Source organism: Actinoplanes sp. NPDC051470, from assembly GCF_040682035.1.
Classification (GTDB): domain Bacteria; phylum Actinomycetota; class Actinomycetes; order Mycobacteriales; family Micromonosporaceae; genus Actinoplanes.
Map to the genome: position 1 here is coordinate 168139 of NZ_JBFBAA010000012.1, position 56026 is coordinate 224164.

The 56026-nt window shown below is 71.2% G+C and carries 58 protein-coding genes and 1 riboswitch (2 of these 59 running past the window's edge); of the genes, 46 read left to right on the forward strand and 12 right to left on the reverse strand.

Features of this window, described 5'->3' with window-relative positions; translation table 11 throughout:
* The 4 genes in view from aroB to nusB are tightly spaced (at most 57 nt apart) and all read left to right on the forward strand, a layout consistent with a single transcriptional unit that may run on beyond the window.
* Positions 1-301, forward strand: partial view of a 3-dehydroquinate synthase gene (gene aroB / locus AB0M54_RS22295; RefSeq protein WP_364473452.1) — the final stretch only. The gene continues 767 nt to the left of window position 1, outside the view; 301 of the gene's 1068 nt are visible here — the last part of the coding sequence; its start codon lies off the left edge, out of view; the stop codon is at positions 299-301.
* Entirely contained in the window at positions 298-735 is a 438-nt protein-coding gene (aroQ, locus tag AB0M54_RS22300; RefSeq protein WP_364323606.1) for a type II 3-dehydroquinate dehydratase, read from the forward strand. Before aroB ends, aroQ begins: the two co-directional genes overlap by 4 nt.
* 57 nt (positions 736-792) lie before the next feature.
* On the forward strand, positions 793-1350 hold the full coding sequence (efp, locus tag AB0M54_RS22305; RefSeq protein WP_364323608.1) for an elongation factor P: 558 nt from the start codon (positions 793-795) through the stop codon (positions 1348-1350).
* Between the two features lie 28 nt (positions 1351-1378).
* A complete protein-coding gene (nusB, locus tag AB0M54_RS22310) occupies positions 1379-1789 on the forward strand; it encodes a transcription antitermination factor NusB (protein ID WP_364323812.1) in 411 nt (136 codons plus the stop codon).
* Positions 1790-1849: 60 nt separating this feature from the next.
* Here nusB and AB0M54_RS22315 read toward each other — a convergent pair whose 3' ends face one another.
* Complete coding sequence (locus tag AB0M54_RS22315; protein ID WP_014446326.1) at positions 1850-2338, reverse strand: transcriptional regulator; 489 nt, start codon at positions 2336-2338, stop codon at positions 1850-1852.
* A 302-nt stretch (positions 2339-2640) separates the two neighbouring features.
* On the opposite strand from AB0M54_RS22315, the gene pyrR reads away from it, so the two are divergent.
* From pyrR to AB0M54_RS22405, 18 genes are all read left to right on the forward strand, one after another.
* Positions 2641-3216 (forward strand): bifunctional pyr operon transcriptional regulator/uracil phosphoribosyltransferase PyrR, encoded by a 576-nt coding sequence (pyrR, locus tag AB0M54_RS22320; protein WP_364323610.1) that lies wholly within the window; start codon positions 2641-2643, stop codon positions 3214-3216.
* Positions 3213-4118, forward strand: coding sequence for an aspartate carbamoyltransferase catalytic subunit (locus AB0M54_RS22325; protein ID WP_364323611.1), 906 nt, complete (start codon positions 3213-3215; stop codon positions 4116-4118). The genes pyrR and AB0M54_RS22325 overlap by 4 nt, the downstream gene beginning before the upstream one ends.
* Positions 4115-5380 carry a dihydroorotase gene (locus tag AB0M54_RS22330; RefSeq protein WP_364323613.1) on the forward strand — a complete coding sequence of 422 codons (1266 nt, stop codon included), beginning with the start codon at positions 4115-4117 and terminating at the stop codon, positions 5378-5380. Before AB0M54_RS22325 ends, AB0M54_RS22330 begins: the two co-directional genes overlap by 4 nt.
* On the forward strand, positions 5377-6483 hold the full coding sequence (gene carA / locus AB0M54_RS22335; RefSeq protein WP_364323615.1) for a glutamine-hydrolyzing carbamoyl-phosphate synthase small subunit: 1107 nt from the start codon (positions 5377-5379) through the stop codon (positions 6481-6483). The genes AB0M54_RS22330 and carA overlap by 4 nt, the downstream gene beginning before the upstream one ends.
* A complete protein-coding gene (carB, locus tag AB0M54_RS22340; RefSeq protein ID WP_364323617.1) occupies positions 6483-9794 on the forward strand; it encodes a carbamoyl-phosphate synthase large subunit in 3312 nt (1103 codons plus the stop codon). Before carA ends, carB begins: the two co-directional genes overlap by 1 nt.
* Positions 9791-10792 carry a quinone-dependent dihydroorotate dehydrogenase gene (locus AB0M54_RS22345; RefSeq protein WP_364323619.1) on the forward strand — a complete coding sequence of 334 codons (1002 nt, stop codon included), beginning with the start codon at positions 9791-9793 and terminating at the stop codon, positions 10790-10792. Before carB ends, AB0M54_RS22345 begins: the two co-directional genes overlap by 4 nt.
* Positions 10789-12060, forward strand: coding sequence for an adenosylmethionine--8-amino-7-oxononanoate transaminase (locus AB0M54_RS22350; protein WP_364473454.1), 1272 nt, complete (start codon positions 10789-10791; stop codon positions 12058-12060). Before AB0M54_RS22345 ends, AB0M54_RS22350 begins: the two co-directional genes overlap by 4 nt.
* Positions 12061-12099: 39 nt before the next feature.
* A complete protein-coding gene (gene pyrF / locus AB0M54_RS22355; RefSeq protein WP_364323623.1) occupies positions 12100-12936 on the forward strand; it encodes an orotidine-5'-phosphate decarboxylase in 837 nt (278 codons plus the stop codon).
* 185 nt (positions 12937-13121) lie between these two features.
* Entirely contained in the window at positions 13122-13439 is a 318-nt protein-coding gene (gene mihF / locus AB0M54_RS22360; protein WP_285684834.1) for an integration host factor, actinobacterial type, read from the forward strand.
* 32 nt (positions 13440-13471) lie between these two features.
* Positions 13472-14071 carry a guanylate kinase gene (gmk, locus tag AB0M54_RS22365; RefSeq protein ID WP_364323625.1) on the forward strand — a complete coding sequence of 200 codons (600 nt, stop codon included), beginning with the start codon at positions 13472-13474 and terminating at the stop codon, positions 14069-14071.
* Between the two features lie 13 nt (positions 14072-14084).
* A complete protein-coding gene (gene rpoZ / locus AB0M54_RS22370; protein WP_020517552.1) occupies positions 14085-14348 on the forward strand; it encodes a DNA-directed RNA polymerase subunit omega in 264 nt (87 codons plus the stop codon).
* A gap of 55 nt (positions 14349-14403) precedes the next feature.
* Complete coding sequence (gene coaBC, locus AB0M54_RS22375; protein WP_364473456.1) at positions 14404-15624, forward strand: bifunctional phosphopantothenoylcysteine decarboxylase/phosphopantothenate--cysteine ligase CoaBC; 1221 nt, start codon at positions 14404-14406, stop codon at positions 15622-15624.
* A gap of 63 nt (positions 15625-15687) precedes the next feature.
* Positions 15688-16878 (forward strand): methionine adenosyltransferase, encoded by a 1191-nt coding sequence (gene metK / locus AB0M54_RS22380; protein ID WP_364323630.1) that lies wholly within the window; start codon positions 15688-15690, stop codon positions 16876-16878.
* Positions 16879-17032: 154 nt separating this feature from the next.
* Positions 17033-19024 carry a primosomal protein N' gene (locus tag AB0M54_RS22385; RefSeq protein ID WP_364473547.1) on the forward strand — a complete coding sequence of 664 codons (1992 nt, stop codon included), beginning with the start codon at positions 17033-17035 and terminating at the stop codon, positions 19022-19024.
* A gap of 640 nt (positions 19025-19664) precedes the next feature.
* Positions 19665-20222: a peptide deformylase gene (def, locus tag AB0M54_RS22390; RefSeq protein WP_364473458.1), complete on the forward strand. Its 558-nt coding sequence runs from the start codon at positions 19665-19667 to the stop codon at positions 20220-20222.
* 2 nt (positions 20223-20224) lie between these two features.
* Positions 20225-21151: a methionyl-tRNA formyltransferase gene (gene fmt, locus AB0M54_RS22395; protein WP_364473548.1), complete on the forward strand. Its 927-nt coding sequence runs from the start codon at positions 20225-20227 to the stop codon at positions 21149-21151.
* The gene (locus tag AB0M54_RS22400) at positions 21148-22641 is read left to right on the forward strand and encodes a transcription antitermination factor NusB (protein WP_364323634.1); all 1494 of its coding nucleotides are present in this window, start codon (positions 21148-21150) and stop codon (positions 22639-22641) included. Before fmt ends, AB0M54_RS22400 begins: the two co-directional genes overlap by 4 nt.
* Before the next feature lie 47 nt (positions 22642-22688).
* Entirely contained in the window at positions 22689-23312 is a 624-nt protein-coding gene (locus tag AB0M54_RS22405) for a sulfotransferase family protein (RefSeq protein ID WP_364323636.1), read from the forward strand.
* On the opposite strand, the gene AB0M54_RS22410 is transcribed toward AB0M54_RS22405, so the two are convergent.
* Positions 23292-24176 (reverse strand): septum formation family protein, encoded by an 885-nt coding sequence (locus tag AB0M54_RS22410; RefSeq protein WP_364323638.1) that lies wholly within the window; start codon positions 24174-24176, stop codon positions 23292-23294. The genes AB0M54_RS22405 and AB0M54_RS22410 overlap by 21 nt on opposite strands.
* A 103-nt stretch (positions 24177-24279) precedes the next feature.
* Between AB0M54_RS22410 and rpe the strand changes: the two genes are divergently transcribed.
* The 6 genes from rpe to ribH all read left to right on the forward strand — a co-directional run bounded on the left by rpe (position 24280) and on the right by ribH (position 29760).
* Complete coding sequence (gene rpe / locus AB0M54_RS22415; RefSeq protein ID WP_364323640.1) at positions 24280-24957, forward strand: ribulose-phosphate 3-epimerase; 678 nt, start codon at positions 24280-24282, stop codon at positions 24955-24957.
* 17 nt (positions 24958-24974) lie between these two features.
* Positions 24975-25979, forward strand: a complete 1005-nt coding sequence (locus AB0M54_RS22420) for a response regulator (protein ID WP_364323818.1) — start codon at positions 24975-24977, stop codon at positions 25977-25979.
* Between the two features lie 61 nt (positions 25980-26040).
* A riboswitch (FMN riboswitch) is annotated at positions 26041-26211 on the forward strand.
* Positions 26212-26377: 166 nt separating this feature from the next.
* The gene (ribD, locus tag AB0M54_RS22425; RefSeq protein ID WP_364323642.1) at positions 26378-27421 is read left to right on the forward strand and encodes a bifunctional diaminohydroxyphosphoribosylaminopyrimidine deaminase/5-amino-6-(5-phosphoribosylamino)uracil reductase RibD; all 1044 of its coding nucleotides are present in this window, start codon (positions 26378-26380) and stop codon (positions 27419-27421) included.
* Entirely contained in the window at positions 27421-28023 is a 603-nt protein-coding gene (locus tag AB0M54_RS22430; RefSeq protein WP_364323644.1) for a riboflavin synthase, read from the forward strand. The genes ribD and AB0M54_RS22430 overlap by 1 nt, the downstream gene beginning before the upstream one ends.
* Positions 28013-29218, forward strand: a complete 1206-nt coding sequence (locus AB0M54_RS22435; RefSeq protein ID WP_364323646.1) for a bifunctional 3,4-dihydroxy-2-butanone-4-phosphate synthase/GTP cyclohydrolase II — start codon at positions 28013-28015, stop codon at positions 29216-29218. Before AB0M54_RS22430 ends, AB0M54_RS22435 begins: the two co-directional genes overlap by 11 nt.
* Positions 29219-29289: 71 nt before the next feature.
* Positions 29290-29760 carry a 6,7-dimethyl-8-ribityllumazine synthase gene (ribH, locus tag AB0M54_RS22440; RefSeq protein ID WP_364323648.1) on the forward strand — a complete coding sequence of 157 codons (471 nt, stop codon included), beginning with the start codon at positions 29290-29292 and terminating at the stop codon, positions 29758-29760.
* Here ribH and AB0M54_RS22445 read toward each other — a convergent pair.
* From AB0M54_RS22445 to AB0M54_RS22455, 3 genes are read right to left on the reverse strand one after another with little or no spacing between them, the layout of a single operon-like run.
* Positions 29749-30513 (reverse strand): amino acid ABC transporter ATP-binding protein, encoded by a 765-nt coding sequence (locus AB0M54_RS22445; protein ID WP_364473460.1) that lies wholly within the window; start codon positions 30511-30513, stop codon positions 29749-29751. The genes ribH and AB0M54_RS22445 overlap by 12 nt on opposite strands.
* Positions 30513-31331 (reverse strand): amino acid ABC transporter permease, encoded by an 819-nt coding sequence (locus AB0M54_RS22450; protein ID WP_364323652.1) that lies wholly within the window; start codon positions 31329-31331, stop codon positions 30513-30515. The genes AB0M54_RS22445 and AB0M54_RS22450 overlap by 1 nt, the downstream gene beginning before the upstream one ends.
* 29 nt (positions 31332-31360) lie before the next feature.
* Positions 31361-32236 (reverse strand): ABC transporter substrate-binding protein, encoded by an 876-nt coding sequence (locus tag AB0M54_RS22455; RefSeq protein WP_364323654.1) that lies wholly within the window; start codon positions 32234-32236, stop codon positions 31361-31363.
* 78 nt (positions 32237-32314) lie between these two features.
* Here AB0M54_RS22455 and AB0M54_RS22460 point away from each other — a divergent pair, with 78 nt between their 5' ends.
* The 9 genes from AB0M54_RS22460 (at position 32315) to AB0M54_RS22500 (ending at position 37777) form a co-directional block, all read left to right on the forward strand.
* Positions 32315-32578, forward strand: coding sequence for a phosphoribosyl-ATP diphosphatase (locus AB0M54_RS22460; RefSeq protein ID WP_364323656.1), 264 nt, complete (start codon positions 32315-32317; stop codon positions 32576-32578).
* Positions 32579-32626: 48 nt separating this feature from the next.
* The gene (gene hisG / locus AB0M54_RS22465; protein ID WP_364323658.1) at positions 32627-33469 is read left to right on the forward strand and encodes an ATP phosphoribosyltransferase; all 843 of its coding nucleotides are present in this window, start codon (positions 32627-32629) and stop codon (positions 33467-33469) included.
* Positions 33469-33918 carry a PH domain-containing protein gene (locus AB0M54_RS22470; RefSeq protein WP_364323660.1) on the forward strand — a complete coding sequence of 150 codons (450 nt, stop codon included), beginning with the start codon at positions 33469-33471 and terminating at the stop codon, positions 33916-33918. Before hisG ends, AB0M54_RS22470 begins: the two co-directional genes overlap by 1 nt.
* Positions 33919-34270: 352 nt before the next feature.
* Positions 34271-34885 carry a translation initiation factor IF-3 gene (gene infC, locus AB0M54_RS22475; RefSeq protein WP_364323662.1) on the forward strand — a complete coding sequence of 205 codons (615 nt, stop codon included), beginning with the start codon at positions 34271-34273 and terminating at the stop codon, positions 34883-34885.
* Between the two features lie 42 nt (positions 34886-34927).
* Entirely contained in the window at positions 34928-35122 is a 195-nt protein-coding gene (rpmI, locus tag AB0M54_RS22480) for a 50S ribosomal protein L35 (RefSeq protein ID WP_285684870.1), read from the forward strand.
* 44 nt (positions 35123-35166) lie between these two features.
* Complete coding sequence (rplT, locus tag AB0M54_RS22485) at positions 35167-35559, forward strand: 50S ribosomal protein L20 (RefSeq protein WP_364323664.1); 393 nt, start codon at positions 35167-35169, stop codon at positions 35557-35559.
* Positions 35560-35572: 13 nt separating this feature from the next.
* On the forward strand, positions 35573-36376 hold the full coding sequence (locus AB0M54_RS22490; protein WP_364323666.1) for an RNA methyltransferase: 804 nt from the start codon (positions 35573-35575) through the stop codon (positions 36374-36376).
* Positions 36376-37455 (forward strand): alcohol dehydrogenase catalytic domain-containing protein, encoded by a 1080-nt coding sequence (locus tag AB0M54_RS22495; protein ID WP_364473462.1) that lies wholly within the window; start codon positions 36376-36378, stop codon positions 37453-37455. Before AB0M54_RS22490 ends, AB0M54_RS22495 begins: the two co-directional genes overlap by 1 nt.
* A gap of 7 nt (positions 37456-37462) precedes the next feature.
* Complete coding sequence (locus AB0M54_RS22500; protein WP_364473464.1) at positions 37463-37777, forward strand: ribosomal protein L7/L12; 315 nt, start codon at positions 37463-37465, stop codon at positions 37775-37777.
* 143 nt (positions 37778-37920) lie between these two features.
* On the opposite strand, the gene pheT is transcribed toward AB0M54_RS22500, so the two are convergent.
* Positions 37921-40392, reverse strand: a complete 2472-nt coding sequence (pheT, locus tag AB0M54_RS22505; protein ID WP_364473466.1) for a phenylalanine--tRNA ligase subunit beta — start codon at positions 40390-40392, stop codon at positions 37921-37923.
* A 4-nt stretch (positions 40393-40396) separates the two neighbouring features.
* Positions 40397-41458, reverse strand: a complete 1062-nt coding sequence (gene pheS, locus AB0M54_RS22510) for a phenylalanine--tRNA ligase subunit alpha (RefSeq protein ID WP_364323674.1) — start codon at positions 41456-41458, stop codon at positions 40397-40399.
* Positions 41459-41785: 327 nt separating this feature from the next.
* Between pheS and AB0M54_RS22515 the strand changes: the two genes are divergently transcribed.
* Complete coding sequence (locus AB0M54_RS22515; protein ID WP_364473468.1) at positions 41786-42193, forward strand: MmcQ/YjbR family DNA-binding protein; 408 nt, start codon at positions 41786-41788, stop codon at positions 42191-42193.
* Between the two features lie 39 nt (positions 42194-42232).
* Here AB0M54_RS22515 and AB0M54_RS22520 read toward each other — a convergent pair whose 3' ends face one another.
* The 4 genes from AB0M54_RS22520 to AB0M54_RS22535 all read right to left on the reverse strand — a co-directional run bounded on the left by AB0M54_RS22520 (position 42233) and on the right by AB0M54_RS22535 (position 47662).
* Positions 42233-43642 (reverse strand): M20/M25/M40 family metallo-hydrolase, encoded by a 1410-nt coding sequence (locus tag AB0M54_RS22520; protein WP_364473470.1) that lies wholly within the window; start codon positions 43640-43642, stop codon positions 42233-42235.
* Between the two features lie 72 nt (positions 43643-43714).
* Positions 43715-44311 (reverse strand): ElyC/SanA/YdcF family protein, encoded by a 597-nt coding sequence (locus tag AB0M54_RS22525; RefSeq protein WP_364473549.1) that lies wholly within the window; start codon positions 44309-44311, stop codon positions 43715-43717.
* A gap of 146 nt (positions 44312-44457) precedes the next feature.
* Entirely contained in the window at positions 44458-45423 is a 966-nt protein-coding gene (locus AB0M54_RS22530) for a hypothetical protein (protein ID WP_364323680.1), read from the reverse strand.
* Positions 45424-45436: 13 nt separating this feature from the next.
* The gene (locus AB0M54_RS22535; RefSeq protein ID WP_364323682.1) at positions 45437-47662 is read right to left on the reverse strand and encodes a glycoside hydrolase family 3 N-terminal domain-containing protein; all 2226 of its coding nucleotides are present in this window, start codon (positions 47660-47662) and stop codon (positions 45437-45439) included.
* Positions 47663-47908: 246 nt separating this feature from the next.
* Between AB0M54_RS22535 and AB0M54_RS22540 the strand changes: the two genes are divergently transcribed.
* Positions 47909-48739, forward strand: coding sequence for a helix-turn-helix transcriptional regulator (locus tag AB0M54_RS22540; RefSeq protein WP_364473472.1), 831 nt, complete (start codon positions 47909-47911; stop codon positions 48737-48739).
* Here AB0M54_RS22540 and AB0M54_RS22545 read toward each other — a convergent pair.
* A complete protein-coding gene (locus AB0M54_RS22545) occupies positions 48721-49437 on the reverse strand; it encodes a VOC family protein (RefSeq protein WP_364323688.1) in 717 nt (238 codons plus the stop codon). The two genes, AB0M54_RS22540 and AB0M54_RS22545, sit on opposite strands and share 19 nt — an antisense overlap.
* A 49-nt stretch (positions 49438-49486) precedes the next feature.
* On the opposite strand from AB0M54_RS22545, the gene manD reads away from it, so the two are divergent.
* The 7 genes from manD to AB0M54_RS22580 form a co-directional block, all read left to right on the forward strand.
* Entirely contained in the window at positions 49487-50695 is a 1209-nt protein-coding gene (manD, locus tag AB0M54_RS22550) for a D-mannonate dehydratase ManD (protein WP_364473474.1), read from the forward strand.
* A 69-nt stretch (positions 50696-50764) separates the two neighbouring features.
* Positions 50765-51763 (forward strand): N-acetyl-gamma-glutamyl-phosphate reductase, encoded by a 999-nt coding sequence (gene argC / locus AB0M54_RS22555; protein ID WP_364323692.1) that lies wholly within the window; start codon positions 50765-50767, stop codon positions 51761-51763.
* Positions 51760-52932 carry a bifunctional glutamate N-acetyltransferase/amino-acid acetyltransferase ArgJ gene (gene argJ / locus AB0M54_RS22560; protein ID WP_364473476.1) on the forward strand — a complete coding sequence of 391 codons (1173 nt, stop codon included), beginning with the start codon at positions 51760-51762 and terminating at the stop codon, positions 52930-52932. The genes argC and argJ overlap by 4 nt, the downstream gene beginning before the upstream one ends.
* Before the next feature lie 2 nt (positions 52933-52934).
* The gene (gene argB, locus AB0M54_RS22565; RefSeq protein WP_364323823.1) at positions 52935-53801 is read left to right on the forward strand and encodes an acetylglutamate kinase; all 867 of its coding nucleotides are present in this window, start codon (positions 52935-52937) and stop codon (positions 53799-53801) included.
* A complete protein-coding gene (locus AB0M54_RS22570) occupies positions 53798-54943 on the forward strand; it encodes an acetylornithine transaminase (RefSeq protein WP_364473478.1) in 1146 nt (381 codons plus the stop codon). The genes argB and AB0M54_RS22570 overlap by 4 nt, the downstream gene beginning before the upstream one ends.
* Complete coding sequence (gene argF, locus AB0M54_RS22575; RefSeq protein ID WP_364323695.1) at positions 54940-55872, forward strand: ornithine carbamoyltransferase; 933 nt, start codon at positions 54940-54942, stop codon at positions 55870-55872. Before AB0M54_RS22570 ends, argF begins: the two co-directional genes overlap by 4 nt.
* Positions 55869-56026 carry the start of an arginine repressor gene (locus AB0M54_RS22580; protein ID WP_364473480.1) on the forward strand. The gene runs 343 nt beyond the window's last position, so only the first 158 of its 501 coding nucleotides appear in the window; it begins with the start codon at positions 55869-55871; the stop codon falls past the right edge of the window. The genes argF and AB0M54_RS22580 overlap by 4 nt, the downstream gene beginning before the upstream one ends.

Sequence of the window (56026 nt, forward strand, 5' to 3'; positions counted from 1 at the left end):
CTGGAAGCACGGTCACGCCGTGTCGGTCGGGCTGATCTTCGCCGCCGCCCTGTCCCACCTGGCCGGCCGCCTCGACGCCGCGACCCACGCCCGGCACCGGACGGTCCTGGAGTCGCTGGGCCTGCCGACCGGCTACGCCGCCGACGCCTGGCCGGAGCTCCTCCCGGCGATGCGCGTGGACAAGAAGTCGCGCGCCGACACGTTGCGCTTCGTGGTGCTGGACGGTCTCGCCCAGCCGGGCATCCTGGCCGGGCCCGACCCCGAGATGTTGACGCGAGCCTATGCGGAGGTGGCGCGGTGACCCGCGTGTACGTGCTGAACGGTCCGAACCTCGGCCGGCTGGGCACCCGTCAGGTGGACGTGTACGGGCTGACCTCGTACGCCGATCTCGTGAAGCTCTGTGAGACGGCCGGCGGCGAACTCGGCCTGGACGTGGTCGTGCGCCAGACCGACGCCGAGCACGAGATGCTCGCGTGGCTGCACGCCGCCGCCGACGAGGAGGCGCCGGTGGTGCTGAACCCGGGCGCCTGGTCGCACTACAACTACGCGATCCGGGACGCCTGCGCCATGCTGCGCAATCGTCTCGTCGAGGTGCACATCAGCAACATCCACGCGCGTGAGCAGTTCCGGCACCATTCGGTGATCTCCGCGGTGGCCACCGGGGTGATCGCCGGCCTCGGCGTCGATGGGTACAAGCTGGCGCTGCGGCACGTTGCCTCGCAAAACCCCGGTTAGCAGGCCGGGCGTCGCGCCGGTAGACTCGGACGGTCACCGACGAGAACAAGGCAGGACATGGCTTCCACCAACGACCTGAAGAACGGTCTCGTGCTCAACCTCGACGGCGAACTCTGGTCCGTCATCGAGTTCCAGCACGTCAAGCCGGGCAAGGGCGGCGCGTTCGTCCGCACCACGCTCAAGAACGTCCTCTCCGGGAAGGTCGTCGACAAGACCTTCAACGCCGGCACCAAGGTCGAGACGGCGACCGTCGACAAGCGCACGATGCAATACCTCTACCAGGACGGCGACGACTACGTCTTCATGGACCTGGACACCTTCGACCAGATCCAGGTGGCCGGCGGCACGGTCGGTGAGGCGGCGAACTACCTGCTGCCCGAGGCCGAGGCCACGGTCGCCCAGCACGAGGGCGTTCCGCTCTACATCGAGCTGCCGACCAGCGTCTTCCTCGAGGTGACCTACACCGAGCCGGGCCTGCAGGGCGACCGGTCCACCGGCGGCACCAAGCCGGCGACGGTCGAGACCGGCGCCACGGTCAACGTCCCGCTGTTCATCACCACCGGCGAGAAGATCAAGGTCGACACCCGCGATGGCCGCTACCTCGGTCGTAGCTGACCTGATGGCTGAGGGCCCCAAGACGCAGATGCCGGCGCGCCGCAAGGCGCGCAAGCGTGCCCTCGACGTCCTCTACGAGGCTGACCTGCGTGACCTGCCCCCGGGCAAGGTCATGGAGAGCTACCTCGAGCGGATCGAGAAGCCCCACCCCGACCACCTGGCCTACGCGATCAGCCTGGTCGAGGGGGTGGCCCAACACCTCGACCGGATCGACGAGCTGATCGCCAGCTACGCCGAGGGCTGGACCATCGACCGGATGCCGGTGGTGGACCGCAACCTGGCCCGCATCGCGGTGTTCGAGTTGCTGTACGTCCCCGAGATCGACGACCCGGTCGCGATCACCGAGGCGGTCGAGCTGGCCAAGCAGATGTCCACCGACGACAGCCCGCGTTACCTCAACGGCATTCTCGGCCGGATCGCCGAGTTCGCGACTCGCTGATCGTTTTCGCGCATGGAAAAGGGGAGCCCGTCGGGCTCCCCTTTCTGCGTGGTGCTTACGTCAGGACGCGAAGAAGGCGCGCGGGTCGGCGACCAGAACACCCTGCTCGGTCAGACGCTCGATGAGACCGGACGGCGAGATGTCGTACACGATCGCGAGAGCGCGCAGGTCGTCGGCGCGGATCGACAGGACCCGGCCGTTGTAGTCACCACGCTGCTGCTGGATCGCCCGGGCGTACCGGGCCACGTAGGCCAGGTCTTCACCCGTGGTGTCGTACAGCTTCTCGAGGTCGAGCACGATCTTGTTGGTGGCCTCGAGCCGGATGCCGCTGCCGTCGGGCAGCAGCTCGGACACGGGGACCCGATAGAAATCGGCCAGCTCGGCCAGACGCGAGACGGTGACCGCACGGTCGCCGCGCTCGTACGAGCCCACCACGACGGCCTTCCAGCGGCCGTTCGACTTCTCTTCCACGCCTTGCAGGGACAGGCCCTGCTGCTGGCGGATCGAGCGCAGGCGGGCGCCCAACGACTTGGCGTACTCAGACGGCATTCGGACACTCCCAGTACTGTGCTGGCCCGGAGGGTTCTTCCTCCGCGATCGCTACGCAGCGTGACGGTACGGCCGTTGCGACCTCTGGTCAAGTGTTGGTCGCCGATGTGTCGTGGGACTCCTGGGAAAGTTGCCTATCTTTTCCCTCTGTGATCCCGCACTCGGCGTCAGCCACGTCACCATGGTCAACGCAATGCGCACTGGTAACGTAGCGTCAGCCGCGGCCCGCCGATCAAGGGGGGCCGTGACATAGAAGACATCCTTTAACGACCTGTCCCGTGAGGCAGGGAAGGAGGTCCCGTATGCATGCGCACCCGCATGCCAATAGGGCCGGCGCAAGCTACAAAACCATTCTGGCCGCCGCCGACATCCAACGCGTTGTCGACCGCATGGCCCATCAGATTCTCGAGAAGACGTCCGGCGCGACCGACACCGTTCTTCTCGGCATCCCGACCCGCGGTGTCCCGCTGGCCCATCGGCTGGCCGGCCGGATCCACGCCTTCGAGGGTCTCGACATTCCGTACGGATCCCTGGACATCACGCTTTATCGCGACGATCTGCGACTGCACGCCACCCGCGCGCTCGGCAAGACCGAGATCCCCGGCGGCGGCATCGACGGGCGGCGGGTGATCCTGGTCGACGACGTCCTCTACTCCGGGCGTACGGTCCGGGCCGCCCTCGACGCGATCAACGATGTCGGCCGGCCCAGCTCGGTGCAGCTCGCGGTGCTCGTCGACCGCGGCCATCGGCAGCTGCCGATCCGCGCCGACTACGTCGGCAAGAACATCCCGACCGCGCTGGACGAGAGCGTCCGGGTGTCGCTCGCCGAGACCGACGACGGCGTCGACGAGGTCAAGCTGACCGGAGGTCCCCGATGATCAAGCACCTGCGCTCCGCCGCCGACCTGGACGCGGCCACCGCGACCTTGATCCTGGACACCGCGGGCGAGATGGCCGCGCTGGCCGGCCGCGAGGTCAAGAAGCTGCCCACGCTGCGCGGCCGGACCGTGGTCAACCTGTTCTACGAAGACTCCACCCGCACCCGGATCTCGTTCGAGGCGGCGGCCAAGCGGCTCTCCGCCGACGTGATCAACTTCTCGGCCAAGGGCTCCAGCGTGTCCAAGGGCGAGAGCCTCAAGGACACCGCGCTGACCCTGCAGGCGATGGGCGCCGACGCGGTGGTCATCCGGCACCCGGCCTCGGGCGCGCCGCACCGGTTGTCGTCCTGGGTGGACGGTTCGGTGATCAACGCCGGCGACGGCACCCACGAACACCCGACGCAGGCGCTGCTCGACGCGTACACCATGAGGTCTCGTCTGGGAAAGATCGAGGGGCTGCGGGTGGCGATCGTCGGTGACGTGCTGCACAGCCGGGTGGCGCGCTCCAACGTCCTGCTGCTCACCACGCTCGGGGCCAAGGTCACGCTGGTCGGGCCGCCGACGCTGATCCCGCTCTGGCCGGGCGCGGATGTCTCCTACGACCTGGACAGCGTCCTGCCCGACGTGGATGTCGTGATGATGCTGCGGGTGCAGACCGAGCGGATGCAGGATTCCTACTTCCCCTCGGCCCGGGAGTACAGCCGCCGCTACGGGCTCGACGCGCCGCGGATGAGGCGGCTGCCCGAGCACGCGATCGTCATGCACCCGGGCCCGATGAACCGGGGCATGGAGATCGCGCCCGAGGTCGCCGACTCGACCAGGTCCACGATCGTCGAGCAGGTCGCCAACGGCGTCAGTGCTCGGATGGCTGTTCTTTATCTTCTGCTGGGAGGCAAGGCGTGACCTCGTACGTCATCAGAGGCGCTTCGATCCTGGGCGCGTCGCCGACGGATCTCTTCGTGCGGGACGGCGTCCTGGCCGACTCGCCCGCCGAGCAGGCCGAGGTCATCGACGCCGACGGCCTGGTCGCGCTGCCCGGCCTGGTCGACCTGCACACCCACCTGCGCGAGCCGGGCCGGGAGGACGCCGAGACGGTCGAGACCGGCTCACGCGCCGCGGCGATCGGCGGTTACACGGCGGTCTGCGCGATGGCCAACACCTCGCCGGTGGCCGACACGGCCGGCGTGGTCGAGCAGGTCTGGCGGCTCGGGCGCGAGGCCGGGCTGGTCGACGTGCAGCCGATCGGCGCGGTCACCGTGGGGCTGGCCGGCAAGCAGCTCGCCGAGCTGGGGGCGATGGCGGCCTCGGCGGCCAAGGTCCGGATCTTCTCCGACGACGGCAACTGTGTCGCCGACCCGCGCCTGATGCGCCGCGCGCTGGAGTACGTGAAGGCCTTCGACGGCATCATCGCCCAGCACGCCGAGGAGCCGCGGCTCACCGAGGGCGCCCAGATGCACGAGGGTGAGGTGTCCACCCGGCTCGGCCTGACCGGCTGGCCCGCGGTCGCCGAGGAGGCGATCATCGCCCGTGACGTGCTGCTGGCCGAGCACGTGGGCAGCCGGTTGCACATCTGCCACGTCTCCACCGCCGGGTCCGTCGAGGTGCTTCGCCAGGCCAAGGCGCGAGGGGTACGGGTGACCGCCGAGGTGACACCGCACCACCTGCTGCTCACCGACGAACTCGCGGCCAGTTACGACCCGGTGTTCAAGGTCAACCCGCCGCTGCGCACCGCACGTGACATCGAGGCGCTGCGGTCGGCCCTGGTCGAGGGCGTGATCGACATCGTCGCCACCGACCACGCCCCGCACGCGGTGGAGGACAAGGAGTGCGAGTGGGCGTACGCGAGGCCGGGCATGGTGGGACTCGAGACCGCATTGCCCATCGTGCTCGAGGTCCTCGGTGAGCAGTGGGATCTGATCGCCGACCGGATGTCCCGCACCCCCGCGCGCATCGCCGGCCTCTCCTCGCACGGGCGTTCGCTCCGGCCGGGCGAGGCCGCCACCTTCACCCTGGTCGACCCGGCCGCCCGCCGCGTCGTCGATCCTTCGGGGCTGACCAGCAAGAGCCGCAACACGCCGTACGCGGGCACCACCCTGCCGGGCCGCATCGTCGCGACCTTCCTCCGGGGCGAGCCGACGGTCCTGGACGGGAAGGCACAGAAATGACCCCAGCGATACTCGTTCTCGAGGACGGCCGCAGCTTCCGCGGCACCGCCTACGGCGCGGTCGGCGAGACGTTCGGCGAGGCCGTCTTCACCACCGGCATGACCGGCTACCAGGAGACGCTGACCGACCCGTCGTACCACCGGCAGGTCGTGGTGCAGACCGCGCCGCAGATCGGCAACACCGGGGTGAACGGCGAGGACGACGAGTCCGACCGGATCTGGGTGTCCGGCTACGTCGTCCGTGACCCGGCCCGGCGCCCGTCCAGCTGGCGGGCCACCGCGTCGCTCGACGAGCGGCTGGCCACCGAGGGCGTGGTCGGCATCGCCGGCGTGGACACCCGGGCGCTGACCCGGCACCTGCGTTCCCGCGGCGCGATGCGGGTGGGCATCTCCTCGGTCACCACCGACGCCGAGGAGTTGCGGGGCCGGGTCCTGGCCCAGCCGCAGATGCTCGGCGCCGACCTCTCGGCCGAGGTCAGCACCGGCTCGCGCTACACGGTCGAGGCCGAGGGCGAACACCGGTACACGGTCGCCGCGCTCGACCTGGGCATCAAGCGCAACGTGGCCCGCCGGCTCGCCGCCCGCGGGGTCACCACGCACATCTTCCCGGCCACGTCGACCGTCGACGACCTGCTCGCGGTCGGCCCCGACGCGGTGTTCTTCTCACCCGGCCCGGGCGACCCGGCCACCGCCGACCACCCGGTCGCCCTGGCCCAGGACGTGATGCGCCGCCAGGTTCCGCTGTTCGGCATCTGCTTCGGCAGCCAGATCCTCGGCCGGGCGCTCGGCTTCGGCACCTACAAGCTGGGGTACGGCCACCGCGGCATCAACCAGCCGGTGCTCGACCGGACCACCGGCAAGGTCGAGGTCACCTCGCACAACCACGGGTTCGCCGTGGACGCGCCGCTCAACCAGGTGATCGACACCGACTTCGGCGGGGTCGAGGTCAGCCATGTCTGCCTCAACGACAACGTGGTCGAAGGTTTGCGTGCTCTCGAATTGCCGGCGTTCACGGTGCAGTACCACCCGGAAGCGGCAGCCGGCCCGCACGACGCCGACTACCTGTTCGACCGGTTCGTCGAGCTCGTGGAAAAGAGGTCCTGATGCCGAAGCGTGAAGATCTGCGGCATGTCATGGTGATCGGCTCCGGTCCGATCGTCATCGGGCAGGCCTGCGAGTTCGACTACTCCGGCACCCAGGCCTGCCGGGTGCTCCGGGCCGAGGGCCTGCGCGTCTCGCTGGTCAACTCCAACCCGGCCACGATCATGACCGACCCCGAGTTCGCCGACGCCACCTACGTCGAGCCGATCACCCCGGAGTTCGTCGAGCTGATCATCGCCAAGGAACGACCGGACGCCATCCTGGCCACGCTCGGCGGGCAGACCGCGCTGAACACCGCGGTCGCCCTGCACGAGAACGGGGTGCTGGAGAAGTACGGCGTCGAGCTGATCGGCGCCAACATCGACGCGATCCGCAAGGGCGAGGACCGCCAGCTGTTCAAGGACATCGTGGCCCAGGCCGGTGGCGAGACGCCGCGCTCGCGGGTCTGCCACTCGATGGACGAGGTCCGCGCGACCGTCGGCGAACTCGGCCTGCCGGTGGTGATCCGGCCGTCGTTCACCATGGGCGGCCTCGGGTCCGGCATGGCGCACACCGACACGGACCTGGAGCGGATCGCCGGCGCCGGGCTGGCCTACTCCCCGGTGCACGAGGTGCTGATCGAGGAGAGCGTGCTCGGCTGGAAGGAGTACGAGCTCGAGCTGATGCGCGACAAGCACGACAACGTCGTGGTGGTCTGCTCGATCGAGAACATCGACCCGATGGGCGTGCACACCGGCGACAGCGTGACCGTCGCCCCGGCCATGACGCTCACCGACCGGGAATACCAGAACCTGCGTGACCTGGGCATCGCCGTGCTGCGTGAGGTCGGCGTGGACACCGGCGGCTGCAACATCCAGTTCGCCGTCAACCCGGTGGACGGCCGGCTGGTCGTGATCGAGATGAACCCGCGGGTCTCCCGGTCGTCGGCGCTGGCCTCGAAGGCGACCGGCTTCCCGATCGCGAAGATCGCCGCCAAGCTGGCCATCGGCTACACCCTGGACGAGATCCCGAACGACATCACGCTGAAGACGCCGGCCGCGTTCGAGCCGGCGCTCGACTACGTGGTGGTGAAGATCCCGCGGTTCGCGTTCGAGAAGTTCCCCGGGGCGGACGCCGAGCTGACCACCACGATGAAGTCGGTCGGCGAGGCCATGTCGCTGGGCCGGAACTTCGCCGAGGCCCTGAACAAGGCGATGCGTTCCATGGAGACGTCGGCGGCCGGATTCTGGACCCGTCCCGACTCCGACGATCTTGAGTCCACTTTGGCGGCTTTGCGCATTCCGCACGACGGTCGGCTCTACACCGTCGAGCGTGCTCTCCGCCTGGGCGCCTCCGTGTCGCAGGTCCACGAGGCCAGCGGCGGGATCGATCCCTGGTTCCTGGACGAGATCGCGGCGCTGGTGGAGTTGCGACGGGACATTTCGGACGCGGCGGTGCTCGACGAGCCGCTGCTGCGGCGGGCCAAGCGGGCCGGGCTGTCCGACCGCCAGCTGGCGGCGCTGCGGCCGGAGTTCGCCGGCGAGGACGGCGTGCGGTCGCTGCGGCACCGGCTCGGGGTGCGGCCGGTCTACAAGACCGTCGACACGTGCGCGGCCGAGTTCGAGGCGGACACGCCGTACCACTACTCGACCTACGACGAGGAGACCGAGGTCGCGCCCTCGGACCGGCCCAAGGTGATCATCCTGGGTTCGGGGCCGAACCGGATCGGCCAGGGCATCGAGTTCGACTACTCGTGCGTACACGCGGTCATGGCCCTCCGGGGTGTCGATTTCGAGACCGTGATGGTCAACTGCAACCCGGAGACGGTCTCCACCGACTACGACACCGCCGACCGGCTCTACTTCGAGCCGCTGACCTTCGAGGACGTGCTCGAGGTCGTGCACGCCGAGGACTCCTCGGGCAAGGCGGCCGGCGGACCGGGCGTGGTCGGCGTGATCGTGCAGCTCGGCGGGCAGACGCCGCTCGGGCTGGCGCACCGGCTCAAGGCGGCCGGCGTGCCCATCGTCGGCACCAGCCCTGAGTCGATCGACCTGGCCGAGGACCGCGGCCAGTTCGGCTCGGTGCTGGCCAGGGCCGGGCTGCGCTCGCCCGACCACGGGACCGCCACCTCGTTCGAGGAGGCCAAGGCGATCGCCGACACGATCGGCTACCCCGTCCTGGTCCGGCCGTCGTACGTGCTGGGCGGCCGCGGCATGGAGATCGTGTACGACGAGCCGACGCTGAACGGGTACATCGACCGGGCCACCGAGATCTCGCCGGACCACCCGGTGCTGGTCGACCGGTTCCTGGACGACGCGATCGAGATCGACGTCGACGCGCTCTGCGACCACACCGGCGAGGTCTACCTCGGCGGCGTGATGGAGCACATCGAGGAGGCCGGCATCCACTCCGGCGACTCGTCCTGCTCGCTGCCGCCGGTCACGCTGGCCGGCTCGCACCTGGCCGAGGTCCGCCGCTACACCGAGGCGATCGCCCGCGGCGTCGGCGTGCGCGGCCTGCTCAACGTCCAGTACGCCCTGAAGGACGACTCGCTCTACGTGCTGGAGGCCAACCCGCGCGCCTCCCGGACCGTGCCGTTCGTCTCCAAGGCGACCGCGGTGCCGCTGGCCAAGGCGGCCGCCCGGATCATGCTCGGCGCCACCATCCAGGAGCTGCGCGACGAGGGCCTGCTGCTGAAGGACCGGGACGGCGGCTCCACGCCGGAGGGCGCGCCGATCGCGATCAAGGAGGCGGTGCTGCCGTTCAAGCGGTTCCGCACCCCCGCCGGGCAGGGCGTGGACAGCCTGCTCGGGCCCGAGATGAAGTCGACCGGCGAGGTGATGGGCATCGACGCCGGCTTCGGGCAGGCGTTCGCCAAGTCGCAGGCCGCGGCGTACGGCTCGCTGCCGACCAGCGGCAAGATCTTCGTGTCGGTGGCCAACCGGGACAAGCGCTCGATGATCTTCCCGATCAAGCGGCTGGCCGACCTCGGCTTCACGATCGTGACCACGGCCGGCACCGGCGAGGTGCTGCGCCGGCACGGCATCGAGTGCGAGATCGTGCCCAAGCACTTCGAGAGCCCGGGGCAGAACGCGATCGCGCTGATCGAGGCCGGGGAGATCGCGCTGATCATCAACACCCCGCAGGGGTCGGGGGCGGCCGCCCGCGCGGACGGGTACGAACTGCGCTCCGCCGCCGTCACCAACGACATCCCGAGCATCACCACGGTGCCCGGCGCGGCCGCCGCGGTGATGGGCATCGAGGCGCTGATGCGGGGTGACCTGACCGTACGCCCGCTCCAGGAGCTGCACGCGGCCCTCCGGAGCGACGGATGACCGCCTTCGAACGGACGCTCCGGCCGATCCTGTTCCGGGTCGGCGGGGGCGACGCCGAGCGCGCGCACGAGTTCACCCTGGCGCGGCTCACTTCGCTCAACCGGCCCCTCTTGAAGGCGCTGCGATCGCGTTATGCGGTGTCGAAGCCGGTCGAGGTGTTCGGCGTGCGGTTTCCCAACCCGGTCGGCCTGGCCGCCGGGATGGACAAGAACGGCGTGGCCCTGGCCTCGTGGCCGGCCATGGGCTTCGGCTTCATCGAGGTCGGCACGGTCACCGCGCACCCGCAGCCGGGCAACGACAAGCCGCGGCTGTTCCGGCTGCGGGACAGCGAAGCGATCATCAACCGGATGGGCTTCAACAACGAGGGCGCCGCCGCCCTGGCGCCACGCCTGGCCGCCGCGGGCGACATCGGCATCCCGGTCGGCGTGTCCCTCGGCAAGTCCAAGGTCACCCCGCTCGACCAGGCCGTCGAGGACTACCTGACCTCGTACAACCTGGTTCAGGAACACGCCGACTACATCGCCGTGAACGTGTCCTCGCCGAACACGCCCGGACTGCGGACGCTGCAGGACAAAGCGGCCATCGGGTCGCTGCTGGGCGCGCTGGTCGGCAAGACGCCGGTGCTGGTGAAGATCGCGCCCGACCTGGCCGAGCCGGCCATCGCCGAGCTGCTCGAGGTGTGCCTGGCGTACGGCGCGGCCGGGGTGATCGCGACCAACACCACCCTCGCCCGGGACGGGCTGGCCCCGGCCGACCAGCCGCGGGCGGCCGAGGCGGGCGGGCTGTCCGGCCGGCCGCTGACCGAGAAGGCCCGCAAGGTCGTCCATTTCGTGCACGAGGAGACCGGGGGAGCGCTGCCGATCATCGGGGTCGGCGGGGTGCTCGACCCGGACGACGCGAGCCGGCTGTTCGACGCCGGCGCGTCCCTGGTGCAGCTCTACACCGGGTTCGTCTATCGAGGACCCGCGCTGGTGCGGGCGATCGCCTCGGCGCGATGAACGACGACCCGGCGCCGCGGCTCCTCGCGCTCGACCGGGCGCACGTCTGGCACCCCTACGGCCCGATGCCCGGGCGCTCCGACCCGTACGTGGTGGAGAGCGCCCAGGGTGTCCGGCTGCGCCTGGCCGACGGCCGCGAGCTGGTCGACGGCATGTCGTCGTGGTGGGCGGCCATCCACGGCTACCGGCACCCGGTGCTGGACGCGGCGCTGGCCGACCAGGCGTCCCGGATGAGCCACGTGATGTTCGGCGGCCTCACCCACGCGCCGGCCGTCGAGCTGGCCACCCGCCTGGTCGACCTCACCCCCGAGGGCCTGGAGCACGTCTTCCTCTGCGACTCCGGCTCGGTCGGCGTCGAGGTGGCGATCAAGATGGCGCTGCAGGCCCGGCCGGGCAAACGCCGGCTGGCCACCTGGCGCGGCGGCTACCACGGGGACACGTTCCACCCGATGAGCGTCTGTGACCCGGTCGGCGGGATGCACTCGCTGTGGACCGGGGTGCTGCCGGTGCAGATCTTCGCGCCGCCGCCGCCGGCCCACTTCGACGACGGGTACGCGGCTGAGCTGGTCGAGACGATCGAACAGCACGCGGACGAGCTCGCCGCCGTGATCGTCGAGCCGGTCGTGCAGGGCGCCGGCGGGATGCGGTTCCACGATCCGGGCTACCTCCGGGTGCTGCGGGAGGTCACCCGGGAGCGGGACATTCTGCTCATCTTCGACGAGATCGCGACCGGCTTCGGGCGTACCGGATCGATGTTCGCCGCTGACCGGGCCGGTGTCACCCCCGACATCATGTGTCTCGGCAAGGCCCTGACCGGGGGATATCTGAGCCTCGCGGCGACCCTCTGCACGCCCGAGGTGGCCCATCGGATCTCGGCCGGCCCGGGCGGCGGGCTGGCCCACGGGCCGACCTTCATGGGCAACCCGCTCGCCTGCGCGGTGGCCAACGCCTCCCTGAGCCTCCTGAGCGACGGTTCCTGGTCCGCCGCGACCGCCCGGATCGAAACCGCTCTCCGTGCCGGTCTGGAGCCGCTCAGGGGCGCTGCCGGGGTGGCCGACGTCCGGGTGCTCGGCGCCATCGGCGTGGTTCAGCTCGATCACGACGTCGATCTGCCCACGGCCACCGCGGCCGCGGTCGGCGCCGGGGTCTGGCTGCGCCCGTTCGGCGACCTGATCTACACCATGCCGCCGTACGTCACGGACGACGCCGACGTCGCCCGCATCACCGGTGGCATCGCCGCGGCGGTGTCCGCTTTATCAAGTGATTAGCCGCGGCGGTGTCCGCGAGCCGACAGGAAGAGGACGACCATGGCCACGCTGCCCTTCGGGGAACGTCTCCACCGGGCCGTCGCGGAGCGCGGACCGCTCTGCGTCGGCATCGATCCGCACAGCGCTCTGCTCGCTCGGTGGGGGCTGCCCGACGACGTATCCGGCCTGGAACGCTTCGCCTTCACCGTGGCCGAGGCGCTCGCCGGTCAGGTCGCGGTTCTCAAGCCTCAGTCGGCGTTTTTCGAGAGATTTGGGTCACGTGGCATCCACGTTCTTGAGTCAATTATCCGACAGTCACGAGAGGCGGGAGTGATCATCCTGCTTGACGTTAAGCGCGGAGATATCGGCTCGACGATGGCCGCGTACGCCGACGCGTATCTGAATCCATTGACTCCCATGAGTGTCGATGCGATTACTGTGAGTCCCTACCTCGGTGTGGGTTCGTTGCGTCCCGCATTCGACGCGGCGGCCGAGCACGGCGCCGGCGTCTTCGTCCTCGCGCTCACGTCCAACCCGGAGGGACCGGCCGTCCAGCATGCCGTCACACCGGACGGCCGCACCGTCGCCCAGACCGTGATCGATGAGATTTCCCAGCTCAACGCGGGTGCGAGTCCCCTCGGGAGTATCGGCCTGGTGGTCGGGGCGACCATTGGCGACACCGGTCACGAGCTGTCCAAGGTGAACGGTCCGTTGCTTGCTCCGGGCCTGGGAGCGCAGGGTGGGACCCCTGATCAGCTCCGGACGATCTTCGGCGAAAGTCGGCAAAACGTGCTGCCGTCGTACTCACGCGAGGTCCTCGGAGCGGGGCCCGACGTGACTGCCTTGCGTGCCGCCGCCGAGCGTGCCGCCGACGCGTGCCGCGCCGCGCTCGGGTGAAACGGGCGTCTTAGCAGGCTGGGCGGGAGGTGATCGAGGGGTACCCCCACGTTGCCGAAAGCCCACATGACCGCTAGTTTTCCGAGTCGCCAGGAACCACATGCCCCTTTGGTTCCCTGGCACACCACGTTTCACAGAAGCGCCGGTATTGAACGACCAGCGCGATAGGGACCTGAGGAGAACTGGTGCCGCTCCCGTCATTGACCCCTGAGCAGCGTGCCGCAGCGCTGGAGAAGGCCGCGGAGATCCGCAAGGCTCGGGCTGAGCTGAAGGATCAGCTCAAGTCTGGCAAGACCACCCTCGCCGCCGTGCTTGACCGCGCGGAGGGCGACGATGTCGTCGGCAAGCTGAAGGTTTCGGCGGTGCTTCAGGCACTTCCGGGCATCGGCAAGATCCGGGCGACCCAGATCATGGAGAAGCTCAAGATCGCGGACAGCCGTCGTCTGCGCGGTCTTGGCGAGCAGCAGCGTAAGGCCCTCCTGGGGGAGTTCGCTGCGAACTGACTCGTCGGCTCGTGTAGGAATGAGCCGTGAGTATGGATGACGACGCGCGCCCGGCAGCTCGGCTCACCGTCCTGTCCGGCCCCTCCGGGGTCGGCAAGGACAGCGTGATCGAGTTGATCCGGGCGCGCTCGCCATGGATCAAGCTGTCCGTCTCCGTCACTACGCGGAAGAAACGCGACTACGAGACCGATGGCGAGCATTATCACTTCGTCAGCAGGGCCGAGTTTCAGCGGCTCATCGATGGTGCGCAGTTGCTCGAGTGGGCGGAATTCGCGGGGAATCTCTACGGCACACCCCGCGCGCAGGTGGAGGGCTGGCTCGCACAGGGCCGGCCCGTTTTGTTGAAGATCGACCTGCAGGGCGCCCGCCAGGTTCGCGCCACGATGTCCGACGCCCAGCTGGTGTTCCTCGCCCCGCCCAGCGTCGAAGAGCTGAAACGCCGCCTGATCGGCCGCGGCACCGACGACGAGGAGACCATCCGGAAACGCCTGGTGCACGCCGACGAGGAACTCGCGGCGGAGAAGGAATTCGACCGTACGGTGGTCAATGATTTCGTCGAACGTGCCGCAGATGAGCTGGTAGGGTTACTTGGTTCGTCATATCTGACCCCGGCACAGGCGCCAGAACATTAAGGATCTTCACACCGTGGGAACCGTTGCAAATCCCGAAGGAATCACCAACCCGCCGATCGATGAGCTGCTCGACAAGACGTCGTCGAAGTACTCGTTGGTGATCTTCGCGGCGAAGCGCGCCCGACAGGTCAACGCTTACTACAGCCAGCTCGGTGAGGGTCTCCTCGAGTACGTCGGACCGCTGGTCGAGACCACTCCGCAGGAGAAGCCGCTCTCGATCGCGATGCGTGAGATCAACGCCGGTCTGCTGACCGCCGAGGCGACCGACAACCCCTGATCGACTCAGTAACCTGGTCCCGCGTCCCGCATAGTGGACGCGGGACCATTTTGTTATGGGGGCGTTAGTTGTGACCGAGGTGGTACTGGGAGTTTGCGGTGGCATCGCCGCGTACAAAGCTTGCGAGCTGGTGCGGCTGTTCACCGAATCCGGACATCGGGTACGAGTGGTGCCAACCGCCGCCGCCCTGAAGTTCGTCGGCGAGCCCACCTGGGCGGCCCTTTCCGGACAACCGGTGGCCACCGAGGTCTGGCAGGACGTGCACGAGGTGCCACACGTCCGCATCGGCCGGCACGCCGATCTGCTGGTGATCGCCCCGGCCACGGCCGACATGATGGCCAAGGCGGCCCACGGTCTCGCCGACGATCTGCTGACGAACACGCTGCTCACGGCCACCTGCCCGATCGTCTGGGCGCCGGCCATGCACACCGAGATGTGGGAGAACGCGGCGACCCGGGCCAACGTGGCCACCCTCCGCGACCGCGGTCACCTGGTCATCGAGCCCGCGGTCGGCCGGCTCACCGGTGCCGACACCGGCAAGGGCCGACTTCCGGAACCCGCCGAGATTTTCGAGATCGCCCGCCGCGCGCTGGCCGGCCGGCCCCGCGATCTGCACGGCCGGCACGTGGTCGTCACCGCCGGGGGCACCCGTGAGCCGCTCGACCCGGTGCGGTTCCTCGGCAACAGATCATCAGGCAAGCAGGGGTACGCGTTCGCGCGCACCGCGGTGGCCCGTGGGGCGCGTGTCACACTGATCGCGGCCAACGTCACACTGCCCGATCCGGCGGGCGCCGATGTGATCCGCGTCGCCACCACCGAGGAGCTGCGCAAGGCCACCGTGCAGGCGTTCGCCGACGCCGACGCGGTGGTGATGGCCGCGGCGCCGGCCGACTTCCGGCCCGCCACGTCGGCCGTACAGAAGATCAAGAAGGGTGAGGACGGCAGCGCGCCGACCATCGAACTGGTCGTCAACCCGGACATCGCCGCCGAGCTCGGCGCGGCCAAGAGCCCAGGTCAGCTGCTCGTCGCCTTCGCGGCCGAGACCCATGAGGCGCTGCCCAACGCCCGTGCGAAACTTGTCCGGAAACGTGCCGACCTGATCGTCGTGAACGAAGTGGGCGCCGACCTCGTCTTCGGGTCGGATGCGAACACCGTCACCATTCTCGACGCTTCGGGCACCGTGGCCGAGCTGGGCGAGCGCCCCAAGGACGCCGTCGCCGACGCGGTCTGGGACGAGGTCGTGAAACGGCTGGTCGTCCCCGGTGGGACGGCATGACATGGACGCCGCGGAGGTGACTACACTTCCGCGGAACGTTGTTGGACGAATCTGAGGAGCACCGTGGCACGCCGCCTGTTCACCTCCGAGTCGGTCACGGAAGGCCACCCGGACAAGATCGCTGACCAGATCAGCGACGGCATTCTTGACGCGCTGCTGGCGCAAGACCCGCGCAGCCGCGTGGCGGTCGAAACGTTGATCACGACCGGTCAGGTGCACGTGGCCGGTGAGGTGACCACGCAGGCGTACGCGGACATCCCGAGCATCGTGCGCGAGACGATCCTGAAGATCGGCTACGACTCGTCGAAGAAGGGGTTCGACGGCGCGTCCTGCGGCGTCAGCGTCTCGATCGGCTCGCAGTCGCCCGACATCGCCCAGGGCGTCGACTCCGCGGTCGAGCTGCGCGAGGGCAACTCCGAGCACGTGCTCGACGCCCAGGGCGCCGGCGACCAGGGCATGATGTTCGGCTTCGCCTGCTCCGAGACCCCCGAGCTGATGCCGCTGCCGATCGCGCTGGCCCACCGCCTGGCCCGCCGGCTCTCCGCCGCCCGCAAGGACGGCACCATCCCCTACCTGCGGCCCGACGGCAAGACCCAGGTCACCATCGAGTACGACGGGCTCCGCCCGGTCCGCCTCGACACGGTCGTCGTCTCCTCGCAGCACGCCGCCGACATCTCGCTCGAGTCGCTGCTGACCCCCGACGTGCGCGAGCACGTGATCGGCCCCGAGCTCGAAGGCCTCGGCATCGACACCGAGGGCTACCGGCTGCTGGTCAACCCGACCGGCCGCTTCGAGATCGGCGGCCCGATGGGCGACGCCGGCCTCACCGGCCGCAAGATCATCGTCGACACCTACGGCGGGTACGCCCGGCACGGCGGCGGCGCGTTCTCCGGCAAGGACCCCTCCAAGGTGGACCGCTCCGCGGCGTACGCGATGCGGTGGGTGGCCAAGAACGTGGTCGCGGCCGGCCTCGCCGAGCGCTGCGAGACCCAGGTGGCGTACGCCATCGGCAAGGCCCACCCGGTCAGCCTGTTCGTGGAGACCTTCGGCACCGAGAACGTGCCGGTCGAGCGGATCGAGAAGGCCATCAACGAGGTCTTCGACCTGCGCCCCGCCGCGATCATCCGCGACCTCGACCTGACGCGCCCGATCTACCAGCAGACCGCGGCCTACGGTCACTTCGGCCGTGAGCTGCCCGACCTGCTCTGGGAGAACACGGACCGCGCCCAGGACCTGAAGAACGCCGCTGCCTAGCGAACCGGTCGAAAGGGGCGCCTCGTCATCCGGCGAGGTGCCCCTTTTCGCTGCGCCTGAATCTGTCGTACCCGCTCGGGAGAATCATCCCGTGGAAGTTTCCGGTAAGCGGCCGAAGGCGAAGCCACCCCGTGAGGCGGCGGCGCGGCTGCCGATCGCCCGCGTCGCGGTCGACGTGCCGCTGCCCCACCTCGACCGGCCGTTCGACTACCTGGTCGACGCGTCCGACGATCTCGTGGCTCAGGCCGGGGTGCGGGTGCGGGTGCGGTTCGCCGGGCAGCTGGTGAGCGGGTTCCTGCTGGAGCGGGCCGAGTCGTCGCCCCATGACGGGAAGCTGGCGTTCCTCGACAAGGTGGTGTCGGGCGAGCGGGTGCTTGATCCGGCGGTGGCGCGGCTGGCGCGGGCGGTGGCTGATCGTTATGCCGGGAGCCTTCAGGATGTTCTTCGGCTGGCTGTGCCGCCGCGGCATGCGCGGGTTGAGTCGCAGAAGGCACCGCCGGGGGATCACGACCTCGGCCCCCCGGCCGCCGCTGGTGAAGAACCCCAACCTGCTTCTTCCGGGCCCTTCGCTTTTCCCGCGCCGGGGGCGCTGGATGGCGACACGGTGGGTGAGCGGTGGGGTGATTACGTTTCCGGGGCCGCGTTCTTGCGTGCGCTCGAGGAGGGGCGGACGGCCCGGGCCGTGTGGTCGGCGTTGCCCGGGGAGGACTGGCCGGCCCGGATCGCCGAGGCCGCCGCGGCTTCGGTCCGGGGTGGGCGTGGGGCTCTGGTGCTGGTGGCGGATGCCCGTGATCTCGAACGGGTGGATGTCGCCATGGGCCGGGTGCTCGGCGAGGGGCGGCACGTCGCGCTGAACGCGGCCGCCGGGCCGGCGGAGCGCTATCGGCGGTTCCTGGCGGCCAGCCGGCACCAGGTGCCGGTGGTGGCGGGGACGAGGGCGGCGATGTTCGCGCCGGTGGCCGAGCTGGGGCTGGTCGTCATCTGGGACGACGGGGACGACCTCTACGCCGAGCCGCGGGCGCCCTACCCGCATGCGCGCGAGGTGCTGCTGACCCGGGCGCAGCTCGCCGGGTGCTCGGCGCTGATCGGCGGGTTCGCCCGGACGGGTGAGGCGCAGCTCCTGCTGGAGACCGGATGGGCCAAGGAGATCACCGGGTCGAGGGACACCCTTCGGGGCCGAGTGGCCCGGATCCAGCCGACCGGGGACGACCCTCAGCTCGCCCGCGACCCGGGAGCGGCCACCGCCCGGCTGCCCAGCCTCGGGTGGCAGGCCGCCCGCGCCGCGTTGCAGGGCGGGCGCCCGGTCCTGGTGCAGGTGCCACGCCGCGGCTACCTGCCGTCGACCGCCTGCGCCGAGTGCCGCACTCCGGCCCGCTGCCCGCACTGCTCAGGGCCGCTCGGCCTGGCCGGCGCCCGGGACGTGCCGACCTGCCGGTGGTGCGGCCGGGTCTCCGCCGACTATTCGTGCCCCGCCTGCGGCGGCCGCCGGCTGCGAGCCTCGGTCACCGGCGCCCGCCGCACCGCCGAGGAACTGGGCCGAGCCTTCCCCGGCGTATCCATCCGCACATCGGGCCGCGACGAGATCCTCAACACCGTCCCCGCGGAACCGGCTGTGGTGGTGGCCACTCCGGGCGCCGAGCCGGTCGCCGACGAGGGCTTCGGCTGCGTCCTGCTGCTGGACACCTGGGCCCTGCTGACCCGGTCCGACCTGCGGGCCGGCGAGGAGACCATGCGACGCTGGTTCAACGCGGCCGCCCTGGCCCGGCCCGACGGCTCGGTCATCGTGGTCGCCGACGGCTCACTGGTCACCGTGCAGGCCCTGCTGCGCTGGGACCCGGCTTGGTTCGCCGCCCGTGAACTGGCCGAACGCCGCGAGCTGCGCTTCCCACCGGCCGCCCGGATGGCCGACGTGACCGGCCCGGCCGACGCCGTGGCCGACCTGCTCCAGGTAGCAAGGCTGCCCGCCGACACCGAAATCCTCGGCCCGGTCCCGGCCCCCGACAACCAGGAACGCTTCCTCCTGCGCGTCTCCCGCGGCAAGGCCGCCGAGCTGGCCCACGCCCTGCACGAGGCGGCCGCCGTGCGCAGCGCCCGCAAAGCCGCCCACCCGGTCCGCCTCCAGATGGACCCAGCCACCCTCTTCTAGTTACCCACAGCCCTCGCGCCCGAGCCTCGCCTGTGGACAACCGAGCAAGAACGTCCCACCTTCGCGCTACATTCACCGCCCACCCAGTGGAAGGGGTGGGGGAGGTGGCGGTGCGCGCGACCCGCTTTTTGGATTCGGTCAACGCCGCGACGCCACGTGCTGCGCCGCCACGTGCCGCGCCGCCACGTGCCGCGCCGCCACGTGCCGCGCCGCCACGTGCCGCGCCGCGCTATGCGCCGCCGCGCCGATCACCGCGAATCGCCACGAACCACAACTCGCTACGAACCACGACGCCACGCACGCGACGCCGGTCGTCACGACGGCCACACGCCACGCCGCGCCACCGATGACGCAACACGATCAGCGCGACGGCGGGCCATGCGGTGCGAGACCTGGGCGGCGCGGTGCCGTGGAAGGTCACCGACCGCAAGGCTGTCACGCTGACCAACCGCCCCCACGAAGGCGTCGTGGTCCTCCGACCGGGACAACCCGGCGCGGGGGCAAGGAGGGTGACCCACCGCCCAGCTTGCGTGTGTGCCACGGCGCCGTGACGTCGCCGTACCCCATGGGTCGGGGGTTGGAATGGGGGGTCCGTAGACTTCCGGGTGACCGAGTGCCACCTAAGTAGGAGTTGCGTCGCGTGACTGTCCAGCCCATCCGCCTCTTCGGGGACCCGGTGCTGCGCACCGCGGCCGATCCGGTCGTCGATTTCGATAAGGAGCTCCGGAACCTCGTGCGTGATCTGGTCGAGACCATGCAGGACGAGGGGGGTGCGGGGCTGGCCGCGCCGCAGCTCGGGGTGGGGCTGCGGGTGTTCGCGTTCGACGTCGACGACGTGGTGGGGCACATCGTGAACCCGGTGCTGTCGTTCCCGGACGACGAGGAGCAGGACGGGCCGGAAGGGTGCCTGTCGATCCCGGGCATCTACATCGACACCAAGCGGCGACAGAACGTGGTGGCGGCCGGGTTCAACGAGCACGGTGACCCGGTGCGGCTGATCGGCACGGGGCTGATGGCCCGGTGCGTGCAGCATGAGACCGACCACCTCGACGGGGTGCTGTTCCTCGACCGGCTGGACGCGGCGGGGCGGAAGGACGCGATGAAGCAGATCCGGGCGGCCGAGTGGTACGAGGCCGCCGCACCGCCGGTGGTCAAGGCGAGCCCGCACGGCCGGGGCCTGTTCGGGCGGGGGCGATGAGCATGCGTCTGGTCTTCGCCGGCACGCCCGAGGCCGCCCTGCCCGCCCTGGACGCCGTGGCCGCCTCGCGGCATGAGCTGGTCGCCGTGGTCACCCGGCCCGACGCGCCGTCGGGGCGCGGGCGCCGGCTGGTGCGCTCGCCCGTGGGGGCGTGGGGCGACGAGCACGGTGTCGAGGTGCTGACGCCGCAGCGGCCCCGCGAGCCCGAGTTCCAGGAGCGGCTGCGCGAGATCGGCCCCGACTGCGTGCCGGTGGTCGCCTACGGCGCGCTGGTGCCACCCAGCGCCCTCGGGATTCCCCGGTACGGGTGGGTCAACCTGCACTTCTCGCTGCTGCCCGCCTGGCGCGGCGCCGCGCCCGTGCAACACGCGGTCCTGCACGGCGACGAGGTGACCGGCGCGAGCGTCTTCGAGCTGGAGGCGGGGCTCGACACCGGGCCGGTGTACGGCACGCTGACCGAGCACGTGCGCCCGGCCGACACCTCGGGTGACCTGCTGGAACGGCTGGCCACCGAGGGTGCGGGTCTGCTCGTGGCGGTGCTGGACGCGATCGAGGACGGCACGGCGCGGGCCCATCCGCAGCCCGCCGACGGGGTCTCGCTGGCCCCGAAGATCACCGTCGAGGACGCGCGGATCCGGTGGGGTGACCCGGCGTTCGGGGTGACCCGGCGGATCCGGGCCTGCACGCCGGCGCCGGGGGCGTGGACGACGCTGCGCGGTGACCGGCTCAAGCTCGGCGCGGTGCATCCGGTGGCCAACGCCGAGGCGCTGAAGCCGGGCGAGATCCGGGTGGAGCGGTCACAGGTTCTGGCGGGTACGGCCACCACACCGGTGGCACTGGGAGAGGTTCGCGCGGCCGGCAAGAAGCCGATGTCCGCGACTGACTGGGCGCGGGGACTCCGCCTCGAGGCGGGGGAGACGTTCGCATGACCGGGCATCAGGCCGATCGGCCACACGGATCGGGACGTCCTCGGCGTCCGGGCGGACCGGGCTACAACGGGGGCCGTGGCCAGGAGCGGGATGCCCGGACGGGGCGCGGTCCGCGGGCCGGGCGGCCACCGGCGGATCCGGCCCGGCAGGCCGCGTACGAGGCGATCGCCGCGGTGCATCGCGATGACGCGTACGCCAACCTGGTCCTGAACGAGATCCTGCGCGGGCTGCGGCTGTCGGGGCGGGACGCGGCGTTCGCGACCGAGCTGACCTACGGGACGCTGCGCGCGCTCGGGACCCTCGACCTGGTCATCGAGTCGGCCGCCGGGCGTGAGGTGTCCCGCATCGACCCGCCGGCCCGGGACGCGCTGCGGCTGGGCGTCTACCAGCTGCTCTACACCCGGGTGCCGGCCCACGCCGCGGTGAACCAGACGGTCGACCTGGTGCGCTCGGTGGCGCCGGGCGCGGACGGTTTCGCCAACGCGGTGATGCGCCAGGTGTCCGAGGGCGGCGACCTGGACACGTGGCTGACCAAGCTGGCGCCGGCGTACGAGGAGGACCCGGTCGGGAACCTCGCGGTGCTGCACAACCATCCGCAGTGGATCATCCGGTCGTTCAGCGAGGCGCTGGGCGGCGACCTGGCCGACACCGCGCGGCTGCTGATCGAGGACAACCAGCCGGCCGCCGTGCACCTGTGCGCGCGGCCGGGGCGGGTCGACGCGGTCGACCTGGCCGACGAGATCGACGGCGTGCCGGGGGCGTTCTCGCCGTACGCGGTCTACCTCAAGAGCGGCTCGCCGGGTGAGCTGGCGGCGATCCGCGACGGCCGGGCCCACGTCCAGGACGAGGGTTCCCAGCTGGTCGCGGCGGCGCTGCTGGCCGCGCCGGTCGAGGGCACCGATCTGCGCTGGCTCGACCTGTGCGCGGGGCCGGGCGGCAAGACCGGGCTGCTGGGGGCGATCGCGTCCGGTCGCGGCGCCGAGGTGACCGCGGTCGAGGTGGCCGAACACCGGGCCCGCCTGGTCGAGCAGGCCACCGAGGGCATGCCGGTGACGGTGCTGCCGATGGACGGCCGTTCGGTCGGCCGTGACCCCGACCTGCCCGAGGATTCGTTCGACCGGGTGCTGGTGGACGCGCCGTGCACCGGGCTCGGCTCGCTGCGGCGGCGGCCGGAGTCGCGCTGGCGCCGGCAACCGGCCGACCTGCCGCCGCTGACCCGGCTCCAGCGGGAGCTTCTGGTGGCGGCCCTCCGCGCCGTCCGCGTCGGCGGCGTGGTGGCCTACGTCACATGCTCGCCGCACATGGTCGAGACCCAGGTGACCGTCAGCGAGGGCGCGCGGCGCAGCGGCGTCGGGGTCGACTTTGTCGATGCTCGCCCCCTGTTCCCGCCGGGGATGCCCCACCTCGGCGCCGGCCCGACCGTGCAGCTGTGGCCGCACCGGCACGGCACCGACGCGATGTTCCTCGCGGTGCTCCGCCGGACCTCCTAGCCAATCTTGAGCTTTCAGGTCGACAAACTCTGGGTACGGTGACATCCATGGATGTCATCGGCGCGGGATTCGGACGGACGGGAACCCTCAGTCTCAAGGCGGCGCTCGAGCAGGTGGGCTTCGGCCCGTGCGCCCACATGATTCCCCTGATCGAGGATCAGGAGCGGGCCCAGAAGTGGCTCGACGCCGCGAACGAGGTTCCGGGCGCGCTCGACGCCGCGACCGAGGGTTACCGCTCCTCTGTGGACTGGCCGGGCGCCTACTTCTGGCGTGAGCTGGTCGAGGCCCACCCGGCGGCCAAGGTCGTGCTGACCGTGCGCGACCCCGACGCCTGGTACGAGAGCACCTGCCGCACCATCTACCCGGCCGCGATGAAGGCGCTCGACCTGCCCGAGATGCCGCCGTTCGCCAAGATGGCCCATGCGACCGTGTGGGACGGCACGTTCAAGGCCCGCTTCCCCGAGCGTGACTTCGCGATCAGCGTGTTCGAGCGGCACAACGACGCGGTGCGCCGCGTGGTGCCGGCCGATCGGCTGCTGGAGTTCGAGGTGAAGCAGGGCTGGGGACCGTTGTGTGACTTCCTCGGCGTGCCGGTGCCGGCGGCCGAGTTCCCCCGCCTGAACGACACGGCCACGTTCCAGCAGCGGCTATCAGGCGTAATGGATCGGTAGCTTGCTGTTGCCGGCGTCCTTGAACGAGCCGCGCATCGGCTCGTCGGCCAGCCACAGGAAACACTGCACCGCGCGGATGCCGGCCGCCCACTCGCCCCGGCTGGGCGCGAAGGCCAGCCAGCCCGCGCGGTACTGCAGGTTGTTGTCGTCCGGCACGTCGGTGTAATCCGCGATCGACGTGCGGCAGCCCTTGGCCATCCGGCTGTCGTCGTCCAACTCGTCGAGGTCCACCTCCGGGGCGTCCCACAAACCGGTGAATTCCGCGTGGTGCGGGTCGGCGCACGGCACGGCCTTCATGGTGCGTACGTTCGTCCCGTTCACGTCCGGGTCGAAGCACCGCAGCGCCAGCGGCGCCGGCCCGGTCAGCGCGCCCTTCAGCGAGCCGCTGCGGCTGACCACCTTGTCCGTCCCCGGCTCGACCTGGCCCAGGTCACAGCGGTACCAGCGGGCGCCCGCCGACCAGCCGGCCGGCCCGGGCAGCACCGGCTGGAGGCGCAGCGCGGCCGTCCGCCAGTCGCCCCCGGTGAACGCGTCGGCCCGCTTCGAGCACTCCGTGCCGGCCACCCGCATCGCCTTGTCACGGCTGTTGCCGGTGCTCCGGGGCAGGTCACCGACGAAGTACGACTCGGCGACATGGCGCTCGGCGCAGTCGAAGGGCGCGTACTCGGCCAGCGGCGCGACCGCCTCCATCTTGTCGAAGCAGCCCTTCGCGGCCGGCTCGAACGCCACCGGGCTCGGTGGCTGCGGCCAGTCGTCACCCAGGTTGCCGTCGACGCCGGGCGGCAGAGCCTCGGAGCACCCGGTGAGGACGGCGAGAAGGGCCGTGACCAGCAGCAACGAGCCGCGGCAAGTGGGGTGGGGCACGGCGGGACCTCACAGTGGGTTTCAGGATCGGCACGGATCAGTATCCCGGCTCGGCGCGGGCGAGCGAAGCCCGGTCGGCCATCGCTCGTTCTACACTGCGAGCGTGGAGCCTTCGCCGATCATCGCGCCGAGCATCCTGGCCGCCGACTTCGCTCATCTGGCCGACGAGGTGCGCGCCATCGAGGGCGCGGCCGACTGGGTGCACGTGGACGTCATGGACAACCACTTCGTCCCGAACCTCACGATCGGGTTGCCGGTGGTGCAGAGCCTGCGCAAGGCCACGAACCTGCCGTTCGACGTGCACCTGATGATCACCGACCCGGAACGCTGGGCGCCGGGGTACGCCGAGGCCGGCGCGTACAACGTCACCTTCCACGCCGAGGCCTGCGACAACCCGTTCGCGCTGGCCAAGACGCTGCGGGCGGCGGGCTCGCGGGCCGGCCTGGCGATCGACCGGGACACCCCGGTGGAGCCCTACCTGGAACTCCTCCCCTTTGTGGACACGCTGCTGATCATGACGATCAAGGCCGGCTTCGGCGGGCAGAAGTTCCTGCCCGAGATGCTCGGCAAGGTGCGTGACGTCCGCCGCCGGATCAGCGCCATGGATCTCGAGGTGCGGCTGGAGGTGGACGGCGGCATCGCGGCCGACACCATCGAGCAGGCCGCCGAGGCGGGCGCGGACGCGTTCGTCGCCGGCACCGCGGTCTACGGCGCCGACGATCCCGCGGAGGCGGTGCGCAAGCTGCGCGAGCAAGCGGCGAAGACGGAGGTACGGCTGTGACTTCGGGCGCGGTCCGGATGGAGGCGACCGATCTTCCCGGTGACCCGGCAGATGATCGCCCGGACACCATCCTGGTGGTCGACGACGACGACGACATCGCCGGCTTCGTAGCGTTCAACCTGAAGATGGTCGGTTTCGAGGTGGTCCGGGCCAAGGACGGCCAGGAAGCCCTGGACATGATGGAGAAGGTCCGGCCCGACCTCGCCGTGGTCGACTGGATGATGCCGGCCATGGACGGCGTCGAGCTCACCCGGCGGCTGCGCGCCGAGCCGCTGACCAGCGCCCTCCCGGTGATCATGCTGACCGCCAAGGGCCTGACCGTCGACAAGGTCGTCGGCCTGACCGCGGGCGTGGACGACTACCTGGTCAAGCCGTTCGACACCGCCGAGCTGATCGCCCGGGTGGCCTCCACGCTGCGGCGCAACAAGGAGTTCCGGGAGGTGTCGCCGCTGACCGGTCTGCCCGGCAACGCCCGGGTCCGGCGCGAGATCGTCGACCGGATGCGGACCGGCGGCGAGTACTCGGTCGGCTACATCGACATCGACCGGTTCAAGAGCGTCAACGACGTGTACGGGTTCGACCGCGGCGACGAGTTCATCACCGCCCTGGCCCGCAGCCTGCACCGCGCGGTGGCCACCTCCGGCCGGCCGCCGGTGTTCCTGGGTCACATCGGCGGCGACGACTTCGTCTTCATCTGCACGCCCGACCAGGTGCTGCCGCTGACCAAGCGGATGGTGGCCGACTTCGAGAACTCGGCCGACCAGCTCTACGACCCGACCGACGCCCAGCGCGGTTACATCGAGGTGCCCGACCGGCGCGGCAACAAGCAGCGGGCCGCGCTGGTGACCCTCTCCATCGGGGTGGCCGAGGCGAAGACGGGCGGTCGTCAGTTCGACGATCCGCGGGTGGTCGTGGCGGTCGCCTCCGAGATGAAGAAGGTCGCCAAGAGCCAGCCGGGCTCGTACGTGGCCATCGACCGGCGTCGCAGCAGCTCCCCGGATACAGACCCGGGCGAAGTGTGACCTGCGAGACGGACCGGGTGTCACTCCACGGATTTAGTGCAAGACTTTGGGACGACCCACCACGCGCTGGCGGGACTCGGTGAAATTCCGAACCGGCGGTGATCCTCCGCGAGAGCGAAGGTAAGCCCGCGACCCGGACGTCTTCGGACGCACGGTGGACCTGGTGAGAACCCAGGGCCGACGGTGATCGCTCCCTATGGGCGGTCGACAGTCCGGATGGGAGCAGGCGCGCGGAACGGTCAGGCTTCGCCTGACCGCCGCCCCGGGGCAGGAACGGGCTGGAAAGTGCCCGGTCCGAGCCGTCCGTGGGCTGCGTAATCAGGCGTGGTTCTGTCCGCTTCTTTGCGTTTTCTCCATCTTCAGCGCGTGAATGTGCCGCGCTTGGAGAGGGGGATTTGATGATCTCCGATGATGAGGCGATGCGCCGCGCGGTGGCGCTGGGCGCTCGTGGGCTCGGCACCACACATCCCAATCCGGTGGTCGGCTGCGTGCTGGTCGGGCCGGCCGGCGATGTGGTCGGCGAAGGCTTCCACGCCCGGGCCGGCGGGCCGCACGCCGAGATCGCGGCCCTGGCCGACGCGGGCGCCGAGGCCCGTGGCGCCACCGCGGTGGTCACTCTGGAGCCCTGCAACCACACCGGCCGCACCGGGCCCTGCGCGCAGGCGCTGATCGAGGCCGGCGTCCGGCGCGTGGTGATCGCCGTGGACGACCCGACCCGGCTGGCCGGTGGTGGCGCGGCCACGCTGCGGGCGGCGGGCGTCGAGGTCGTCACCGGGGTGCGGCGCGAGGAGGCCGAGCAGGGCAACGTCATCTGGCTGACCGCGGTGCGGCGCGGGCGGCCGTACCTGATCTGGAAGTTCGCCGGCACGCTGGACGGGCGCTCGGCCGCCGCCGACGGCACCAGCAAGTGGATCACCTCGGCCGAGGCGCGGGCCGACGTGCACCGGCTGCGGGGCACGGTCGACGCGATCATCGCCGGGGTGGGCACGGTGCTCGCCGACGACGCGCAGCTGACGGTCCGCGGCGACTACGAGGTGAAGCAGCCGCTGCGGGTCGTGGTCGACTCGTTCGGGCGTACCCCGGGAACCGCGAAGGTCCGCGACGGGAGCGCGCCCACCTGGATCGCGACGGCGGCCGAGGTGGGCCACGGCCCGGACGGCCGCACCGACCTGAACGCCCTGATGACCGTGCTGTTCGGCCGCGGCGTGCGCTCGGCCCTGCTCGAGGGCGGGCCGACGCTGGCCGGGTCGTTCCTCGCCGCGGGCCTGGTCGACCGGGTCACCGGCTACGTCGCGCCGAAACTGCTCGGGGCGGGAGCGAACGCGCTCGCCGCCGCCGGGGTCACCACCATCACCGAGGCCATCGACCTCGACCTCACCGACGTCACGCGGATCGGACCCGACCTGCGGTTCACCGCCACCCTCCGGCAGAAGGAGTCCTGATGTTCACCGGCATCATCGAGGAGCTGGGCGAGGTCAAGTACCTCACCGACGCGGGCGGGGACGCGGCCGTGATCGCCGTCCGCGGGCCGCTGGTCACCTCGGACGCGCGGCACGGCGACTCGATCTCGGTCAACGGCGTCTGCCTGACCGTGCTCGACAACGTCGACGGCGTGTTCACCGCGGACGTGATGGGCGAGTCGCTGCGCCGCTCGTCGCTGGGCGCGCTGCGGCCGGGCAGCCCGGTCAACCTGGAGCGCGCCGCGACCGTCGGCAGCCGGCTGGGCGGGCACCTGGTGCAGGGCCACGTCGACGGGGTCGCCACGATCATCGGGCGCGAGCCGGCCGACGAGTGGGAGGTTCTGCGGTTCGCACTGCCGGAGGAGCTTTCCCGGTACGTGGTGGAGAAGGGCTCGATCACGGTGGACGGCGTCTCGCTGACCGTGATGGCCGTCGACGACTCCTCGTTCTCGGTCGGGCTGATCCCGACGACCTTGAAGTTGACCGTCCTGGGTGCCAAGGCGATCGGCGACCCGGTGAATCTCGAGGTCGACGTGATCGCCAAGTACGTCGAGAAGATGCTGGGGGCCCGCAATGCTGGATGACGTCGATCGCGCCATCAAGGACATCGCCGACGGCAAGGCGGTGATCGTCGTGGATGACGAGGACCGCGAGAACGAGGGCGACCTGATCTTCGCGGCCGAGATGGCCACGCCCGAGCTGATCGCGTTCATGCGCCGGTGGACCTCCGGCTACATCTGCGCCCCGATCACCGAGGCCGAGGCGGACCGGCTCGACCTGCCGCCGCAGTACCACACCAACCAGGACCGGCGGGGCACCGCGTACACGGTGACCGTGGACGCCCGGGAGAACATCGGCACCGGCATCTCGGCCGCCGACCGGGCGCACACCATCCGGCTGCTGTCCGACCCGGCCACCAAGCCGACCGACCTGTCCCGCCCCGGCCACGTGGTGCCGCTGCGGGCCAAGGCCGGCGGGGTGCTGCGCCGCCCCGGGCACACCGAGGCCGCGATCGACCTGGCCGAGCTGGCCGGTCTGCGGCCCGCCGGGGTGCTCTGCGAGATGGTCAACGACGACGGCACCATGATGCGGCTGCCCGACCTGGAGGCCTTCGCGGCCGAGCACGACGTGGCGCTGATCAGCATCGCCGAGCTCATTGCCTACCGGCACCGGATGGAACAGCAGGTCGAGCGGGTCGTGGAGACCCGGCTGCCGACCGAGCACGGCGAGTTCACCGCGGTCGGCTACCGCGCGCAGGTGGACGGTTCCGAGCACATCGCGCTGGTCTACGGCGACCTCGGCGACGGCGAGGACGTGCTGGTCCGGGTGCATTCGGAGTGCCTGACCGGGGACGTCTTCGGCTCGGTGCGGTGCGACTGCGGGCCGCAGCTCGACGCCGCGCTGGAGCGGGTGGTCGCGGCCGGGCGCGGGGTGGTGCTCTACATGCGCGGGCACGAGGGCCGGGGGATCGGGCTGCTGCACAAGCTCCAGGCGTACCAGTTGCAGGACCGCGGCCTGGACACCGTCGACGCCAACCTCGAGCTGGGCCTGCCGGCCGACGCCCGGGACTACGGCACCGGCGCGCAGGTGCTCTACGACCTCGGCGTGCGCTCGATGCGGCTGCTGACCAACAACCCGGCGAAACGGGCGGGGCTGGAGGGGTACGGGCTGACCGTCACCGGCCGCGAGGAGCTTCCGGTGCGGGTGCACGCCGAGAACGTGGGCTACCTGCGGACCAAGCGTGACCGGATGGGCCACCTCTTCGAAGCGCTCGGTTAGGAATCGGCGTTCCCCGGCGGCACGGACGCCGCCGGGCAGAGAATCAAGCACACGAACGAGGGGATGGCGACATGGCCGGCTTCGGTGACCCGCACATGGAAACCGTCGACGCGGCCGGGCTCAAGCTCGGCATCGTCGGCTCACGCTGGCACAACGGCCTGGTCGACCACATGGTCGACCGGGCCGAGCAGGCGGCCAAGGCGTGCGGGGTGGACGACGTGACCGTGCTCCGGGTGGCCGGCTCGGTGGAACTGCCCGTGGTGGCGCAGGCGCTGGCCAAGCGGTGCGACGCGGTGGTCGCGCTGGGCGTGGTCATCCGCGGCGAGACCAAGCATTTCGAGTACGTCTGCGACGCGGTCACCGCCGGCCTGACCCGGGTGTCCCTGGACGAGCAGACCCCGATCGCGCACGGCGTGCTGACCGTGGAGTCGCTGGGCCAGGCCAAGGACCGGGCCGGCCTGGAGGACTCGATCGAGGACAAGGGCTGGCAGTCGACCGTGGCCGTGCTGGACGCCGCGATGGCGATCCGCTCACTCGGCTGACCGACCACTGGGCCAAAGCCGGCCGGCCTCGATGATCCGGGCCAGGAACTGCCTGGTCCGGGCCTCGGTGGGGTCGCCCAGCACCTGCTCCGGCGGCCCTTCCTCGAGCACCCGGCCGCCGTCCAGGAAGGCCACCCGGTCGGCGACCTGGCGGGCGAAGCCCATCTCGTGGGTGGCCAGCACCATCGTCATGCCCTCGGTCTTGAGGTCGCGGATCATGCTGAGCACCTCGCCGACCAGTTCCGGGTCGAGCGCGCTGGTCACCTCGTCGAGCAGCAGCAGCCTCGGCTCGTTGACCAGGGCCCGCACGATGGCGACACGTTGCTGCTGGCCACCACTCAGCCGATCGGGGTAGCTGTCCGCTTTGTCGGACAGGCCGACCCGCTTCAGCCAGCTGAAGGCCTGCTCCCTCGCTTCGGCGCGGGCACGACGATGCACCTTCGTCGGGGCGAGCACGATGTTGTCCAGCACGGTCATGTGCGGGAACAGGTTGTAGGACTGGAAGACCATGCCGATCTTCTGGCGTACCCGATCGGGGTCGGCCCGCGGATCGGTGATGTCCTCGCCGTCCAGCCGGATCGTCCCGTCGTCCACCTCGGTGAGCAGGTTGACGCACCGCAGCAGCGTCGACTTGCCCGAGCCGGAGGCGCCGATCAGCGCCACGACCTGATGCTCGTCCACGGCCAGATCCAGCGCGTCGAGCACGACGGACGAGCCGAAGACCTTGCGGACGCCCTCCACCGACAGCAGCATCAGGACCCCGCGTTCTGGCGACGGGCGGCGCGCATCGTGACGCCGTCGGTGATCGCGATCAGCGGCAGCGCGAGCAGCACGAACAGGACCGCGGCGACGATGTACGGCGTGTAGTTGAAGGTTTCGGCGGTGGAGATCTGCGCCGCGCGGACCGCGTCGATCGGACCCGCGAGCGAGACCAGGCCGACGTCCTTCTGCAGGGCCACGGTGTCGTTGAGCAGCGGCGGCGCGACCCGGCGGACCGCCTGCGGCAGCACCACGTGGCGCATCGTCTGCCGGTAGGTCAGGCCGAGCGACCGGGCCGCCGCGAGCTGGCTGGGGTGCACCGACTCGATGCCGGCCCGGAACACCTCGGCCAGGTAGGCGCCGTACGTCACCACCAGCGCCGCCCCGCCCAGCACCAGCACGCCCGGGGTGCCCTGCAGCCGCAGCCCGGGGACGCCGAAGGCGAACAGGTAGATCACGATGATCAGCGGGACGCCACGGAAGGTGTACGTGTACGTGGTGGCCAGCGCCCGCGCCGGGAAGAAGACCGGGCCGCGCAGCGTACGCAGAACCGCCACCAGCAGACCGAGCGCGAGCGCCGCGACCGCGCAGACGACCAGCAGCCGGATGTTCAGCCAGAGCCCCTCCAGCACGGCCGGCAGCGCGTCCACGCCCAGGTCGAGGCTGAAGAACGACTCGCGCACCCGGTCCCAGCCCGGCGACCCGGTGACCGCCAGCACCAGCACCGTGCCGGTGATCGCCGTCGATACCGCGGCCAGCAGCACGGAGCGGACCGCCCGCCGTCTCCGGTACGCGATCCGCCCTAACTGCACTGCGCTAACTGAAGATCCGCGACCGGGTGTCACTGCAGTTCGCGAGCCCCGGAGCTGCCGGCCAGCCAGGTCTTCTCCAGCACCGCGAGGGTGCCGTCCTGGCGCAGCTCGTCGACCGCGTCCTTGACACAGTCGGTGAGCGGCGAGTCCTTGTCCAGGACCAGACCCAGCTGCTCGGGCACCCCGACCTGGGGCAACTGGCCGACGATGACGCCGTTGTCGAGCTCGGCGCCGGTCATGTAGAACGCGGTCGGCAGGTCTACCACGAGACCGTCGATGGTCCGGTTCTGCAGCGCCTTCTTGGCGTCGTCGTTGCTGTTGAAGACCTGCGCCTGTGCGGTCGGCTTGATCAGATCGTTGATCGCCTGCAGGCTGGTCGTGCCGACCTGGGCCCCGAGCTTGGCGTCCTTGAGCGCGGCGATCGAGGTGGCGTTCTCGATCTTGCTGCCCTTGAGGGTGATGACGGTCTGCCGCACCAGGTAGTAGGCCGACGAGAAGTCGACCGCCTTCTTGCGCTCGGGCGTGATCGAGAACTGGTTGATGTCGAAGTCGTAGGTCTTCGGACCGGGCTGGATCGCGTTGTTGAACGGCACCTGCGTCCAGACCACGTTCTGCGCCGGATAGCCGAGCCGCTCGGCCACCTGGTAGGCCACCGCCGACTCGAAACCCTGGCCGTTGTTCGGCTTGTTGTCCTTGAACCACGGCTCGTAGGCCGGGTTGTCGGTGCCGATCGTGAGCTTGCCGGAGGCGGTGGTGGGAAGCTGACCGGCGGGGCAGGGGTCGGCCGACGCGGAGGGGGAGGCGCCCGCCCCGGGGGTGCTCTCGTCGACTGGGGCACAGGCCGTGAGGACGGCGGCGATGACTGCCGCGCTGCCCAGCGCGGCGAGGGTAGAACTCCTGACCATGAACGGCAGCCTATGGCACGTCCCAGGGGGTGGGGCCGTCCGAGGCCATTACGTAATGAGCTGCAACAATCGCCTCTCGTGAAGACCTTCGAGGAACTGTTCGCCGAGTTGCAGGCCAAGGCGGAGCAGCGCGACCCGGACTCGTCCACGGTCGCCGCGCTCGACCGTGGCGTGCATTTCATCGGCAAGAAGGTGGTTGAGGAGGCCGCCGAGTCCTGGATGGCCGCCGAGCACGAGGGGCCCGAGCGCGCCGCCGAGGAGATCTCCCAGCTGCTGTACCAGGCCCAGGTGTTGATGATCGCCACCGGACTGACCCTGAAGGACGTGTACCGACATCTCTGACGTGTGTCCCACTCTGTCCCCTTCACCCGTGACAAGGAGCACACAGAGATGTTGCGCATAGCCATTCCCAACAAGGGCACGCTGTCCGGTCCCGCGTCGCAGATGCTGCGTGACGCCGGTTATCGGCAGCGCACCGACCCCAAGGACCTCGTCTGCCGGGACGAGCCCAACGACGTCGAGTTCTTCTACCTGCGGCCCCGGGACATCGCCACCTACGTCGGCACCGGCGACCTCGACCTCGGCATCACCGGCCGCGACCTGCTGGTCGACTCCGGCGTCCCGGCGACCGAGCTGCTCGACCTGCGGTTCGGCGGCGCCACCTTCCGCTGGGCGGCGCCGGCCGGCTCGCTGGCCTCCGAGGACGAGATCGCCGGGCGGCGCATCGCCACCGCGTACCCCGGTGTGGTCGATCGTTATCTCACCGAGCACGGCATCGCGGCCGAGGTGGTCCGCCTGGACGGCGCCGTGGAGAACGCGGTCCGGCTCGGCGTGGCCGACGTGATCGCCGACGTGGTCGAGACCGGCGCGACCCTGCGGCAGGCCGGGCTGGCGACGATCGGGGAGCCGCTGCTGAAGTCGTCGGCCATCCTGATCGGCGGCGGCTCGGACGCGGAGACCCGCGCGGCCCAGCTGGTGCGGCGCCTGCAGGGCGTGCTGGTCGCGCGCAGCTTCGTGATGCTGGCGTACGACGTCCGCTCCGACCTGCTGGAGAAGGCGACCGCGCTGACCCCGGGCATCGAGTCGCCGACCGTGTCGCCGCTGGCCCGCGACGGCTGGGTGGCGGTCGCCTCCATGGTCCGGCGTGACGACGTGCACCGGACCATGGACGAGCTGTACGACCTGGGCGCCCGCGCGATCATCGCCACCGACATCTCGAACTGCAGGCTCTGATGCGTACGATCGAGATCGTGGTCTTCAAGCCCCGCCGGATCCGCTGGGTCGCGGGCGTCATCGCCGGCGCCGTCGTCCTGCTGTTCACCGTGCTCAGCTTCGGGCTGCACGGCGCCACCGGCGACGGCCTCGGCCAGTTCCAGCGCGGCGACCAGGCCGCGATGATCGGTCTCGGCGTGCTGATCGGTCTCGGCGTGCTCGCCTTCACCCGGCCGCGGGTCACCGCCGACGCCGACCACGTGGTGGTGCGCAACGTCATCGGCGGCTACGACCTGCCCTGGTCGGCGGTGCGGGCGGTGCGCTTCGACCGCAACTCACCCTGGGCGATGCTCGAGCTGCACGACGACGAACAGGTCTCGGTGCACGCGCTCCAGGCCGCCGACAAGGAGTACGCGGTGGAGGGCGTTCGCGCGCTCAGGGCCCTTCACGCAGGGTCAGCAACCGCCTGATAGACTTTCCCCCGAGTCGACCACACGTGCGCCTCGCTATCGCCAGGCCCCTTCCAAGACCCGGCGAGACCGCAGACGTACGTGCGAAAGAGGAGCCCGCTGGTTCCCACCCGAGCTGCGTCAAGCGGCCGGGTCCGGTCAACCGCCCTCGGGGAATACCCCGGGTGCGGTGCGCGTCCTCACAGGGACGCCGATGACCGGTCGAGCGGGCCCTGGCGTATGCCGGGGCCTTCTGCTTTCCCGGCGCCCGCACCCGGGGCGTCGTGATGGCCGACCGACATTGGCAACGCCTTCGCCACACGCCGTGGCGGAGGAACCGTTCTGAGGAGGCCACATCAGCGTCGAACCACGCGTGAACGAGCAGATTCGGGCGAGAGAGGTCCGACTGGTCGGCCCCGAGGGTGAGCAGGTGGGCATCGTCCCCTTGGAGCGCGCCCTGCAGCTGGCCGCGGATGTCGATCTGGATCTGGTCGAGGTGGCGCCGATGGCCCGCCCGCCGGTGTGCAAGCTCATGGACTTCGGCAAGTTCAAGTACGAGTCGGCACTCAAGGCGCGCGAAGCCCGGCGTAACCAGCAACAGACCGTCATCAAGGAAATGAAGCTGCGGCCGAAGATCGACCCGCATGACTACGAGACCAAGAAGGGTCACGTGGTCCGCTTCCTCAAGGCGGGCGACAAGGTCAAGGTCACGATCATGTTCCGTGGTCGTGAGCAGAGCCGCCCCGAGCTGGGCTTCCGGCTTCTCCGCCGGCTCAGCGAGGAGATCTCTGAGCTCGGCTTCGTCGAGGCCAGTCCCAAGCAGGACGGCCGAAACATGATCATGGTGTTGGCCCCGCACCGGGCCACCAAGGCTGCCGCGGCCACCGCGGCGACCGAGGCTGCGGCGAGCCGGGCCCGCCCGCCTCGTGAGGGCGATGGTGCCGGCGTCGAGCCGGCCGTGACAACTGCCGACACCACCGCAGAGTAGACAGCTTCCCCGGCCGGGGGAGCACGGAAAGAGGCGTTCTAAGTGCCGAAGATGAAGAGCCACACCGGCATGGGTAAGCGGGTGCGGGTCACCGGCAAGGGCAAGATCGTCCGCGAGCAGGCCGGCAAGCGCCACCTGCTCGAGGGCAAGTCGTCCCACGTCACCCGCCGGATGACCGGCACCGTCGTGGTGGCCAAGGCCGACACCCCGCGAGTGAAGAAGCTGCTGGGCCGCTGACGCGCGCGCCACCAACGTTTTCCTGACCTTTTAGGAGTCAAGAGATGGCACGCGTCAAGCGGGCTGTGAACGCCCAGAAGAAGCGCCGCACGCTGCTCGAGAGCGCCAGCGGTTACCGCGGGCAGCGCTCGCGCCTGTACCGCAAGGCCAAGGAGCAGATGCTGCACTCGATGCAGTATTCGTACCGTGACCGGCGGGACCGCAAGGGCGACTTCCGCCAGCTGTGGATCACCCGCATCAACGCCGCGGCGCGGGCGAACGGCATGACCTACAACCGGCTGATCCAGGGCCTGCGGCTGGCCGAGGTCGAGGTGGACCGCAAGATCCTCGCCGACCTGGCCGTGCACGACGCGACCGCGTTCGCCGCGATCGTCGAGATCGCACGGGCCGCGGTGGCGGCCGAGGGCACCGGCGGCGCCGCTGCCCAGGCTGCCTGAGCACCCTTTGCACGTGACAGAGGCGTCCTCCGCTTCCGGTTCCGACCGGGACGGTGGGCGCCTTTTCACGCCGCGTACGCCGCGGATCGTCGCGGCCCGGCGTCTGCAGCGGCGGCGTGACCGCGACCAGACCGGCCGCTTCCTGGCCGAGGGCCCGCAGGCCGTCGCCGCGGCGCTGGCCGCCGGGGTGGTCGTCGAACTGTTCGCCACCCCGTCCGGGCTCTCCCGGCATCCCGCGCTGACGTCGGAGGCCACGCTGGTCTCCGAGGAGGCGCTCGCCGCGCTGGCCGAGACCATGCACCCGCAGGGGCTGGTGGCGGTCTGCTCCGTTGTGGACGTGTCGCTGTCCCCGCACCGCCTGACCGCGGTGCTCGCCGACATCCGCGACCCGGGCAACGCCGGCACGATTCTGCGTACGGCCGACGCGGCCGGCGCCGGGGCGGTCGTCTTCGCCGGGGACGCCGTGGACCCGTACAACGGGAAGTGTGTGCGGGCGTCGGCGGGCTCGCTGTTCCACGTCGACGTGGTGCGGTCGCGGTCGGCGGCCGACGTGGTCTCGGCGCTCCGCCGGTCCGGGGTGCGGGTGCTGGCCGCCACCGGCTACGGCGACGTGAGCCTGGATGATCTCGTCGACGACGGGTCGCTGGCCGGGCCGACGGCGTGGCTGTTCGGATCGGAGGCGCACGGGCTGTCCGAGGAGCTGCTGGCCGCGGCGGACGCCCGGGTCCGCGTACCCCTCTACGGCGGCGCCGAAAGTCTCAACCTGGCCGCGGCCGCCGCGGTGTGCCTCTACTCGTCGGCGCGGGCCCAGCGCTGATGCGGGCGATCGTCTACGCCGGGGTGGGTTCGCCTCCGGTGGTGCGGTCGGTGCCGCCGCCCCCGTGCCCCTCCGGCGGTGCTGTCGTGGCGGTGCGGGCGACCGGGGTGTGCCGGTCGGACTGGCACGCGTGGCGGGGACACGACCCGGTCACGCTGCCACACATTCCCGGCCACGAGTTCGCCGGCGAGGTCGTCGAGATCGGCGCCGGGGTGCGGGACTTCGCCGTCGGCGACCGGGTGACCAGCCCGTTCGTGAACGGGTGCGGGGAGTGCTCGTACTGCCGGGCCGGGGACGCGCAGGTGTGCCCGGCGCAGACCCAGCCGGGATTCACCCACCCCGGCTCCTTCGCCGAGCTGGTGGCCGTGCGGGCCGCCGACACCAACCTCGTGCGCTTGCCGGCCGGGCTCGGGTTCCCGGCCGCGGCGGCGCTGGGGTGCCGGTTCGCCACGGCCTACCGGGCGCTGACCGCGCAGGCCGGGCTGGTCGTGGGGGAGTGGGTCGCGATCTTCGGCTGTGGCGGGGTCGGTCTCTCGGCGGTGATGATCGCCAAGGCGCTGGGCGCGCGGGTGATCGCGGTCGACCCGTCGCCGGCCGCCCGGGAGCGGGCCGTCGAGCTCGGCGCCGACCACGCCGTCGAAGTCTCGGCCACCCGCTCGTCCTCGGACGCGGCCGCGTATTCGTCGACCCGCACGCTCCACGACCCGTCGGTGATCGAGGGCCTCTCGCCCGGCGGCGTGCACGTGACGGTGGACGCGGCGGGATCGGCCGCGACGGCGGACGCCGCGGTGCGCAGCCTCCGGCGCCGGGGCCGGCACGTCCAGGTCGGCCTGATGCTCGGCGCGGACGCGCTCGCCCCGCTGCCGTGGGACCTCGTGGTCGCGCGCGAGCTGGAGATCTACGGATCACACGGCATGGCCGCGGCCGGCTACCCGCCGATGCTCGCGATGGTGGCCGACGGCCGCCTCGACCCGGCCGCGCTGGTCGGCCGCACGATCTTGCTCGACGAGGGCCCCGCCGCCCTGATGGCGATGGACCAGCCCGCGGCGGGTGCCGGGATCACGACGATCCTGGTTTGATGGCGGCATGGAATACATCGTCGTGGTGGCCGGGGTCATTCTCGCGGTGGGGCTGGCCATGCTGGCGGCCGGTTCACGCGGGCAAGATCGGCGGAACACCGCGATCCGGCTGGCCGCCATCGAGCGCAAGCTCGACCTGATCATGAAGCACCAGGGCATCGTGGAGCCGCGGATCGAGGCGCCCGACGTGGTCCAGGAGCTGATGCAGGGCCGGAAGATCCAGGCGATCAAGATCTATCGGGAGCGTACGGGCGTCGGGCTGGCCGAGGCCAAGAACGCGGTCGAGCAGATCGCCCGCGAGCGCGGCCTCGACGTCCGTTAGGAACGCCCGACCACCCCGGACGACGCCGGGCGAGGTGGCGGCCGCAAAGGGCTCGGCCGCCACGCTCGGCCTGCTTCAGCTTTGCCCACGCAGGAAACCGACAAAACCCCCGAACGGACCAGAAGCTCTGGCCTTCCTGGGCGTCACGCCCCGCGGAGGGCCGCGCCGGTCGCCTTCGCGGCGGCGGCCACGGCCGCGTCGCGGGCCGCCACCGCCTCCTCGACCGTGAGGGTGCGGTCGGGGGCGCGGAACGTCAGCTTGTAGGCCAGCGACCGCATCCCCTCGCCGAGCTGCGCGGACGCGTACACGTCGAAGAGCCGGACCGACTCCAGGAGCGGGCCCGCGCCGGCGGTCAGCGCCTTCTCCACCTCGGCGGCGGGGATGTCCAGCGGGACGACCAGGGCCACGTCGATCAGCGCCGGCGGGTAGGTCGTCAGCCGGCCCGCCTGGGTGACCTCGCGCGGCGGCACCGCGTCCAGGTCGATCTCCATCGCGCAGACGCGCTTGGGCAGCTCCAGGGCGGACAGGACGCCGGGGTGCAGCTCTCCGGCGTACCCGACGATCTCGCCGTCGACGCAGATGGCCGCGCACCGGCCGGGGTGCCACGGCGCGTACTCGGCCCGGCGTACCGAGACCCGCCCGGAGGGCACGCCGGCCGCCGACAGAGCGGTCCGCGCCGCCTCCACCGCATCCCCCCACGCGGCCGCGCGCCCCTCGCCCCACCAACCGGCCGGGTCGAACTCGCCGGTCAGCGCCGCGGCGAGATGCCACGGCTGGTGCGGGACGAGCGCGTTGGCCGCCGACCACTCCTCGTCGGACGGGCGGCGGTCGACGCCCAGCACGGGCGGCGGGGTGTCCACGGCCTGCGGCTGGAACACCTCGCCCAGCTCGTAGAGCGCCAGGTCGCGCTGGCCGCGGCCCAGGTTGCGGCGGAGCGTGCCGAGCAGGGTGGCCAGCAGCGACGTGCGCAGCTGGGGCTCCTCCTCGGACAGCGGGTTGGTCAGCCGGACGGCGCTGCGGCGCGGATCATCCGCGGGCAGGCCGAACGCGTCGTGCACGGACGGCGCGACGAACGGGTAGGAGAGAACCTCGACGTAACCACTCTCGGCCATGGCCCGCCCGACCGAACGACGGCGGCGCTGGGTCGCGGTCAGCCCGCCCCCGCCCGGCGCCGGCGGCAGCACGCTCGGGATGTCGTTGTAGCCACCCAGCCGCGCCACCTCCTCGACCAGGTCGGCCGGGGTGAGCAGGTCGGGCCGCCAGGTCGGCGGGGTGACCTCCCAGGTCGACGCGACCTTGCAGCCGACCTGCGACAGCAGCCCGGCGACGTCGTCTTCGTCGTAGGCCAGACCGATCACCCGGGACGGCAGCCGCGGGTCGAGCGTGATCGGCGCCGGCGGCACCAGGTGGTCGATGTCCAGGACCCGCTCGTCGGCCGTGCCGCCGGCGTGCTCGGTGAGGATGTCCACCGCGCGCTGCAACGCGACCAGGGCCAGCTGCGGGTCGACGCCGCGCTCCCAGCGCTTGGCCGCCTCGCTGAACAGCTTGTGCCGCCGGGCCGTGCGCCCGACCATCACCGGGTCCCAGTGCGCCGCCTCCAGCAGCACGTCGACCGTGCCCGGCTGCCAATCGCTGGTCTCGCCGCCCATCACCGCGGCGAGCGAGATCGGCCCGGTGTCGTCGCAGATCACCATGTCCTCGGCGTCGAGCACGCGCGCGACACCGTCCAGGGTGGTCAGCTTCTCGCCGGGGGTGGCCCGGCGCACGACCAGGCCGCCGCGAAGCCGCCCGAGGTCGAAGACGTGCATCGGCTGGCCGAGCTCGACCATCAGGTAGTTGGTGATGTCCACCGGCAGCGAGATCGTCCTGATCCCGGCCGCGGCCAGCCGCTTCTTCATCCAGGCGGGCGACTGCGCGTCGGGGTTGATGCCCCGGACGACGCGGGCGGCGAACCGGTCGCATCCCACGGTGTCCTCGACGCGGACGGCGTGGGGCGCCTCGTCGGTTCTGGCGGCGAAGGCCGCGTTGGCCGGGTCGCTGTACGCCGACTTGTAGGCGTAAGAGAGCTCCCGCGCCATCCCGCGCAGGCTCATCTCATAGCCCCGGTCGGGCGTGATCTCCACCTCGACCAGCACGTCATCCAGCCCGACCACCGGCCGTGCGTCATCACCCGGGGCGCCGGCTCCCTCCGCGAGCACGAGGATCCCGGCGTGATCGTCGCCGAGACCCAGCTCCCGTACCGAACAGATCATGCCGTGGGAATTGCGGCCGTAGGTCTTCCGCGCCCCGATCTTGAACCCACCCGGCAGCTCGCCACCGGGCAGGATCACGACGACCAGGTCACCGACCGCGAAGTTGGTGGCCCCGCACACGATCTCCTGCGGGTCGGACCGGCCCACGTCGACCCGGCAGAAGCGGATCGGCTTCTTGAACCCGGTCAGCTCCTCGATCTCCAGCACCCGGCCGACCACCAGGTCACCGCGCACGGTGGCGGCCTGGTCGACGACCGACTCCACCTCCATGCCCAGGTCGGTCAGCGTCTGGTCGAGCTCCGCGGCGGTCAGCGACGCGGGCAGCTCCACATAGTCACGAAGCCACGACAGTGACGTCTTCATCGCGTCAGACCTCCATTCCGAACGTACGGGTGAAACGAACGTCGCCCTCGACCATGTCGCGCATGTCGCTGACCCCGTTGCGGAACATCAGCGTCCGCTCGACGCCCATGCCGAAGGCGAACCCGGAGTACCGCGACGGGTCGATCCCGCAAGCCGTCAGCACGCGCGGGTTGACCATGCCGCAGCCACCCCACTCGACCCAGCGCGGCCCGTCCCGGTGCTGCTCGAACCACACGTCGAACTCGGCCGACGGCTCGGTGAACGGGAAGTAGTGCGGCCGCCAGCGGGTCTTCGCGTCCGGACCGAACATGGCCCGGGCGAAATGGTCGAGCGTCCCGCGCAGGTGGGCCATGGTGATGCCCTCGTCGACGACCAGGCCCTCGATCTGGTGGAAGACCGGGCTGTGGGTGGCGTCCAGCTCGTCCGACCGGTACGCCCGCCCCGGGCTGACCACGTAGATCGGCGGCGTCCGGGTGAGCATGGTGCGCACCTGGCCGGGCGAGGTGTGCGTGCGCATGACCAGGCCCGGCAGGTCGACGTAGAAGGTGTCCATCGACCCGCGCACCGCGTTGTCCGGCCCGATGTTGAGGGCGTCGAAGTTCACCCACTCGAGTTCGAGCTCGGGCCCGTCGACGATCTCGTAGCCCATGCCGATGAACAGGTCGGCCATGTGCTCGATGAGCGTGGTCAGCGGGTGCCGGGCGCCGCGCGGACGCCGGTCCCAGGGCAGGGTGACGTCGACGCGCTCCTCGACCAGCACGCGCGCGGCCCGTTCCAGCTCCAGCTCGGCCAGGCGCGCGTCGAACGCGCCCTGGACCGCCTGCCGGGCGAGATTGACGCGCTTGCCGGCGTCGGACTTGGCGGCCGGCGGCAGCGACCCGATCTCGCGGCGCGCGAGCGACACCGGCGAGCGGTCGCCGAGGTGGGCGGGCTTCAGCCCACCGAGCGCGTCGAGGTCTTTCGCGGCCGCGAAGTCCGCGGTGGCGGCGGTGACGGCGGCGTCGAGCGCCGACGGGTCGAGCAGGGCGGCCTGCTTCGGATCGTACGGATCGTTGCGGTAGGACATGATGCGGCGAACTCCCTCACACCGGATGAGCCATCGGGCAGTTTACGGACGGCTGTGCCGTAGCCCACCGGTCGGGGAGGAATCGCGGAGTAATCGCGCGAGGAAGGACCCGTCAACCAGCGGGCCGCGTAAACCATCTCCCTGTCGCCACGCCGAAATCATAGACCCCCCCTTCGCCGGGGACGCTGGGTTTTGGCCTCGCCGTTCAACCCTCAAGATCAAGAGCTTGATGTTCCCGCGTCCGTCGGGGTACAGACCGTATGCTCCCGCGGGCTCGAGGTCCGTGCAGCCCTACCCGGTCTGACCGGCTCGTGCTTTCATGCTGTGGTGGCGCACCCGATCATGTTCGACGACGACGACCCGATCCTGGCCCGCGTCCGTGACCTGGCGCTGGCCTTCCCCGACGCGGCCGAGAAGATCTCGCACGGCCACCCCGCCTTCTACACGACCAAGGCCTTCGCCTACTACGGCGGCTCGGTCAAGCGGGACGGTGAGTGGATCCGCCACGAGCGCGCGCTGATGGTGCTGACCGGCCCGGACGAACGCGAGGCCATGCTGTCGGCGTCGGAACGCTGCTTCGTGCCCGCCTACCTGGGTCCGTCCGGCTGGCTGGGCGTCGACCTGGCCGACGACACCGACTGGGACGAGATGGCCGAACTCCTCGACGCGAGTTACCGCCGCACCGCCGGCGTCCGCCGGGTGGCCCGGCTGGACGCTCGCGACGCGCGTTCCTAGCCGCCCGGCCGCGGGGCCTCAGTTGCTCGGCCCGCCGGCTCAGCTGCCCGGGCGCGGGGCGGCGACCGGGCTGCGGTGGCCGGTGCGGTCGATGGCGCGTACGCCGAACTGGACGTTGTCCTTGGAGATGTCGATCGTGGCCGACGAGACGGCGCCGACCAGGGTGCCGTGGGTCCAGTCGGGTTCGGTGGTCTCGCGCCAGACGACCTCGTAGCCGGCCAGATCGGTGTCGGTGCCGGCCCGCCAGCGCAGCGTGGTGGCGTTGGTCAGCTGGGTGGTGTCGATGATGACGTCGCGCGGGGTGGACGGGGCCTGGGCCAGCGACCAGAGGACCGCGGCGTTCACCCGGGCCACCCGGGCGATGTAGAAGAAGTCGCAGAACCGGGGCAGGTCGCCGTACTGCACGCCGTCTTCCACCCGGACGTCCTGGTGTTGCAGGCGGAAGTTCTCGCGCGGCTCGGTGAAACGGGCCGCGGGGTAGCCACGCCGCAGGAACGAGACGTGGTCACTGCCGCGCAGGTAGCGGTCGCGGCGCCAGACGACCCGGATCTTCATGCCGGTCTCGGCGTTCTCGGCCACGTCGCGGACGAACCGGCCGAGCTGGCGGGACGCGCCGTCGTTCTCACCGCCGACCGACTGCCGGGTGGTCGCCTCGGCCGGCGTCTCGGCGGTGGGCACGCCCTCGACGAAGAGCCGGACCGTGCGGTGTTCGGGCGGGGTGCCGTCATGGGCGTCGCCGGTGCCGACGATGTCGTTGCTGAACATGCCCTGGATGTCGGCGCCCGCGTCCTTGTAGGCCTGGGCCAGGTGGTCGGAGCCGTACAGGCCCTGCTCCTCGGCGGCCACCGCGGCGAAGACGATGGTCGCCTCGGTGTCGCGGGTGGCGAAGACCCGGGCCAGCTCCATCACGGCGGCCACACCGGACGCGTCGTCGTCGGCGCCGGGGGCGTCGGCCGTCGCGTTCATCACGTCGGTGACCCGGGAGTCGTAGTGGCCGGTCACCACGTAGACCCGGTCGGGGTCGGCGGCGCCGCGGAGCGTGGCGACGATGTTGGTGATGCGCGTCGGCGCGGGCACCCGGGGACTGACCGGCTGGATGAACGACTGGAGCTCGACCGTCATCCGGCCGGCCGACGCGGCGGCGTACCGCTGCATCTGCTCGAAGATCCAGTCGCGGGCGGCGCCGATGCCGCGGACCGGGTCGTCCTGCGCGGACAGGGTGTGCCGGGTGCCGAAATCGGCGAGGCGGCGGACGGTTCGCTCGATGCGGCGCGGGTCGATCTCGCGCAGCACCTCCTTGAGTTCCCGGTCGGGGGCCTGCGGCCGGATGCGGGTGCGCGGCGAGGCGGTGGCCTCGGGGCTGCCCAGGGCCTGGCCGGGGTGGCCGAGGAACGGAGCCGCGACGGCTGCCGCGGCGGACGCGGAAAGGAAGGCTCGCCGGTCTGCCATACCGGACACTTTGGTCTACATCGCCGTACGTGTCTACGGTCATCTATGTCAAATGCTGCACACGGGCTGCGATCAACGCAGCGCATCATCCACTGACGTCTCGTAGCGTCCGAGAAATACCGGATCGCGGCCGGAAGCGACATCCAGCATCGCCTTCACGACCGCCATCCGCTCCCGGCCCGAGCTGGACAGCCACGGCTGCCGGTAGATCCGCGCGGAGTCGTCGCCGACCCCGTCCGCGTCCACGCCGAGCTTGCGGCAGAGGGCGACCGCCCGCGCGATGTGATAGCTCTGCGTGACGACAATGGCCTTCCGTACGCCGAAGATCTGCCGGGCCCGGGCACACGAGTCGTAGGTGTCGAAGCCGGCGTGGTCGAGCGCCACCTGCGTCCCCGGCACACCGTGCTGGACCAGCCATCGGAACATCGCGCCCGGCTCGTTGTACGCCCACCTGGCGTGGTCTCCCGAGACGAGGATCGCCTTGACCTTGCCGGCGGCGTACAGCTGCCGCGCGATCTCCAGCCGGGCCACCACGAACGGTGACGGTTCGTCGTCGGCGTAGATCTCCGCGCCGAGCACCAGCGCGACCGGGGCACTCGGCGCGGCCGCCGCGTCGGCGTACACATGACCTGCGGAAACGCCTTTGACCCAGAACGCGCCGGCGGCCATCGTGAGCACCGCGGCGGCCACCGCGAGCGAACCGGCGACGACTACGCGGCGGAACCACTTGATGAGCACAGGCCGACTTTGGCAGGCCCGGTCAAGCCTCGAGGTAGATGTCATCTACGTAGATGACATCTACCTCAGTCCGCCGGTCAGGAGGCTCTGATGACGCGCTCGATGATCTGCCAGGTGTCGTCGTCGTCCTGGCCGCCGTGGTGGACGCCGCGGAAGCGGGCCACGCCGATGGCCAGGTCGGCCAGGTCCCACCACTCGCGGTAGAGGGCCAGCACCTCGGGCCGCGGGTCGGTGCCGGTGGCCCGGGCGTACGCGTCGGTCATCTGGTCGCCGAGCAGCCACAGGTCGCGTTCGGGCGGCGCGATCAGGGCGGTGTCCCAGTCGATCAGGCGCCAGCCGCCGGCGGTGCGCATGCTGTTGGCCGGGTGGGGCTCGCCGTGGGTCAGCACGTCGCGGGAGCGGTCGACCCCGGCGGTGCGCTCGTCGTAGCGGGCGTAGCGGGCCGCCACCTGGTCGGCGTGCTCGGCCAGCAGCGCCGCCGTGCGGCCGGCGTACGGGCCGTCGCCGGTGGGCGGGCCGGTCAGCGCGGCCGCCACCGCGTCGCGGCGGGGCACGCTGAGGTCGTCCACGCCGGCTTTCTCGCGCACGACCGGTGGTGCGGCATGAACACCCACGACCATGTCGAGTACGCCGTGCCGATGGTCGTCACCGGTCCACTCGTCCCACCGGAAGCTGGTGCCCTCGACGTGGGGATAGACGGCCGCCGCCCAGCGGGGACCGAGCCGCACGACCGGCCGGCCACCCGCGGTCGGCACCGGTGCCACCACGAAACCCGCGCCGGTCTGGCGCAGCGCCCGGGCCGCGGCCAGGGCGCGACCCAGCCGGGCGTACGCGTCGTCGTGGGTCTCGGCCGCCGCGAAGCGACCGATCTCCAGATCGTCGACGGTCACGAACCACCGGCCGCCGGACGGGTCGCGAGCGATCCAGTGGTGGCTGCCGAAGCCGACCGGCGCGTGGTCGAGCCGGGCCACCGCCACGCCCCACTCGCGGGTCAGGGCGGCGGCCAGCTCGCCGGTGTCGAAGTCGTCGGGCAGGCTCTGCACCCGCCCGATTCTGTCAGGCCGTGACCGAGAAGCGGGCGACGATCAGGTCACGAGAGTTGGGTCCGACCTGGAGCTGGAACGCGCCCGGCTCGACCACCCGGCGGCCGTCCGCGGTGACCAGCGTGCAGTCGGCCACCGGCAGTTCGAGATCGACGGTGGTCGAGGACCGCGGCGGCACGGTCACCTGCCGGTAGGTCTTCAGCTCCTTCTCGGCCCAGGTCACGCTGGTGACGAGGTCGCTGACGTACACCTGAACGGTTTCCACCGCGGGGCGGTCGCCGGTGTTGGTGAGGGTGATCCGGGCCCGGACCGTGCCGTCCCGGGGCGGCTCTTCGTCGAGAAGGACCAGGTCGGCGTACTCCACCGTGGTGTAGCTCAGGCCTTCACCGAAGACGAACTGCGGCTCCTGGCTGAGGTCGGCGTAGCGGCGGCCGTGCTGGCCGCGGATCTGGTTGTAGTAGACCGGCTGCTGGCCGACGTGCCGCGGCATGGTGATCGGCAGCCGGCCGGTCGGCTCGATCGCGCCCAGCACCAGCTCGGCGATCGCCCGGCCGCCGCGCATGCCCGGGTTGAAGGCCTGGATGACGGCCGCCGCGCCGACCGCGGCCGGGGGCAGGACCAGCGGCTTCGAGTTGATCAGGACGACCACCATCGGCGTTCCGGTGGCGGCCACCGCCTCCAGCAGCGCCACCTGGCCGCCCTGGAGCTCCAGGGTGGCGGTCGACTTGCTCTCGCCGGTCAGCGCGACCGTGTCGCCGACGACTACGACCGCCACGTCGGCGTCGCGGGCGGCGGCCACCGCCTCGGCCAGTTCGGCCTGGTCGACCGGGACGCCCTGGGCGACCGGCGGGCGCGGCTGGCCGTCCGGGAAGTGCGTGCCCCCGGGGTCGGGGACCAGCTGGACGACGCCGGCGCCGCGGGCGTGGACGACATCGGTGAACAGGGCGCGGAAGCCGTCCAGCACCGTCTCGGTGAGTTCCCGGGGGTGGCCGTCGGGCAGCCAGTCGACCTGGCCGGAGTCGCCGGCCCAGTCGCCGAGCTGGGCCGACACGTCGTCGGCGTTGGGGCCGAGGACGGCAATCTTGCTGGTTCCGGCGAGCGGCAGCACGCCGTCGTTGCGCAGCAGCACCAGCGAGCGGCGGGCGGTCTCCAGGTTGAGCGCGCTGTGCTCGGGTGCGCCGATCACCGCCGCCTGCCGGGCCGCGTCCGGGCCGCGCGGGTTCTCGAAGAGCCCGAGGCGGAACTTCAGGCGCAGGATCCGGCGTACGGCCTCGTCGATCTCGGACTCCTCGAGCGTCCCGCGCTCGATCGCCTGCTGTGCGCCCTCGAAGAAGCCGGGGGTGGTCATGATCAGGTCGTTGCCGGCCCGGACGGCGGCCGCCGCGGCCTCGGCGATGTCGGCGCAGACCTGCTGCTCCCAGACCATCCGGCCGACGTTGTCCCAGTCGGTGACCAGCGTGCCGGTGAAGCCCCACTCCTGCTTGAGCACGTCGTTGAGCAGCCACCGGTTGGTGGTGATGGGCACGCCGTCCATCGACTGGTAGCCGAGCATGAACGTGGCCACGCCCTCGCGGGCCACCCGCTCGAACGGCGGCAGGAACCAGGCGCGCAGCTTGCGCGGGGTCAGGTCGGCCTCGCTGGCGTCCCGGCCGCCCTGCGTCTCGGAGTAGCCGGCGAAGTGCTTGGCCGTGGCCAGGATCGCGGTCGGGTCGGTCAGCCCGCCGCCCTGGTAGCCGCGGACCATCGCCGCGCCCAGCTCGCCGATCAGGTACGGATCTTCGCCGAAGGTTTCGTCCACCCGGCCCCAGCGCAGGTCGCGGGCGATGCACAGGACGGGGGAGAAGGTCCAGTGCACGCCGGTCGCGGACACCTCGACCGCCGTGGTGCGGGCCACCCGCTCGACCAGGCCGGCGTCCCAGGAGGCGGCCATCGCGAGCTGGGTCGGGAAGATCGTCGCGCCGGGCCAGAACGAGTGACCGTGGATGCAGTCCTCGGCGGTGAGCAGGGGGATGCCCAGCCGGGTGCCGGCCGCGAGGTCGATCGCCTCCAGCAGCTTCTGCGGCGAGGTGTGCAGGATCGACCCGGCCAGCTTGTCCGTGACGATCTCCTTGAGGTCGCCGCGGGAGTCCAGCTGGAGCATCTGCCCGACCTTCTCGGGCAGGGTCATCCGGCCCAGCAGATCCTGCACGCGCTCGTCGACGGGGAGCGCGGGATCACGGTACGGATCGTCAGCGGGCACTTGGGGGGACCTCCGGGGGATCGATGAGCGATAACACTTTTTGGGGACCAGATACCGCAGTCTGACAGTCCGGAACCGGTTCCGTCACCCCGCGGCGGTTCCGGAACCTACACGTGTCAGTGGCTAGGACTGGCGATACCAGGAACATCAGGGGGCTTAGGGGAACACTTGGGGGCATGACCGCCTGCGCCGAGCGGCACTCAGCCGCAGGCGAGGGCCAGAAGGGCATGCCAAAGGAGGCTCAGCATGACCACCTCGGACTTCGGGCGGGCGATCCGCACCTGGCGGGACCGGATCGGGCCGGGCGCGGCCGGTCTCCCCGCGTACGGTCACCGGCGCGCCGCCGGCCTCCGCCGCGAGGAGTTGGCGCTGCTGGCGGGCATCTCGGTCGACTACGTGACCCGGCTGGAGCAGGGCCGGGCCACCCAGCCCTCGGTGCAGGTGGTCGAGGCGCTGGCCCGGGGACTGCGGCTGACCGGCAACGAGCGCGAGCACCTGTTCCGGCTGGCCGGCCTGGTGCCGCCGGGCAGCGGCCTGATCCCCGGCCACCTCACCCCGAGCATCCAGCGGCTGCTCGACCGGCTGGCCGGCACCCCGGTCGCGGTGTGCGACCTGCTCTGGACCATGGTCACCTGGAACCCGCCGTGGGCGGCGCTGATGGGCGAGCCGGGGCCGGCCCACAACACCATCCGGCGGCACTTCCTCGACCACGACCCGGGCCGGGTCGTCCGGACCCCGGAACAGACCGCCTCGTTCGAGTCGGAGATGGTCGGCGACCTCCGGACCGCGCTGAGCCGCTACCCGGACGATCCCCGGGGGCCGCGGATGGTCGCCGAGCTGCGGGCGGGCAGCGCCCGGTTCGCCGACCTGTGGGACTCCGGGGTGCTGGGCGTGCATGTCGCGTTCCGGAAGATCATCGACCACCCCGCGGTCGGGCTGATCGAGCTCGACTGTGACGTGCTGAGCGCGGCCGGCACCGATCTCCGGCTGATCGCGTACACCGCGGAACCTGGTTCTGAAGCAGCCGAGAAGCTGGCGCTGGTCACCGTGCTCGGGACTCAGACCCTGACCTCGTAGCCGAGCACCGTCCCGGCCACCTCGCGCACCCGGCGGTCGAGCTCGGAGGCGAACTCGGCCAGCTCGGCGCCGGTCGCGTCCAGCTCGCGGGCCCGGTCCAGCGCCTCGGCGGCGGTCCGCTCGTCGCCCAGCACCAGGGCCAGCTCGGCCCGGTAGGCCAGCGCCTCGACCATCAGCGCCGGATCCTCCTCGGGCGGCACCTGGCCCAGCGCCCCGTCCAGCACGGCCGCCGCCCGCCCGTGGTCCTCCTGGACGTCGGCCAGCACCACGGCGTGCTCCAGGGCCCGGGCCAGCACGGTCCGCGGGCCCGGGGCACGTTCGGCGCCGTGGGCGATCACCCGGATCCAGTTGCCGGCCGGGTCGACGATGCTGAAACCGCCGAGCGCCGCCGCGCGTACCCGTGGCCTGGTCATCCTCGGCACCCCCGAGACCAGCACCTTCCCGTACGCGGACCGCATGCCGTCCGCGAAGGCCCGGTGCAGCGCGCCGATGTCGTCCACCAGCACCAGGCAGGAGCCGTACGAGGTCTCCGGCTCGAACTCGGGCACCACGAAGAAGTGCAGGTTCAGGTCGGCCCGGCGGAGGGCGACGTAGCCCGGCTGCCGATAGGTCGCCCGGAACCCCAGCACCGCGTAGAAGGCGGTGATCTCGTCGACGTCCCGGCAGGGCAGCAGCGGGACCGTCACCTCGTTGGCCACGTGCTCTTTCTACTACGGTTCGGGCGGAACCCTCCCGGAAAGGCCGCTCATGATCATCGAATCCGCCGAAGTCGTGGTTACCAGCCCGGACCGCAATTTCGTCACGCTCCGCGTCACCACCGACGACGGGCTCGTCGGGCTGGGCGACGCCACCCTCAACGGGCGGGAGCAGAGCGTGGTGGCGTACCTCGCCGAGCACGTGGCGCCGCTGCTCGTCGGCCGGGACGCGCACCGGATCGAGGACACCTGGCAGTTCCTCTACCGCGGGGCGTACTGGCGGCGCGGGCCGGTCACGATGGCCGCCATCTCGGCCGTCGACGTGGCCCTGTGGGACCTCAAGGCGCAGGCCGCGGGGATGCCGCTCTACCAGTTGCTGGGCGGGGCGTCCCGGAGCGGGCTGCTCGCGTACGGGCACGCCAGCGGGCCGGACCTGCCGTCGCTCTTCGACTCGATCCGGCGGCTGCTCGCGGAGGGCTATCGCGCCATCCGGGTGCAGACCAGCGTGCCGGGGCTGGACCGGATCTACGGCATCGGTGGTCCGGTCGCCTACGAGCCGGCCGGCCGGGTGGCGGCGCCCGTCGAGGAGGACTGGGACAGTCGTTCCTACCTGCGGCACCTGCCGGGCGTCTTCGAGGCGGTCCGGGCCGAGTTCGGTCCCGAACTGCCGCTGCTGCACGACGTGCATCACCGGCTCACCCCGATCGAGGCGGCCCGGCTGGGCCGGGCGCTCGAACCGTACGACCTGTTCTGGCTGGAGGACTGCACCCCGGCCGAGGATCAGGAGGCGTTGCGGCTGGTCCGGCAGCACACCACCACGCCGCTGGCGATCGGCGAGGTGTTCAACTCGGTCTACGACTACCGGCAGCTGATCGCCGACCGGCTGATCGACTACGTCCGCTCGGCGGTGACCCACACCGGCGGCATCACCCACCTCAAACGGATCCTGGAGTACGCCGGGCAGTACGGCATCAAGTCGGGCATCCACGGGCCGACCGACATCTCGCCGGTGGGCATGGCGGCGGCGCTGCATCTGGGTCTCGCCGTGCACAACTTCGGGATCCAGGAGTACATGAAGCACGGCGCGCGTACGGATCTCGTCTTCGAGCAGTCGTTCAGCTTCACCGACGGGCTCATGCACCCCGGGTCTTCCCCCGGGCTGGGCGTCCGGCTCTCGCTCGACGAGGCCGGCAAGTACCCCTACCAGACCGCCTATCTGCCCATCAACCGGCTGAAGGACGGCACCCTGCACGACTGGTGACGTACGGCACGGTTGTCTCCGCGTCGTGTTACTTGATACGGTCTTCTGCATAGTCATACGGAGGGCTGCATGGGTTATTCAGTCGCGGTCGCGGGAGCGAGCGGATATGCGGGCGGTGAGCTGCTGCGCCTGATCTCGGGTCACCCCGAGTTCGAGCTGGTGGCGGCCACCGCCCACAGCCAGGCGGGTGCGCCGGTGGCCGCGGTGCACCCCCAGCTGACCGGTCTCGACCTGGTGCTGAAAGCCACCGAGCCGAGCTCGTTCGACGGTGCTGACCTGGTCTTTCTCGCCTTACCCCACGGGCAGTCGGCCGCCCTGGCGGGCCGGCTGCCGGCCGGGGTCAAGGTAGTCGATCTGGGCGCCGACTTCCGTCTCGAAGACGCCTCCCTGTGGACGAAGTACTACGGCGGCGACCACGCCGGCACCTGGACCTACGGGCTGCCCGAACTGCCCGGCCAACGGGCCGCGATCGCCGCGTCCGACCGGGTGGCCAACACGGGTTGTTATGCAGCGACGATCACGCTCGCGCTGGCGCCGCTGATCGCCGCCGGGGCGGCCGATCCGGCCGACGTGGTGGTCGTCGCCTCCTCCGGCACCAGTGGCGCCGGGCGCTCGGCCAAGGTGAACCTGCTGGCCAGCGAGGTGATGGGCGACCTTTCGCCCTACAAGGTCGGCGCCCACCAGCACGTGCCCGAGATCAAGCAGGCCACCGGCGCGACCTCGTTGTCGATGACCCCGGTGCTCGCGCCGATGCCGCGCGGCATCCTGGCCACGGTCACCGCCAAGGCATTGGGCCCCGACCCGCGTGCGGTGCTGGCCGCGGCCTACGCCGACGAGCCCTTCGTTCATGTGCTGCCCGAGGGCGTCTGGCCCCACACGGCCGCCACCGCCGGTTCCAACTCCTGTCACCTGCAGGCGACCGTCGACATCGATTCGGGGCGGATCATCGTCGTCAGCGCCCTCGACAACCTCGGTAAGGGCGCGGCCGGTCAGGCCGTGCAGAACGCCAACCTGATGGTCGGCCTGCCCGAGACCGCGGGCCTGTCCGTCCTGGGGGTCGCGCCATGAGCGTCACCGCGCCGAAAGGCTTCCGGGCCAGCGGGGTCGCCGCCGGGCTGAAGGACGGCGGTCGTTCCGACGTCGCGCTGGTCGTCAACGACGGCCCCGATTTCACCGTCGCCGGCGTCTTCACCGGCAACCGGGTGAAGGCCGCGCCGGTGCTCTGGAGCGAACAGGTGCTCAAGGGCGGCATCGTCCGGGCCGTCGTGCTCAACTCCGGCGGCGCCAACGCCTGCACCGGCAGCCAGGGCTTCCGCGACACCCACGCCACGGCCGAACACACCGCCGCGGCGCTGCGGGCCGCCGCCCGGCCGATGCTGATCGGCGCGGGCGACGTCGCGGTCTGCTCGACCGGGCTGATCGGCGAGCTGCTGCCGATGGACAAGCTGCTGCCCGGCGTCACCCACGCGGCCAAGAAGCTGACCGCCGACGGTGGGGATGCGGCCGCCGAGGCCATCATGACCACCGACACGGTGGCCAAGACCGCGGTCCGCGCCGGCGAGGGCTGGAGTGTCGGCGGCATGGCCAAGGGCGCCGGCATGCTGGCGCCCGCGCTGGCCACCATGCTCGTGGTGATCACCACCGACGCGGTGGCCGGCAACGACGCGCTCGACGAGGCGCTGCGCGAGGCGACCCGGCTGACCTTCGACCGGATCGACTCCGACGGCTGCATGTCCACCAACGACACCGTGCTGCTGCTCGCCAGCGGCGCCTCCGACGTGCAGCCCGAGCAGGCCGAGCTGACCGCGGCGGTCACCGCCGTCTGCCACGACCTGGCCCAGCAGCTGATCGCCGACGCCGAGGGCGCGACCAAACACGTCGCGATCGAGGTGCACGGCGCGGCCAGCGAGGCCGACGCGGTCGAGGTCGGCCGCACGGTGGCCCGCAACAACCTGGTGAAGACCGCGCTGTTCGGCAACGATCCCAACTGGGGCCGCATCCTGGCGGCGGTCGGCACCACCAAGGCGGCGTTCGAGCCCGACCGGATCGACGTCGCGGTCAACGGCGTGTGGGTGTGCAAGAGCGGGGCGGCCGCGGAAGACCGGTCCTCCGTCGACCTGACCGGCCGTGACGTGAACATCCGGATCAATCTTCACGAGGCCGAGATGTCCGCGACGATCTGGACCACCGACCTGTCACACGCCTATGTGCACGAGAACTCGGCGTACTCGTCGTGACCATGACCCCCCACCAGAAGGCGGCCGTGCTCATCGAGTCGCTGCCGTGGCTCGAGCGCTTCCACGGCGAGACGGTGGTCATCAAGTACGGCGGCAACGCGATGATCGACCCCGAGCTGCAGGCGGCGTTCGCGGCCGACATGGTGTTCCTGCGCTACGCGGGCATCCGGCCGGTCGTCGTGCACGGCGGCGGCCCGCAGATCAACGCCATGCTGGGCCGGCTCGGCATCGAGAGCGAGTTCAAGGGCGGGCTGCGGGTCACCACGCCCGAGGCGATGGACGTGGTCCGCATGGTGCTCACCGGTCAGGTCGGCCGCGAGCTGGTCGGCCTGATCAACCAGCACGGCCCGTTCGCGGTCGGGCTGTCCGGTGAGGACGCCCGGCTGTTCACGGCCGTCCGGCGCCACGCGGTGGTCGACGGCGAGCCGGTCGACATCGGCCAGGTCGGCGACGTCGCCTCGGTGGACACCTCCGCGGTCGACGACCTGATCGCGGCGGGCCGCATCCCGGTCGTCGCCACGGTCGCGCCCGACGCGGCCGGCGTCGTGCACAACGTCAACGCCGACACCGCCGCCTCGGCGCTGGCCGTCGCCCTCGGCGCCCGCAAGCTGGTCGTCCTGACCGACGTGCCCGGCCTCTACACCAACTGGCCCGACACCTCGTCGCTGACCACCGAGATCGGCGCCGACGACCTCGAGAAGCTGATGCCGTCGCTCGAGTCGGGCATGGTCCCCAAGATGGAAGCCTGCCTGCGCGCGGTCCGCGGCGGTGTGCCCGCCGCGCATGTGGTGGACGGCCGTGTCGCCCACTCGATCCTGTTGGAAGTCTTCACCTCGGAGGGATTCGGGACCATGGTGACGCCGTCATGAGCGGGCTGGTCGGCCGCTGGCAACAGGCCATGATGGACAACTACGGCACGCCACCGCTCGGCCTGGTCCGCGGCGCCGGCGCGGTGCTGACCGACGAGGACGGCCGCGACTACGTCGACCTGCTCGGCGGCATCGCGGTGAACGCGCTCGGCCACGCCCACCCGGCCGTGGTCCAGGCGGTCTCCCAGCAGATCGCCACCCTCGGGCACGTCTCCAACTTCTACGTCACCGAGCCGTCGGTCGCGCTGGCCGAGCTGCTGCTGGCCCTGGCCGGCCGGCCCGGGCGGGTGCTCTTCGGCAACTCCGGGGCCGAGGCCAACGAGGCCGCGTTCAAGCTGTCCCGGCTCACCGGGCGCACCCATGTCGTGGCCGCCGAGGGCGGCTTCCACGGCCGCACGATGGGCGCGCTGGCCCTGACCGGCCAGCCGGCGAAGGCCGACCCGTTCCGGCCGCTACCGGGCGAGGTCACCCACATCCCGTTCGGCGACGCCGAGGCGTTGCGGGCCGCGGTGACGACCGCGACCGCGATGGTGATCCTGGAGCCGATCCAGGGCGAGAACGGCGTGATCGTCCCGCCGCCCGGCTACCTCGCCGCCGCCCGCGAGATCTGCACCGCCACCGGCGCGCTGCTCGTGCTCGACGAGGTGCAGACCGGGATCGGCCGCACCGGGCACTGGTTCGCCCATCAGGCCGACGGCGTCGAACCCGACATCGTCACGCTGGCCAAGGGCCTCGGTGGTGGCCTGCCGATCGGCGCGTGCCTGGCCTTCGGGCGGGCCGCCGAGCTGTTCACGCCGGGGCTTCACGGCACCACGTTCGGCGGCAACCCGGTGTGCTGCGCGGCGGCGCTCGCAGTGATCCGGACCATCGCCGGCGACGGGCTGCTCGACCACGTCAAGCGGGTCGGCGAGCAGTTGCGGCGCGGCGCCGAGGCGCTCGGCCTCACGGTCCGCGGATCGGGCCTGCTGCTCGGCCTCGAGCTGCCCGGCGCCACGTCGGCGGCGGTCGCGGCGGCCCTGCGTGACAAGGGATTCCTGGTCAACCCGGTCCAGCCGGGCGTCATCCGGCTCGCCCCTCCGCTGATCCTCAGCGCCGAGCAGGCCGACGCGTTCCTCACCGCCCTGAAAGAGGTCCTTCCGTGACGAAGCACTTCCTCGCCGACGACGACCTGTCGCCGGAGGAACAGGGCGAGGTGCTCGACCTGGCCGCCGCGTTCAAGGCCGACCGCTACGGCTACAAGCCGCTGGCCGGGCCGCAGTCGGTCGCGGTCATCTTCGACAAGCCGAGCCTGCGCACCCGGCTGTCCTTCGAGGCCGGCATCGCCGAGCTGGGCGGCAACCCGATCATCGTGGACACCCAGAACACCCACTTCGGCCGGGGCGAGACGCTGGCCGACGCCGGACGGGTGCTGTCGCGGTATGTGTCCGCGATCGTGCTGCGCACCCACGGCGACGACCGGCTGGCCGAGCTGGCCTCCGACGTCCGCGTCCCGGTGGTGAACGCGCTGACCGATGGCTACCACCCCTGCCAGCTGCTGGCCGACCTGCAGACCGTGCGTGAGCGGCTGGGCGGCACCAAGGGCGTCAAGCTGGCCTACGTCGGCGACGCGGCCAACAACATGGCGCACTCCTACCTGCTGGCCGGGGCGACCGCCGGCATGCACGTCCGGGTCTCCGCGCCGGCCGGCTACGACCCGTCCAGCGCCGTGGTGTCCCGCGCGGCCGAGATCGCGGCGTGGACCAACGGCTCGGTCGAGGTGCTGCGCGACCCGTTCGAGGCGGTCGACGGCGTCGACGTGGTCGCCACCGACACCTGGACGTCGATGGGCCAGGAGGGCGACGGCCGCGACCGGCTCACGCCGTTCCGGCCCTACCAGGTGCGGGCCGAGCTGGTCGGCGCCGCGGCCCGCGACGCGATCGTGCTGCACTGCCTGCCCGCCCACCGCGGTGAGGAGATCACCGACGAGGTGATGGACGGGCCGCAGAGCGCCATCTTCGACCAGGCCGAAAACCGTCTGCACGCCCAGAAGGCCCTGCTCGCCTGGCTGGTCGAACACGGCGAGGAATCGTGACCGGTCCCGGGACGCGGGCCGGTCGGCACGCCCGGATCGTCGAGCTGGTCCGCGAGCGCGCGGTCCGCTCGCAGACCGAGCTGGGCGAGCTGCTCGCCGCCGACGGGGTGCAGGTCACCCAGGCCACGCTCTCCCGCGACCTGGAAGAACTGAA

Coding starts and splice junctions, on each gene's coding strand:
- efp (WP_364323608.1), top strand. CDS start 793: ATGGCTTCCACCAACGACCTGAAGAACGGTCTCGTGCTCAACCTCGAC.
- nusB (WP_364323812.1), top strand. CDS start 1,379: ATGCCGGCGCGCCGCAAGGCGCGCAAGCGTGCCCTCGACGTCCTCTAC.
- AB0M54_RS22315 (WP_014446326.1), bottom strand. CDS start 2,338: ATGCCGTCTGAGTACGCCAAGTCGTTGGGCGCCCGCCTGCGCTCGATC.
- pyrR (WP_364323610.1), top strand. CDS start 2,641: ATGCATGCGCACCCGCATGCCAATAGGGCCGGCGCAAGCTACAAAACC.
- AB0M54_RS22325 (WP_364323611.1), top strand. CDS start 3,213: ATGATCAAGCACCTGCGCTCCGCCGCCGACCTGGACGCGGCCACCGCG.
- carA (WP_364323615.1), top strand. CDS start 5,377: ATGACCCCAGCGATACTCGTTCTCGAGGACGGCCGCAGCTTCCGCGGC.
- carB (WP_364323617.1), top strand. CDS start 6,483: ATGCCGAAGCGTGAAGATCTGCGGCATGTCATGGTGATCGGCTCCGGT.
- AB0M54_RS22345 (WP_364323619.1), top strand. CDS start 9,791: ATGACCGCCTTCGAACGGACGCTCCGGCCGATCCTGTTCCGGGTCGGC.
- AB0M54_RS22350 (WP_364473454.1), top strand. CDS start 10,789: ATGAACGACGACCCGGCGCCGCGGCTCCTCGCGCTCGACCGGGCGCAC.
- pyrF (WP_364323623.1), top strand. CDS start 12,100: ATGGCCACGCTGCCCTTCGGGGAACGTCTCCACCGGGCCGTCGCGGAG.
- gmk (WP_364323625.1), top strand. CDS start 13,472: ATGGATGACGACGCGCGCCCGGCAGCTCGGCTCACCGTCCTGTCCGGC.
- coaBC (WP_364473456.1), top strand. CDS start 14,404: ATGGGGGCGTTAGTTGTGACCGAGGTGGTACTGGGAGTTTGCGGTGGC.
- fmt (WP_364473548.1), top strand. CDS start 20,225: ATGCGTCTGGTCTTCGCCGGCACGCCCGAGGCCGCCCTGCCCGCCCTG.
- AB0M54_RS22400 (WP_364323634.1), top strand. CDS start 21,148: ATGACCGGGCATCAGGCCGATCGGCCACACGGATCGGGACGTCCTCGG.
- AB0M54_RS22405 (WP_364323636.1), top strand. CDS start 22,689: ATGGATGTCATCGGCGCGGGATTCGGACGGACGGGAACCCTCAGTCTC.
- AB0M54_RS22420 (WP_364323818.1), top strand. CDS start 24,975: ATGGAGGCGACCGATCTTCCCGGTGACCCGGCAGATGATCGCCCGGAC.
- ribD (WP_364323642.1), top strand. CDS start 26,378: ATGATCTCCGATGATGAGGCGATGCGCCGCGCGGTGGCGCTGGGCGCT.
- AB0M54_RS22430 (WP_364323644.1), top strand. CDS start 27,421: ATGTTCACCGGCATCATCGAGGAGCTGGGCGAGGTCAAGTACCTCACC.
- AB0M54_RS22435 (WP_364323646.1), top strand. CDS start 28,013: ATGCTGGATGACGTCGATCGCGCCATCAAGGACATCGCCGACGGCAAG.
- ribH (WP_364323648.1), top strand. CDS start 29,290: ATGGCCGGCTTCGGTGACCCGCACATGGAAACCGTCGACGCGGCCGGG.
- AB0M54_RS22445 (WP_364473460.1), bottom strand. CDS start 30,513: ATGCTGCTGTCGGTGGAGGGCGTCCGCAAGGTCTTCGGCTCGTCCGTC.
- AB0M54_RS22455 (WP_364323654.1), bottom strand. CDS start 32,236: ATGGTCAGGAGTTCTACCCTCGCCGCGCTGGGCAGCGCGGCAGTCATC.
- hisG (WP_364323658.1), top strand. CDS start 32,627: ATGTTGCGCATAGCCATTCCCAACAAGGGCACGCTGTCCGGTCCCGCG.
- AB0M54_RS22470 (WP_364323660.1), top strand. CDS start 33,469: ATGCGTACGATCGAGATCGTGGTCTTCAAGCCCCGCCGGATCCGCTGG.
- rplT (WP_364323664.1), top strand. CDS start 35,167: ATGGCACGCGTCAAGCGGGCTGTGAACGCCCAGAAGAAGCGCCGCACG.
- AB0M54_RS22495 (WP_364473462.1), top strand. CDS start 36,376: ATGCGGGCGATCGTCTACGCCGGGGTGGGTTCGCCTCCGGTGGTGCGG.
- AB0M54_RS22500 (WP_364473464.1), top strand. CDS start 37,463: ATGGAATACATCGTCGTGGTGGCCGGGGTCATTCTCGCGGTGGGGCTG.
- pheT (WP_364473466.1), bottom strand. CDS start 40,392: ATGAAGACGTCACTGTCGTGGCTTCGTGACTATGTGGAGCTGCCCGCG.
- pheS (WP_364323674.1), bottom strand. CDS start 41,458: ATGTCCTACCGCAACGATCCGTACGATCCGAAGCAGGCCGCCCTGCTC.
- AB0M54_RS22520 (WP_364473470.1), bottom strand. CDS start 43,642: ATGGCAGACCGGCGAGCCTTCCTTTCCGCGTCCGCCGCGGCAGCCGTC.
- AB0M54_RS22525 (WP_364473549.1), bottom strand. CDS start 44,311: ATGGCCGCCGGCGCGTTCTGGGTCAAAGGCGTTTCCGCAGGTCATGTG.
- AB0M54_RS22540 (WP_364473472.1), top strand. CDS start 47,909: ATGACCACCTCGGACTTCGGGCGGGCGATCCGCACCTGGCGGGACCGG.
- manD (WP_364473474.1), top strand. CDS start 49,487: ATGATCATCGAATCCGCCGAAGTCGTGGTTACCAGCCCGGACCGCAAT.
- argC (WP_364323692.1), top strand. CDS start 50,765: ATGGGTTATTCAGTCGCGGTCGCGGGAGCGAGCGGATATGCGGGCGGT.
- argJ (WP_364473476.1), top strand. CDS start 51,760: ATGAGCGTCACCGCGCCGAAAGGCTTCCGGGCCAGCGGGGTCGCCGCC.
- argB (WP_364323823.1), top strand. CDS start 52,935: ATGACCCCCCACCAGAAGGCGGCCGTGCTCATCGAGTCGCTGCCGTGG.
- AB0M54_RS22570 (WP_364473478.1), top strand. CDS start 53,798: ATGAGCGGGCTGGTCGGCCGCTGGCAACAGGCCATGATGGACAACTAC.